The sequence below is a fragment of the Streptomyces sp. NPDC051664 genome, from assembly GCF_044453545.1.
Classification (GTDB): domain Bacteria; phylum Actinomycetota; class Actinomycetes; order Streptomycetales; family Streptomycetaceae; genus Streptomyces.
The window spans coordinates 196,610-248,371 of record NZ_JBITCU010000003.1 but is presented as its reverse complement, the minus strand read 5'-3'; the positions used below and the strand labels follow the sequence as shown (position 1 = coordinate 248,371).

At 70.3% G+C, this 51,762-nt stretch carries 70 protein-coding genes and 3 tRNA genes (1 of these 73 running past the window's edge); 21 read left to right on the top strand and 52 right to left on the bottom strand.

What is annotated here, in order from left to right:
* Positions 1-612 carry the 5' portion of a hypothetical protein gene (locus ACIA8E_RS07345; protein WP_399295462.1) on the bottom strand. It extends 87 nt beyond the left edge of the window, so the window shows 612 of its 699 coding nt (coding positions 1-612); its start codon is at positions 610-612; its stop codon lies off the left edge, out of view.
* 31 nt (positions 613-643) lie between these two features.
* The gene (locus ACIA8E_RS07340) at positions 644-874 is read right to left on the bottom strand and encodes a hypothetical protein (RefSeq protein WP_399295460.1); all 231 of its coding nucleotides are present in this window, start codon (positions 872-874) and stop codon (positions 644-646) included.
* 466 nt (positions 875-1,340) lie between these two features.
* On the opposite strand from ACIA8E_RS07340, the gene ACIA8E_RS07335 reads away from it, so the two are divergent.
* Positions 1,341-1,607 (top strand): hypothetical protein, encoded by a 267-nt coding sequence (locus tag ACIA8E_RS07335; protein ID WP_399295458.1) that lies wholly within the window; start codon positions 1,341-1,343, stop codon positions 1,605-1,607.
* A 6-nt stretch (positions 1,608-1,613) separates the two neighbouring features.
* Here the strand turns inward: ACIA8E_RS07335 and ACIA8E_RS07330 are convergent, their stop codons facing one another.
* Complete coding sequence (locus tag ACIA8E_RS07330; RefSeq protein WP_399295457.1) at positions 1,614-1,754, bottom strand: hypothetical protein; 141 nt, start codon at positions 1,752-1,754, stop codon at positions 1,614-1,616.
* Between the two features lie 65 nt (positions 1,755-1,819).
* Positions 1,820-2,023 (bottom strand): hypothetical protein, encoded by a 204-nt coding sequence (locus ACIA8E_RS07325; RefSeq protein WP_399295455.1) that lies wholly within the window; start codon positions 2,021-2,023, stop codon positions 1,820-1,822.
* A 162-nt stretch (positions 2,024-2,185) separates the two neighbouring features.
* On the opposite strand from ACIA8E_RS07325, the gene ACIA8E_RS07320 reads away from it, so the two are divergent.
* A complete protein-coding gene (locus tag ACIA8E_RS07320) occupies positions 2,186-2,359 on the top strand; it encodes a hypothetical protein (protein ID WP_326814032.1) in 174 nt (57 codons plus the stop codon).
* Between the two features lie 87 nt (positions 2,360-2,446).
* Here ACIA8E_RS07320 and ACIA8E_RS07315 read toward each other — a convergent pair whose 3' ends face one another.
* Positions 2,447-2,773, bottom strand: a complete 327-nt coding sequence (locus ACIA8E_RS07315) for a hypothetical protein (protein ID WP_399295453.1) — start codon at positions 2,771-2,773, stop codon at positions 2,447-2,449.
* A gap of 76 nt (positions 2,774-2,849) precedes the next feature.
* Here ACIA8E_RS07315 and ACIA8E_RS07310 point away from each other — a divergent pair, with 76 nt between their 5' ends.
* From ACIA8E_RS07310 to ACIA8E_RS07300, 3 genes are read left to right on the top strand one after another with little or no spacing between them, the layout of a single operon-like run.
* A complete protein-coding gene (locus tag ACIA8E_RS07310) occupies positions 2,850-3,179 on the top strand; it encodes a DUF6233 domain-containing protein (protein WP_399295451.1) in 330 nt (109 codons plus the stop codon).
* A 26-nt stretch (positions 3,180-3,205) separates the two neighbouring features.
* Entirely contained in the window at positions 3,206-4,081 is an 876-nt protein-coding gene (locus ACIA8E_RS07305) for a DNA ligase (protein ID WP_399295449.1), read from the top strand.
* Between the two features lie 26 nt (positions 4,082-4,107).
* Positions 4,108-4,317, top strand: coding sequence for a hypothetical protein (locus ACIA8E_RS07300; protein WP_326814036.1), 210 nt, complete (start codon positions 4,108-4,110; stop codon positions 4,315-4,317).
* A 3-nt stretch (positions 4,318-4,320) separates the two neighbouring features.
* Here ACIA8E_RS07300 and ACIA8E_RS07295 read toward each other — a convergent pair whose 3' ends face one another.
* The 9 genes from ACIA8E_RS07295 to ACIA8E_RS07255 all read right to left on the bottom strand — a co-directional run bounded on the left by ACIA8E_RS07295 (position 4,321) and on the right by ACIA8E_RS07255 (position 9,457).
* Positions 4,321-4,560: a hypothetical protein gene (locus ACIA8E_RS07295; RefSeq protein ID WP_326814037.1), complete on the bottom strand. Its 240-nt coding sequence runs from the start codon at positions 4,558-4,560 to the stop codon at positions 4,321-4,323.
* 100 nt (positions 4,561-4,660) lie between these two features.
* Positions 4,661-5,797 carry a hypothetical protein gene (locus tag ACIA8E_RS07290; RefSeq protein ID WP_399295447.1) on the bottom strand — a complete coding sequence of 379 codons (1,137 nt, stop codon included), beginning with the start codon at positions 5,795-5,797 and terminating at the stop codon, positions 4,661-4,663.
* Positions 5,794-6,195, bottom strand: a complete 402-nt coding sequence (locus ACIA8E_RS07285; protein ID WP_399295445.1) for a hypothetical protein — start codon at positions 6,193-6,195, stop codon at positions 5,794-5,796. The genes ACIA8E_RS07290 and ACIA8E_RS07285 overlap by 4 nt, the downstream gene beginning before the upstream one ends.
* Before the next feature lie 33 nt (positions 6,196-6,228).
* Positions 6,229-6,993, bottom strand: a complete 765-nt coding sequence (locus ACIA8E_RS07280; RefSeq protein WP_399295443.1) for a hypothetical protein — start codon at positions 6,991-6,993, stop codon at positions 6,229-6,231.
* 4 nt (positions 6,994-6,997) lie between these two features.
* Complete coding sequence (locus ACIA8E_RS07275; RefSeq protein ID WP_399295441.1) at positions 6,998-7,660, bottom strand: nuclease-related domain-containing protein; 663 nt, start codon at positions 7,658-7,660, stop codon at positions 6,998-7,000.
* Complete coding sequence (locus ACIA8E_RS07270; RefSeq protein WP_399295439.1) at positions 7,657-8,637, bottom strand: hypothetical protein; 981 nt, start codon at positions 8,635-8,637, stop codon at positions 7,657-7,659. The genes ACIA8E_RS07275 and ACIA8E_RS07270 overlap by 4 nt, the downstream gene beginning before the upstream one ends.
* An 84-nt stretch (positions 8,638-8,721) precedes the next feature.
* A complete protein-coding gene (locus tag ACIA8E_RS07265; RefSeq protein WP_399295437.1) occupies positions 8,722-8,931 on the bottom strand; it encodes a hypothetical protein in 210 nt (69 codons plus the stop codon).
* Positions 8,928-9,089, bottom strand: a complete 162-nt coding sequence (locus ACIA8E_RS07260) for a hypothetical protein (protein WP_399295435.1) — start codon at positions 9,087-9,089, stop codon at positions 8,928-8,930. Before ACIA8E_RS07260 ends, ACIA8E_RS07265 begins: the two co-directional genes overlap by 4 nt.
* Positions 9,089-9,457, bottom strand: a complete 369-nt coding sequence (locus ACIA8E_RS07255) for a hypothetical protein (protein ID WP_399295433.1) — start codon at positions 9,455-9,457, stop codon at positions 9,089-9,091. The genes ACIA8E_RS07260 and ACIA8E_RS07255 overlap by 1 nt, the downstream gene beginning before the upstream one ends.
* Before the next feature lie 239 nt (positions 9,458-9,696).
* Here ACIA8E_RS07255 and ACIA8E_RS07250 point away from each other — a divergent pair, with 239 nt between their 5' ends.
* The 4 genes from ACIA8E_RS07250 to ACIA8E_RS07235 all read left to right on the top strand — a co-directional run bounded on the left by ACIA8E_RS07250 (position 9,697) and on the right by ACIA8E_RS07235 (position 12,613).
* Complete coding sequence (locus ACIA8E_RS07250) at positions 9,697-9,999, top strand: helix-turn-helix domain-containing protein (RefSeq protein WP_399295431.1); 303 nt, start codon at positions 9,697-9,699, stop codon at positions 9,997-9,999.
* A gap of 212 nt (positions 10,000-10,211) precedes the next feature.
* Positions 10,212-10,670 carry a hypothetical protein gene (locus ACIA8E_RS07245; protein WP_399295429.1) on the top strand — a complete coding sequence of 153 codons (459 nt, stop codon included), beginning with the start codon at positions 10,212-10,214 and terminating at the stop codon, positions 10,668-10,670.
* Between the two features lie 19 nt (positions 10,671-10,689).
* A complete protein-coding gene (locus tag ACIA8E_RS07240; RefSeq protein WP_399295427.1) occupies positions 10,690-11,304 on the top strand; it encodes a hypothetical protein in 615 nt (204 codons plus the stop codon).
* A 133-nt stretch (positions 11,305-11,437) separates the two neighbouring features.
* Positions 11,438-12,613 (top strand): UDP-N-acetylglucosamine--N-acetylmuramyl-(pentapeptide) pyrophosphoryl-undecaprenol N-acetylglucosamine transferase, encoded by a 1,176-nt coding sequence (locus ACIA8E_RS07235; protein WP_399295425.1) that lies wholly within the window; start codon positions 11,438-11,440, stop codon positions 12,611-12,613.
* Between the two features lie 361 nt (positions 12,614-12,974).
* On the opposite strand, the gene ACIA8E_RS07230 is transcribed toward ACIA8E_RS07235, so the two are convergent.
* The 8 genes from ACIA8E_RS07230 to ACIA8E_RS07195 form a co-directional block, all read right to left on the bottom strand.
* Entirely contained in the window at positions 12,975-13,367 is a 393-nt protein-coding gene (locus tag ACIA8E_RS07230; protein ID WP_399295424.1) for a hypothetical protein, read from the bottom strand.
* Positions 13,368-13,770: 403 nt separating this feature from the next.
* On the bottom strand, positions 13,771-13,932 hold the full coding sequence (locus ACIA8E_RS07225) for a hypothetical protein (RefSeq protein WP_399295422.1): 162 nt from the start codon (positions 13,930-13,932) through the stop codon (positions 13,771-13,773).
* Positions 13,929-14,249 carry a hypothetical protein gene (locus tag ACIA8E_RS07220; protein WP_399295420.1) on the bottom strand — a complete coding sequence of 107 codons (321 nt, stop codon included), beginning with the start codon at positions 14,247-14,249 and terminating at the stop codon, positions 13,929-13,931. Before ACIA8E_RS07220 ends, ACIA8E_RS07225 begins: the two co-directional genes overlap by 4 nt.
* Positions 14,246-14,509, bottom strand: coding sequence for a hypothetical protein (locus ACIA8E_RS07215; RefSeq protein ID WP_399295418.1), 264 nt, complete (start codon positions 14,507-14,509; stop codon positions 14,246-14,248). The genes ACIA8E_RS07220 and ACIA8E_RS07215 overlap by 4 nt, the downstream gene beginning before the upstream one ends.
* Positions 14,506-14,796 (bottom strand): hypothetical protein, encoded by a 291-nt coding sequence (locus tag ACIA8E_RS07210; protein WP_399295416.1) that lies wholly within the window; start codon positions 14,794-14,796, stop codon positions 14,506-14,508. Before ACIA8E_RS07210 ends, ACIA8E_RS07215 begins: the two co-directional genes overlap by 4 nt.
* Positions 14,796-15,230 (bottom strand): hypothetical protein, encoded by a 435-nt coding sequence (locus ACIA8E_RS07205; RefSeq protein WP_399295414.1) that lies wholly within the window; start codon positions 15,228-15,230, stop codon positions 14,796-14,798. Before ACIA8E_RS07205 ends, ACIA8E_RS07210 begins: the two co-directional genes overlap by 1 nt.
* Positions 15,227-16,306, bottom strand: a complete 1,080-nt coding sequence (locus ACIA8E_RS07200) for a hypothetical protein (protein ID WP_399295412.1) — start codon at positions 16,304-16,306, stop codon at positions 15,227-15,229. Before ACIA8E_RS07200 ends, ACIA8E_RS07205 begins: the two co-directional genes overlap by 4 nt.
* An 83-nt stretch (positions 16,307-16,389) precedes the next feature.
* Complete coding sequence (locus ACIA8E_RS07195) at positions 16,390-17,100, bottom strand: GIY-YIG nuclease family protein (RefSeq protein WP_399295410.1); 711 nt, start codon at positions 17,098-17,100, stop codon at positions 16,390-16,392.
* A gap of 113 nt (positions 17,101-17,213) precedes the next feature.
* Between ACIA8E_RS07195 and ACIA8E_RS07190 the strand changes: the two genes are divergently transcribed.
* Entirely contained in the window at positions 17,214-17,429 is a 216-nt protein-coding gene (locus tag ACIA8E_RS07190; RefSeq protein WP_399295408.1) for a type II toxin-antitoxin system prevent-host-death family antitoxin, read from the top strand.
* Between the two features lie 50 nt (positions 17,430-17,479).
* On the opposite strand, the gene ACIA8E_RS07185 is transcribed toward ACIA8E_RS07190, so the two are convergent.
* From ACIA8E_RS07185 to ACIA8E_RS07100, 18 genes are all read right to left on the bottom strand, one after another.
* Positions 17,480-17,797, bottom strand: a complete 318-nt coding sequence (locus ACIA8E_RS07185) for a hypothetical protein (RefSeq protein ID WP_399295406.1) — start codon at positions 17,795-17,797, stop codon at positions 17,480-17,482.
* Positions 17,798-17,901: 104 nt separating this feature from the next.
* On the bottom strand, positions 17,902-18,138 hold the full coding sequence (locus tag ACIA8E_RS07180) for a helix-turn-helix domain-containing protein (RefSeq protein WP_399295404.1): 237 nt from the start codon (positions 18,136-18,138) through the stop codon (positions 17,902-17,904).
* A 2-nt stretch (positions 18,139-18,140) separates the two neighbouring features.
* Positions 18,141-18,362: a hypothetical protein gene (locus ACIA8E_RS07175; RefSeq protein WP_399295402.1), complete on the bottom strand. Its 222-nt coding sequence runs from the start codon at positions 18,360-18,362 to the stop codon at positions 18,141-18,143.
* The gene (locus tag ACIA8E_RS07170; RefSeq protein WP_399295400.1) at positions 18,362-18,694 is read right to left on the bottom strand and encodes a hypothetical protein; all 333 of its coding nucleotides are present in this window, start codon (positions 18,692-18,694) and stop codon (positions 18,362-18,364) included. The genes ACIA8E_RS07175 and ACIA8E_RS07170 overlap by 1 nt, the downstream gene beginning before the upstream one ends.
* A 220-nt stretch (positions 18,695-18,914) precedes the next feature.
* Positions 18,915-19,268 carry a WhiB family transcriptional regulator gene (locus ACIA8E_RS07165; protein WP_399295398.1) on the bottom strand — a complete coding sequence of 118 codons (354 nt, stop codon included), beginning with the start codon at positions 19,266-19,268 and terminating at the stop codon, positions 18,915-18,917.
* On the bottom strand, positions 19,268-19,576 hold the full coding sequence (locus ACIA8E_RS07160; protein ID WP_399295397.1) for a hypothetical protein: 309 nt from the start codon (positions 19,574-19,576) through the stop codon (positions 19,268-19,270). Before ACIA8E_RS07160 ends, ACIA8E_RS07165 begins: the two co-directional genes overlap by 1 nt.
* Positions 19,563-20,240 (bottom strand): hypothetical protein, encoded by a 678-nt coding sequence (locus ACIA8E_RS07155; protein ID WP_399295395.1) that lies wholly within the window; start codon positions 20,238-20,240, stop codon positions 19,563-19,565. Before ACIA8E_RS07155 ends, ACIA8E_RS07160 begins: the two co-directional genes overlap by 14 nt.
* Positions 20,237-20,803: a Holliday junction endonuclease gene (locus ACIA8E_RS07150; protein WP_399295393.1), complete on the bottom strand. Its 567-nt coding sequence runs from the start codon at positions 20,801-20,803 to the stop codon at positions 20,237-20,239. The genes ACIA8E_RS07155 and ACIA8E_RS07150 overlap by 4 nt, the downstream gene beginning before the upstream one ends.
* On the bottom strand, positions 20,803-21,132 hold the full coding sequence (locus ACIA8E_RS07145; protein ID WP_399295391.1) for a hypothetical protein: 330 nt from the start codon (positions 21,130-21,132) through the stop codon (positions 20,803-20,805). The genes ACIA8E_RS07150 and ACIA8E_RS07145 overlap by 1 nt, the downstream gene beginning before the upstream one ends.
* Positions 21,133-21,151: 19 nt before the next feature.
* Positions 21,152-22,228, bottom strand: coding sequence for a hypothetical protein (locus ACIA8E_RS07140; protein WP_399295389.1), 1,077 nt, complete (start codon positions 22,226-22,228; stop codon positions 21,152-21,154).
* The gene (locus ACIA8E_RS07135; protein ID WP_399295387.1) at positions 22,225-22,953 is read right to left on the bottom strand and encodes an exonuclease domain-containing protein; all 729 of its coding nucleotides are present in this window, start codon (positions 22,951-22,953) and stop codon (positions 22,225-22,227) included. Before ACIA8E_RS07135 ends, ACIA8E_RS07140 begins: the two co-directional genes overlap by 4 nt.
* Positions 22,950-23,969, bottom strand: coding sequence for a recombinase RecT (locus tag ACIA8E_RS07130; protein ID WP_399295385.1), 1,020 nt, complete (start codon positions 23,967-23,969; stop codon positions 22,950-22,952). Before ACIA8E_RS07130 ends, ACIA8E_RS07135 begins: the two co-directional genes overlap by 4 nt.
* A 2-nt stretch (positions 23,970-23,971) precedes the next feature.
* Complete coding sequence (locus tag ACIA8E_RS07125; RefSeq protein ID WP_399295383.1) at positions 23,972-25,036, bottom strand: YqaJ viral recombinase family protein; 1,065 nt, start codon at positions 25,034-25,036, stop codon at positions 23,972-23,974.
* Positions 25,033-25,326, bottom strand: coding sequence for a hypothetical protein (locus ACIA8E_RS07120; RefSeq protein ID WP_399295381.1), 294 nt, complete (start codon positions 25,324-25,326; stop codon positions 25,033-25,035). Before ACIA8E_RS07120 ends, ACIA8E_RS07125 begins: the two co-directional genes overlap by 4 nt.
* Complete coding sequence (locus tag ACIA8E_RS07115) at positions 25,326-26,096, bottom strand: hypothetical protein (RefSeq protein WP_399295380.1); 771 nt, start codon at positions 26,094-26,096, stop codon at positions 25,326-25,328. The genes ACIA8E_RS07120 and ACIA8E_RS07115 overlap by 1 nt, the downstream gene beginning before the upstream one ends.
* Complete coding sequence (locus ACIA8E_RS07110; protein WP_399295378.1) at positions 26,093-26,266, bottom strand: hypothetical protein; 174 nt, start codon at positions 26,264-26,266, stop codon at positions 26,093-26,095. Before ACIA8E_RS07110 ends, ACIA8E_RS07115 begins: the two co-directional genes overlap by 4 nt.
* Positions 26,263-26,520: a hypothetical protein gene (locus tag ACIA8E_RS07105; RefSeq protein WP_399295376.1), complete on the bottom strand. Its 258-nt coding sequence runs from the start codon at positions 26,518-26,520 to the stop codon at positions 26,263-26,265. The genes ACIA8E_RS07110 and ACIA8E_RS07105 overlap by 4 nt, the downstream gene beginning before the upstream one ends.
* A 158-nt stretch (positions 26,521-26,678) precedes the next feature.
* Entirely contained in the window at positions 26,679-26,993 is a 315-nt protein-coding gene (locus ACIA8E_RS07100) for a helix-turn-helix domain-containing protein (RefSeq protein WP_399295374.1), read from the bottom strand.
* A 187-nt stretch (positions 26,994-27,180) separates the two neighbouring features.
* Here ACIA8E_RS07100 and ACIA8E_RS07095 point away from each other — a divergent pair, with 187 nt between their 5' ends.
* Both ACIA8E_RS07095 and ACIA8E_RS07090 read left to right on the top strand, forming a co-directional pair.
* Positions 27,181-27,648 carry a hypothetical protein gene (locus ACIA8E_RS07095; RefSeq protein WP_399295372.1) on the top strand — a complete coding sequence of 156 codons (468 nt, stop codon included), beginning with the start codon at positions 27,181-27,183 and terminating at the stop codon, positions 27,646-27,648.
* 103 nt (positions 27,649-27,751) lie between these two features.
* Positions 27,752-28,618 (top strand): hypothetical protein, encoded by an 867-nt coding sequence (locus ACIA8E_RS07090; protein ID WP_399295370.1) that lies wholly within the window; start codon positions 27,752-27,754, stop codon positions 28,616-28,618.
* Between the two features lie 174 nt (positions 28,619-28,792).
* On the opposite strand, the gene ACIA8E_RS07085 is transcribed toward ACIA8E_RS07090, so the two are convergent.
* The 3 genes from ACIA8E_RS07085 to ACIA8E_RS07075 form a co-directional block, all read right to left on the bottom strand.
* A tRNA-Ile gene (locus ACIA8E_RS07085) sits at positions 28,793-28,866 on the bottom strand.
* 225 nt (positions 28,867-29,091) lie between these two features.
* Positions 29,092-29,164: transfer RNA gene (locus tag ACIA8E_RS07080), tRNA-Asn, on the bottom strand.
* 5 nt (positions 29,165-29,169) lie between these two features.
* Positions 29,170-29,242: transfer RNA gene (locus tag ACIA8E_RS07075), tRNA-Asn, on the bottom strand.
* Between the two features lie 204 nt (positions 29,243-29,446).
* Between ACIA8E_RS07075 and ACIA8E_RS07070 the strand changes: the two genes are divergently transcribed.
* From ACIA8E_RS07070 to ACIA8E_RS07055, 4 genes are all read left to right on the top strand, one after another.
* Positions 29,447-29,752 (top strand): YtxH domain-containing protein, encoded by a 306-nt coding sequence (locus ACIA8E_RS07070; RefSeq protein WP_399296027.1) that lies wholly within the window; start codon positions 29,447-29,449, stop codon positions 29,750-29,752.
* A 60-nt stretch (positions 29,753-29,812) separates the two neighbouring features.
* The gene (locus tag ACIA8E_RS07065) at positions 29,813-31,258 is read left to right on the top strand and encodes an FGGY family carbohydrate kinase (RefSeq protein WP_399295368.1); all 1,446 of its coding nucleotides are present in this window, start codon (positions 29,813-29,815) and stop codon (positions 31,256-31,258) included.
* A gap of 170 nt (positions 31,259-31,428) precedes the next feature.
* Positions 31,429-33,162, top strand: a complete 1,734-nt coding sequence (locus ACIA8E_RS07060; RefSeq protein ID WP_399295366.1) for an ABC transporter ATP-binding protein — start codon at positions 31,429-31,431, stop codon at positions 33,160-33,162.
* Complete coding sequence (locus tag ACIA8E_RS07055) at positions 33,162-35,087, top strand: ABC transporter ATP-binding protein (RefSeq protein WP_399295364.1); 1,926 nt, start codon at positions 33,162-33,164, stop codon at positions 35,085-35,087. Before ACIA8E_RS07060 ends, ACIA8E_RS07055 begins: the two co-directional genes overlap by 1 nt.
* A gap of 16 nt (positions 35,088-35,103) precedes the next feature.
* On the opposite strand, the gene ACIA8E_RS07050 is transcribed toward ACIA8E_RS07055, so the two are convergent.
* The 6 genes from ACIA8E_RS07050 to ACIA8E_RS07025 form a co-directional block, all read right to left on the bottom strand.
* Complete coding sequence (locus ACIA8E_RS07050) at positions 35,104-36,246, bottom strand: RNA polymerase sigma factor (protein WP_399296025.1); 1,143 nt, start codon at positions 36,244-36,246, stop codon at positions 35,104-35,106.
* A gap of 220 nt (positions 36,247-36,466) precedes the next feature.
* A complete protein-coding gene (gene dnaG / locus ACIA8E_RS07045; protein ID WP_399295362.1) occupies positions 36,467-38,371 on the bottom strand; it encodes a DNA primase in 1,905 nt (634 codons plus the stop codon).
* A gap of 150 nt (positions 38,372-38,521) precedes the next feature.
* Complete coding sequence (locus ACIA8E_RS07040) at positions 38,522-39,781, bottom strand: NAD(P)/FAD-dependent oxidoreductase (protein WP_399295360.1); 1,260 nt, start codon at positions 39,779-39,781, stop codon at positions 38,522-38,524.
* Positions 39,782-40,198: 417 nt separating this feature from the next.
* Positions 40,199-41,509 carry a deoxyguanosinetriphosphate triphosphohydrolase gene (locus ACIA8E_RS07035; protein ID WP_399295358.1) on the bottom strand — a complete coding sequence of 437 codons (1,311 nt, stop codon included), beginning with the start codon at positions 41,507-41,509 and terminating at the stop codon, positions 40,199-40,201.
* A gap of 36 nt (positions 41,510-41,545) precedes the next feature.
* Complete coding sequence (locus ACIA8E_RS07030) at positions 41,546-42,481, bottom strand: sirohydrochlorin chelatase (protein WP_399295356.1); 936 nt, start codon at positions 42,479-42,481, stop codon at positions 41,546-41,548.
* A 66-nt stretch (positions 42,482-42,547) separates the two neighbouring features.
* Positions 42,548-43,360, bottom strand: a complete 813-nt coding sequence (locus tag ACIA8E_RS07025) for a Cof-type HAD-IIB family hydrolase (RefSeq protein WP_399296023.1) — start codon at positions 43,358-43,360, stop codon at positions 42,548-42,550.
* Positions 43,361-43,573: 213 nt separating this feature from the next.
* On the opposite strand from ACIA8E_RS07025, the gene ACIA8E_RS07020 reads away from it, so the two are divergent.
* Both ACIA8E_RS07020 and ACIA8E_RS07015 read left to right on the top strand, forming a co-directional pair.
* Complete coding sequence (locus ACIA8E_RS07020; protein WP_399295354.1) at positions 43,574-44,287, top strand: vancomycin high temperature exclusion protein; 714 nt, start codon at positions 43,574-43,576, stop codon at positions 44,285-44,287.
* Positions 44,288-44,420: 133 nt separating this feature from the next.
* Entirely contained in the window at positions 44,421-46,511 is a 2,091-nt protein-coding gene (locus ACIA8E_RS07015) for a molybdopterin oxidoreductase family protein (RefSeq protein ID WP_399295352.1), read from the top strand.
* Here ACIA8E_RS07015 and ACIA8E_RS07010 read toward each other — a convergent pair.
* Positions 46,471-46,938 (bottom strand): gamma-glutamylcyclotransferase family protein, encoded by a 468-nt coding sequence (locus ACIA8E_RS07010; protein WP_399295350.1) that lies wholly within the window; start codon positions 46,936-46,938, stop codon positions 46,471-46,473. The genes ACIA8E_RS07015 and ACIA8E_RS07010 overlap by 41 nt on opposite strands.
* A gap of 2 nt (positions 46,939-46,940) precedes the next feature.
* Positions 46,941-47,279: a divalent-cation tolerance protein CutA gene (gene cutA, locus ACIA8E_RS07005; RefSeq protein WP_030970255.1), complete on the bottom strand. Its 339-nt coding sequence runs from the start codon at positions 47,277-47,279 to the stop codon at positions 46,941-46,943.
* Between the two features lie 206 nt (positions 47,280-47,485).
* On the opposite strand from cutA, the gene ACIA8E_RS07000 reads away from it, so the two are divergent.
* Positions 47,486-49,135 (top strand): M4 family metallopeptidase, encoded by a 1,650-nt coding sequence (locus ACIA8E_RS07000; RefSeq protein WP_399295348.1) that lies wholly within the window; start codon positions 47,486-47,488, stop codon positions 49,133-49,135.
* A gap of 59 nt (positions 49,136-49,194) precedes the next feature.
* Here the strand turns inward: ACIA8E_RS07000 and ACIA8E_RS06995 are convergent, their stop codons facing one another.
* On the bottom strand, positions 49,195-49,812 hold the full coding sequence (locus tag ACIA8E_RS06995) for an NADPH-dependent FMN reductase (protein ID WP_399295346.1): 618 nt from the start codon (positions 49,810-49,812) through the stop codon (positions 49,195-49,197).
* Between the two features lie 74 nt (positions 49,813-49,886).
* Here ACIA8E_RS06995 and ACIA8E_RS06990 point away from each other — a divergent pair, with 74 nt between their 5' ends.
* Both ACIA8E_RS06990 and ACIA8E_RS06985 read left to right on the top strand, forming a co-directional pair.
* Positions 49,887-50,678, top strand: coding sequence for an aminotransferase class IV family protein (locus ACIA8E_RS06990; protein WP_399295345.1), 792 nt, complete (start codon positions 49,887-49,889; stop codon positions 50,676-50,678).
* Between the two features lie 440 nt (positions 50,679-51,118).
* Positions 51,119-51,762: hypothetical protein (locus tag ACIA8E_RS06985; protein WP_399295343.1), on the top strand; the 644-nt coding region annotated here is incomplete at its 3' end.

The following is a 51,762-nucleotide window of genomic DNA, read 5'->3' as shown; positions in this document are numbered from 1 at the left end:
GATCCCGCCGGGGGTGATGGCGAACGGGACGGCCAGCTCGGCGAGGATCAGGCCGCCGTCGAACACGGTCAGGTGGCCCGGCAGGTGGACGGCCGTGCGTGTGCCCTCGTTCGGCCGGTAGGTCGTCGGGAGCTGGTCGGCGCGGCCGTGGAGGGCGACGTCGTCGGCCAGGCGGTCGTAGTCGCTGTGCAGGCGGATGAGCGCGACGAGCACGGCATTGGCTACTTCCTCGTCGCGGCAGTCGAGGTGCCGGGACAGGTCGAGGAAGCGGGCGCGCAGCTCGTTCTCCCGGCGGACGTGCTCGGGGTCGGCGGGGAGCAGGTCGGGCAGGTCGGGCGCGTAGCCGATGGCGAGTGCCGAGACGTAGTCGATGACCGCGGCCGGGATGCCGGTCTCCGCACGGGCGGCGGTCATGCGGGCGCGCCACAGGGCCTGGTCGGCCTCTTCGGGGACGCGGTCACTGTCGGCCGCCTTGCGGAGGATTCCGGCCGCCCGGGTCAGGTTCGTGGCGATCGTGCGGAGCGCGGTGGCCTCGGGGTGGCCCTGGGCGCGGTCTCGGACGATCGCGGCGAGGAGCTGGGCGCGGGCGGCGGCTGTCACGTGCGCGTTCATGTCGGAAGTCCTCTCGGTCAGGGGGCGGGGGTCAGCTGGCGAGTTCGATGGCGTGGACCGCGATGCGGTGCTTGCACATGTGCGCGGCCTTGAGGCCGGCCGGGCAGTTGCAGGCGGCTCGCGCGGTGCGGTAGTTGCTGCTGCCGTCGCTGCTGACCACGAGGAAGACACGGTTCTTCTTGGTGGCGCGGAGGGGGATGACCGCGCCCTGTTCCAGCAACTCAGTCGCCTTCTCGACCAGGTGCGGCTTGTACTGGCTCATCTCCGGCGCCTTGGTCGCGCGCCGGAGCCGAGCTCGACACTTCGGGCCGTAGCCGTCGACCGAGGGTCGGCGGAGGATCCTGCGGCACTTGAGGCATCGGACGGGGTGAGTGGTGCTGACCGGTGCGCTCATGTCCGCCTCTTTCTTGGTGGTTTGTGGTTACATCCACCATTCTTTCCCAAGTCGACTTGGGAAAACCAGATTGGGCAGCTGGAGTAGGCAATGAAATGGCAAAGTGTGCAGGTCAGAGGCATGCCCCGGATGCGCCCGGCCAGCAGAAAGCCCCGCCTTCCACCATGGAAGAGCGGGGCTTCCTGCTGCGCCTGGACTACTGCCGGGGCGCGCGGTGGCCGGTCCGCCGGGCGCACGGGACGGGGGCGCCTTCCGCGAATTCCCGCAGGTCGGAGCCACCAACTCCACACGGCTAACGGGTTTGCCCAACTCCCCTTGTGGAAGACTCGACCGCATGACCACGCGAAAGAGCGCCGAGCCTCATGAGCCCAGCCAAAACCTCACCGACGCCCTCGAAGAGCTGGCCAAGGCCGAGGAGCTGCTGGAGGAGAAGCGGCAGGCCGCGCGGAAGGCCGTCGCCGACGAACTGCGTACGTCCGGCCTGTCTCACGCCAAGATCGCGGCGCTGACGCCGTGGACGGAGGAGACCGTGCGAGGCATCGCCAAGGAGCATGGCGTCACCCCGAAGCGGAAGCCGACTGTGCGCTCCATCAAGGACTGACGTCGGTCAGCTCCGCCGGGCCGATTCGCGGCCGCTGGTCTTCGCCTGAATGCGGGCGATGTCCACCTTGGCCCGGGCGATGACCGTGACGACTGCGACACCGCAGCCGCCGAGGAGCACCCACACGAACGCTGTCGTACCCGCCATGCCGCCACCTTCCGAATTCACCGGCCGGGGAGCATACCCCCACAGAGCCGACAGCGCGGGCGGTATCAGGTGTCCCCGTCCGGCCAGGACTTCAGTAGCCGACCGCCGTCTGCCTCGTCGGTGAGCGTGATGCGGGCACCGGCGCGGCTTCCGCGCTCGCCGATCCACCGCGTGTACTTCTTCTCGGCAGTCGGCAGGTCGGCCCACCAGCCGTGCATGACGGGCCTGTCGCCGGTGAACAGGGTCAGGTGAAATCGCAGGGTGCCCACGACGGCAGGCTACGACGTCCCCCATTCGGCCCGCAGTGGTTGCTGTGGTGTGGAGGTGGGGGTGAGCTGTCACTGCGCCCAGCGATGGTCACGGGCGCAAGGAGGGGCGTCCCTCGCCGAATAAGCGGGGCCAGCCTCCCACCGACGAGACTTGGAGAGTTCATGCCGTACACCAAGGGACAGCGCGTGGAGTACCGGAACAAGCAAGGCGAGCAGGCGCAGGGTCTGATCCAGCGCGCCGAGGGCCAGGGGCAGCAGGCCAAGTACGCCGTCAAGAACGAGAAGAGCATGCAGGAAGAGCTGGTCCCGGAATCCAAGATCGAGCGGCAGCTGTAGTAACGACCCTGCCGACGCGGCCGCCGTTGCACCGAACGAAGGTGCAACGGCGGCCGCTCGTGTTTCACCGCAGCTGGATCAGGGCCGCTACGACTCGGCGGCCACAATGGTCAGGTCGACGCCCGCTTCGTGGGCTGCCTGCCGCAGAACGGCCAGCGTGTCCGCGAGCGGTGCACGAGGCCCGCCGCGGGGAGTGGTGGCGAGGAGGCAGGGCATGCAGCGGTCCAGCCAGCGGCGGCCGTGCCCGGGCGGGTCGACGACCCCGGTCGCTCTTGCGGGCTCACCGCAGAGCGCGCATGGATGGCTGCCATCGAGCCGCTCGACGCCGGCGCTCTGGCGTGGCGCCCACGGTGGGGCAGGGTCCAGCCGTGACGGGTCGATGCCGAGGGATCGCAGCAGGTCAACGTCGGACATGCGGCTCTCCCTCCTGTCGGCTTTTGCGGCGTACGCAGCCTGATGGTACCCAAGCGCCCGGCGTAGACTCGAACACATGTACGACCTTCCGCCCGATCTACCCAGGCTCCGGACGCTGCGGACCTGGTACGCCATGTGGGTAGATCGCATCGACGAGGCGATCGCGGCGGCCGAGCAGCGGGAGAGAGAGCGGCAACAGGGCGAGCGGGCGCGGCCTCCACAGCCGGACTGGATCATGGAGCTCGGCATCGGCGTCGGCTCCCGACCGATCGAGGTCCACGTCGGCGGGTGCTACGCGGCAGGGAAGCGGCGCCGGGCCATCAGCCGCGAGCAGGCCCTCGCTGCCCTCGCCGACGGGATCCGGGCCTGCATCCACTGTCGGCCCGACACAGAGCTCGTGCTGTGAGCGAGCTCCGGACGCAGGCTAGGCATGTGGAGTTCCCGATCAAGGTGGCACTGGCCCAGGCCGTCCCGACCCTGCCCGACGGGCCAGGCTGGTGGTACGAGCCCAAATTTGACGGCCACCGCACCATCCTCCGCCGCACCGACGACACAGTGATCCTGTACGCCCGGTCCGGGAGGGTCGTCACGCCGTACTGGATGGACTTGGCCGTGGCCGGCATGGAACTGAGGCCGGGCACGGTTTTGGACGGGGAAGCGGTGATCTGGAGTGAGGGCAGGCTCGACTTCGGAGCCGCGCAGTCCCGCGCAGCGTCATCCATGACCCGGGCCCGAGCCCTGGCTACCAGACACCCGGCCTCATACGCCTGCTGGGACGTCCTGCAGCACCCAGACCCGGAGATCGGGGATTGCCGAAGCCTCCCCTACGTTGAGCGCCGCGCCTACCTTCTGGAACTGCTGGCCGACGTGGGGCCGCCGATCCAGGCCGTCCCAGCCACGGACGACCGGAGTGTGGCCTTGCACTGGTACGAGACGCTCTCGGCACAGGGCATCGAGGGGGTACTCGCCAAGCGCGGCAGTGCCAGCTATCCGTCCGGGCGCCGCGGATGGATGAAGGTCCGACACGCCGACACCGAGGACGCCCTCGTGGTCGGCTTCACCGGGCCACGGCTACGGCCACACCGGCTCGCCCTGGCCGTCGGCGACGAAGGCGGCCCAGTACGACTGTCCGCCCGCCTGACGTCTGTCCTCGCCGGCAACATCGGAGCCGCGCTATCCGATGCGGCTGTGGTGGGCGACCGGCGGACGCACGGCGAGACGTACAGCCGGATAGAGACCGACCTTGTCGTCGAAGTGCTGGCCGGGTCGGGGCGGCACGGAACGCTCACCGTGGTCCGAATGCGATGACCTACGACCAGTCGCACCCTGGAGGGATGAGCGCGCCGATAGTCGTCCACGGCCTCTCGCCGTCCGGTGGGCGGAGGGTCACCATCAACGGGCAGATCGTCGGGCTCGCCCACGACGACCGCGACCTCGTCGAATTCCTGAGGCGGGCCGGACTCGATGACGCCTGGGATCTTCTCGACGACCCGCACTGGATCGAATGGCACGGCAAAGGGGCCCACCGGTACGAAGCGGCGTGACCTCTACCCGAAGCGGTAGAGCAGCCCGAAGACGATGACGAGCATCATGATCCCGCCGACGATCCACTGCTCCCGGGGGACGTCGAAGACGTTGAACTTGTCCGGCTCCATGACCTGCTCGCCGTCCGGGACATGCCCGCCGTGGAAGAGGTTCCGGTGCTTGCTCCGCTCCTCGTCCAGGCCGTGGCGCGTGACGACGGCCGGTGAGGTCGTGCGGCACTGCTCGCATCGGTAGGCGTACATCCCCGTCCCCTTCACTTCAGATCACTTCCCATGATGGCGGACTTTCCGGTCCTGTGGCTACGGTCCGCATCGGATCACAAACCGAGCGTGGTGTTCGAGGTCAGTCGGTGCGGCGGTATTCGATCTTCCAGGCGGCCGGTCCCCGGTCTGTGTCCGGGACGATCCGGTGGCCCTTCTCCAGCTCCTCCCGCGTCCACTGGGTGCGGTATGCACCCAGCCCCTCTCGGGGGGCGTTGGCGGCGTTGTTGGCGTTGTTGTTGGCGGGCTCGGCGGCCTCCTGGGCCCCCTCCTGGGAGAGGGGGAGGGGCGGGAAATCGTGGTGGTGGACGCCGGGCCCATTCCCGGCCGGTGTGCGCACCCCCGGGCGGTGGGCGATACCGGCCCCATCCAGCACCCTCTTCACGGCCGCGGTGGAGGGGAGCAGGAGGTGCTTGGCGAGGGCCGTGTGGAGCACTCCGGAGCCCCCTCGGTAGAGGTGGTGCAGCGCCCGGGTCAGGTCCTCCCGGCAGGGGTCCGGGGAGGACTCGACGAGGGGGGTCTCGTCGTCCTCTCCGTCGGCCTCGCCCGGGGACTTCGCGGGAGTGTCGCCGCCGCTTTTACCGCGACGGGAGAGGCGGCCGAGGAGACCTCGCCGGGGCTCGGCGGGGGCGTCCTCCGTGCTCACCTCGGGGGTCTCGTCGTCGTCCTCGGCGGGGGCGCCCTTGCTCTTCTCCCCCGCGCCCTTCTTCTTCGCCGGAGCCTTCTTCGGCTTCGACTCTGGCGCCTTGATGTGGCCGAGGCCGGCCAGGATCACGGTGGCGAGGAGGGCGACGAGCACGAACCAGCGCGTGCCCGGGTATCGCGTCGCGGTCTTCGCGACGGCGTACGCGACGAACCCGGCACCGGCGCCTCGGGCGGCGCGTGTTCCGTGCTTCCCGATGTGGCCGGACAGCCATCCGGCGAGGAGGACCAGGAGGACGCCGACGCCTCGGGCGAGGACGAAGAGGCCGACGGCGACGGCGCGCAGGCCCCGGCCGGTGGCGCGGAGCAGCGGCGGGCCGCCGACGCGGCCGACCTCGACGGCGAGCGGGCCGAGCTCGGCGAGAGGGCGCACGTCGTAGTACGGCCGCAGGCTCGGTATCCAGCCACGGGGCTCCTCTCCCCCGTCGATGTCGCCGACCGGAGGGTTCTCGAGCTGGTCGTCGACCGGGAGGTCAGGCTCGGGGTCGGGGACAGCGTGGAGGTGGGCGGCGCTCACGCGAGGCCCCGCATGATCACGGCGATCTTGGTGGCGACGATGGCGAACCCGCCGCCTGCGCCGGACGCGACGTACCAGAACACGATGCCGAGCATCGAGACGCCTCGGGTCGTCAGCTTCTTGTAGAGGATGATGATCAGCAGCGTGAGGGCGAGCCCGGCCATGCTGTAGCCGGGGAACACGTTGGTGAACATGCCGATCCCGTCGCGCACGAGGCTCGACACGATGTCGAAGGGCGGGCCGGCCGCGTTGTACGCAGCTCCGGCGATCATCGACAGGACCAGGCAGGCACCCCAGCCGAGGGGCTTCATCTTGCCGCCGGTGCTGGTGCCGAACCACAGGAGTGCGCTCAGGGCACCGGCGAGGCCGACGGCGCCGAGGGCGGGTAGGAAGTCCATGCTGCGTGTTCCGTTCCGGGATCGGGGGCGGGGTCAGGCCGGGGTGCCGTACAGCAGGACGCCGACGATCACTGAGACGAGCGGCACCCGGGCGGCGAGCGCGAAGACCGGCAGCCAGTTACGGGTGCGCTGGTCCAACATCCAGATCGCGACGGCAACCGCGTACCAGACGCACACGTAGAAGTCGGTCCACGAGTCGTACGTCGCCACCAGGTAGGCGGTCTCTGCGGTGAAGAACTGCGGGACGCCGAGCCCCCAGGCGAGGGCGAGGGCGCTGCCGTTGTAGAGGCCGTGGCGGGTCAGCGGGGACATCCCGGTCCACGCCTCGACCAACGACTTCTTGGGCGACTTGCCGCGGTTGTACGTGGGGCGGCTGTAGACCCTTTTGCCGGAGCCGCGCATGCTCCAGCCGCGCCGGGCCCGGGCCGGGGCCTTGTCGCCTCCCTTCTCTCCCTCCTCGTCGTCCTCCTCTTCGTACTCGTCGTCTTCCATGTCCTCGGGCACGGGGAGCTGCGTGTCGCAGTCCTGGCACCAGTACGCGACGAGCTGGCCGGTGAGGCGGGCGTGGACCGCATGCGGGTGCGGGTGCTCGCACGGCTCCTCTTTGGGGGCCTGCTTGTCCAGGTCGACGACGTCGCGCTTCGGCTCCCACCAGTTCGGCAGTCGGCCGCCTCCGCGTGCGGGCTGGGCCGGAACGGTGACCACCGGGTCTGTGCCGGTCTCGTCGGTGTCGTCGGGCTCGGTCACGGTCGTAGAGCTGTTGAGCCGCTGGATCAGGGCGCGCGGGCGGAGGTCCATCGGGTCACTTCCTTCGGTACGGCTTGAAGAGGCGGGCGGCACGCTGGCCGGGGTGCTCTCCCACCGCGCGGTGGCGGCGGGCCAGAGAGCGCAGGACGGGCACCGTGCGGTCGGCGGGGACGATGCGGATGCCGTCGAGCACCAGCTCGCCGCCGACGAGCGGGGCGCCTTCCATGGAGACGAGGGGAATCGCGGGGCAGCCGAGGACGCAGGCGACGGTCCTGGCTTCGTGGCGGATGCCATCCAGTCGCCGGGTGACGTCGCGGTTGCCGTGCATGAGCCGGCCGGACTCGGCCTTGAGCGGCCAACGGGCCGACCACTTCTTGCTGTCGAGGACGATCACAACGCCGCCCGGGCTCACCAGCAGGTGATCGACATTCGCGTTGCCGGTCGGCAGCGCACGGTCGTGGAGGACCGTCCAGCCCGCCCGGGCAAGCGGCTTGAGGCGGCCCGCGGTGGCCTCCTCCCCCATCGCCCCGGCGGCCCACTGGTTCGCCTGGCGACCACGCGCGGTCTGGATGCCGACCAGGTCGGCGAGGCGCACCAGTGGACTGCGGAGGCGGCGGGCGCGGGCTGCGGCCGAGGACCCGGCGCCGGGCCGCCGCCGTAAGCGCTGGAGATACCAGGCGACGGCAACGGCCACGACGACGACGTGAGCGAGAGTCACGACGCTTTCCGCGACGGGTCGACGCGCAGCGCGGTACGCCGCACCGTGTCGGCCAAGTTCGACCGCTCGGGGTGGCCCGCCGTCTTCACCGCGGTGACGAGGTCGGCGTCGCTGACCTTCGGGTTCTGGGCGATGACCTCGCGGACGATCGCGGCGATCGACTGGCGGTCGATCTCCGTGACCGTCGGGACGGGCGCCTGCTGCTCGTCGCCTCCCTGGCCGGCTGCCGGGGGGACCGGAGCGGACGGGGCGGGCTCGGGCGTCTGCTCGGCCGGAGGGAGACTCGTCGTCGCCTGGGCGCTGGCCAGGATCGCCCCGGCAGCCTGGTACTCGACGCCCCCAACCGCCCGCTGGTAGGCGGCCCGACGGTTGAGGCGCAGCAGACGACCGGACAGCAGCTCGCGGCTAGCCAGCTTCTGCTCCTGCTGGGTGACCCAGTGCGCGACACCCTCATCGAGCGGGACGGCGTGGTGCCGGATCAGCAGCGCCCACAGGCCCTTGGACAGCAGGTCAATGCAGGCGCCGAAGCCACCGGCCCACGGCTGGTTCAGCGTGTGGCCGTACGTGAAGACGGCACCCATGCTGATCGCCAGAGCGACCCATCCGGCGATCCGGGCGGGCTGGGCCTGATCCGGGTTGATCTTGCTTAGCCACTCAAGTGCCAGGCAGCTCAACCAAGAAGCCGTGAAGACGACTCCCATGCCGTAGGCCACGGGCTCCGGCACCATCTTGGACAGGAGGCCGCCGACGCTCGCGGTGGTCGCCACGACGGCGATCAACGTGATGACGACTGCGAGGCCGATGACACCGCGCAGGATCATCTCGTCCCACTCACGGGGCGGTACCGGCTCCCACGCAACGTAGGGCACCTTCCGCGTCGAGGGGACACCGTCGATGACGGTCGTCTCCTCCCGATGACGGGTGATCTTGCGGTACTTCACTCCTGGGATGCGCGGCTGGTCGGTGGCCTCGTCCATCGCTCTTGCCTCTCTGTGTGGCGATACAGGGATGGCCGACCCGCCCCCGAGGAGAGGAGGGGCGGGCCGGCCGGTGCGCCGCCGTCAGCGGTGCCGGTCGCGCTCGCGGCGGCGGTCTTCGTCCTCCCACGCCTGACCGGCGCGGGCGGCGGCCCGGACATCACGGGCCCGGGTGGCCCGGTCTTTGGTCTTCTGCTTGCGGGCCGCCTTTTCACTGGCGGACTCGCGACCTGCGTACTTCGTCTCCGCGAGCTCGCGGTCGTTGCCGCCCGTGAGCCATCCGAAGCCCTTCATGCGCGTCGCCCCCTCGGAGCTCCGGCGGCCTCGTGCCCGTGGGCCTTGGCCAGACCAGACGCGAGGCTGGCCCCGTCCACACGGTCGGCCCGCTCAGCGGGGGTGCCGTATTGCTTCTTCGCCTGGGCGAGGAGTTCGGCGGCGGTCTCTTTCGCCATCAGGCGTGTCCCCCCGCCCGAAGCGCGCGCGTCTGCTCGCTGTCCTCGCTGCGCCAGTCGTAGCCGCACGCCTTGGCAGCCTTCAGCAGCAGCAGCGCGAACTCGCCGCGGGTAATCCCCTCCGGGGCCTCCGGCGCCTCGGCAAGCGCCGCCCGGGACATCTGGGCCGCCCCAATGAACCTCGAACGGTCGGCCAGCTTGTACGCCTCCGCACCGACGCACACCAGGAGCGCATGCGGCTCCAGGACGTCGGACGGGTCCTTGGTCGTGAAGTGAGCGGCGACCATGGCCAGCACGCGGCCAGCGGTCACCCTCGGGTCTTCGGTCTCCGCGGCGACACTCCCCGCAGCCTGATCAGTAGAGTTCATGCGTCAGCTCCTGTTAACGGCAGGTGTCTGGCGTCCCGGCCCGTGTGCGACCACGGATCGGGGTTGAGGCGGTGCCCGGAGTGCGACCTCCGGGCACCGCCGCTTTCAGCAGCCCCGGCCACCGTGTGCGACCACGACGGTTGGGGCTTTGTGCTGAGCAACGTGGGTTGCCTTGATAACCACTGTAGGGGGCCCCTACAGTGGCGTGCAAGCGGCCCGCCCAAACGAAGGTGGCCGAAGTGGGTGACGAGGAGGTTCAGCGGGTGTCAGACGCCCTGGAGGCTGTCGAGCAGATCGCGGACCGAGAGGAGCGGGTCAGGGCCAAGAGCCGGATCATGGCCCACCAAGTCGAGCGCAATAAGGTCTGGTCGCGCGAAAGAACCGAGCTGATCCGCGAGTTGTGGGACAACGGAAGCGGTCTGTCCTACCGGCAGATTGCAACCCGTCTCGACATCAAGCTGAGCACGGTGCAGGACGCATTCCGGGACTACAAGGGGTCGGGATCACACCGCCCGAAGGTGCCCAAGCCCGAAGACACGTAGGGCGGCCGGGCGGCGTGGACGGCCGCCCGGCCCGGGATCTCACGCCCGCTTTCGCCCGGGAGGGTACAGGGGCGGCGGAATCGTGCACGCCCGGTGGACAGCCCTTGTGTCCGACCGTGTGGTCGAGATGTGCCCCGCACGAGCGGTTACCGAAGGTTCGTGGGTTTCATGCCGGGGGCCGTCGTTACGGTCTGCCAGCGAGGAAGGGCGTCATGCGCAATCTTTGGCTTTCAGTGGTCGCGGCGGCTGTTGCTGCCGGTGCTCTCACCGCGTGCACGAGCACCGGGGAGAGCGACGGGGCGGCGGTGCGGGAGTCCGCGCCGGCTGGGGTGGATGCCGCCGGTGGGGCCAAGGCGGGCGCGAAGTCCGAGGCTTTGAAGGACGTCACGATCGTCAGGTCCGGGGTTGAGGACCACGAGGTGTGGGGCCCCGGGGCGTACGTGGTGCACTACAAGATCACGAACAGCGGGAAGGGCGCGGCGGATTACTTCGCTCAGCTGGAGTTCCTGGACGCCGATGGTGACGTGCTCGGCAGGACCGGGGTAACGGCGGACAAGCTCGGGCCGGGGAAGTCGAAGCAGGCGGACACGGCGCCGCTGGAGTCGGAGATCGAGAACGGGAAGCCGTCGGATATCAGGGATGTCCGGGTGACGCAGGTCGACCGGACCTGACGGCGGCATAATTCGGCGGATGGATCAGGGGATATCGGCTCTCATCGTGGCGGGTATAGGCATCGGCGGTGTGGTCATTACGTCGTGGGTTGGCTACCGAGGTGCCCGCCAGGCGGCTTCGGCCCAGGTCGCGGCCGCACTGCAGGGAGTTCAGGCGCAGGCGCGGGTGGAACTGGAAGCATCTCGGCGGCAGGCGCGGGGCGAGGCGTACGCCGGATTCCTCGGGCAGATTGATGCTGCCCGTATGGCGATCGATCGGGCCCACCAGGTCGGCTACAACGCTGTCATATGGATACAAGTTGAGCGCGAGGGCTACGACATCGCCCCGCCCTTGCCCTCGGATGCCGGGTCCATCCGTAGCACTATGGAGGCGCGCGTCGAGGACCTGTGGCTTCGGCCGTCCGTCCTGCGGATGCTCGGGGATGCCCAGCTCGCGGATGACGCGGAAGCGTTGGTCAGGCTGGCACGTGAAGCAGTCGACCAGTTCGTCTTCGTCGACCGGGCCGAGGGCGACGGCCCCCGGTCCATGGAGCCCGTTTACGATCGCATCCGGACCAAGCTCGACGACCTGAGCGCCGGTATCCGCTCGTGGGCAGAGTCAGCCGTGAGCAGCCTGGACCGCTCCGGGCAGTAGTAGTTGCACGCCAACAGCCCGGGCCGGGTGCGGCTGGGGCAGTCGGCGTGCCGTGGTGGGGGGACCCGGGGCATGCCGATGACGCGGCCGGATGTGCGCGCCTGCGCTCGTGGCAGCCAGTAGCGTGCGCCGGATGAATAGTGCTTCCCCTCTCTCGCGCCCCTTCCGCTTGATCGTCACGGGGGGTGGGACCGGCGGTCACACGTACCCCGCCCTGACGGCGATCCGGACGTTGCAGGGCAGGCTGGCAGCAGAGGGTAGAACGCTCGATGTGCTGTGGATCGGTACGGCGGATGGCCTGGAGGCGCGGGTCGCCCCGGCTGAGGGCATCGCGTTCACCACGGTCGCTACGGGCAAGATCCGCCGTTCCAGCAACCCGCTGAAGATGGTGAGTCCGGCCAACGTGCGGGACATGGCCCGGGTGCCGCTCGGTGTGGCGCAGGCTCGGAAGATCATCGCCGATTTCCGGCCGGCCGTCGTCCTCGCCACCGGCGGATACGTCGCTGTCCCTGCGGGGCTGGCCGCCCGCCTGTGCCGGCGCCCGCTGGTTCTGCACGAGCAGACTGTGCGCCTGGGCCTGGCCAACCGGAAGTTGGCGAGCTCGGCGACGAGGATCGCGGTGTCGTCGGAGTCGTCGGTGCCGCTTCTGCCGGAGTCGGTGCGGGGTGCCGCCGTCGTCACTGGTAATCCGGTCCGCCCGGAGGTGCTGGCGGGGCACGCGGACAAGGCTGTCGAGGTGCTTGGGTTGCACAGCTTCGATCGGCGCCTCCCGACCGTGTACGTCACCGGCGGTGCCCAGGGCTCCCAGCAGATCAACGACGTTGTTCGTGACTCGCTGCCGTGGCTGCTGAGCTACGCGAACGTGATCCACCAGTGCGGGCCGTCGAACGTCGGAGCCCTGCAACAGCTCGCGACGGTCATGCCTTCAGAGTTGGCCGGACGGTACTACCTCACCGGGTTCGTTGGCCCGGAACTCCCCGACGTGCTCGCTCTGGCCGATGTCGTGGTCTCCCGGAGCGGTGCGGGCACGATCGCCGAGCTCACCGCCCTTGGTAAAGCGGCGGTGTTCATTCCGCTCGTCTCTTCGGCCGGGGGCGAGCAGGCCCACAACGCCCGTCACTTGGAAGCGGCCGGGGCCGCTGTGGCTCTGCTCGGCGAGGTCACCGGGACGAGCCTGCGTGACGCGGTGGGCCCGCTCCTCACGGACCCCGGCCGGCGGGACGCGATGGCGAAGCGGGCCCGGGGGTACGGGCGGCCGGACGCGGCGGACAGGCTCGTGGACGTGATCCTGTCCGCCGCGTCCGGCTGACCGGCGCCTGGTTCTACGTCGTGTCCGGACAGTGTCCGGGCCGGTCACGGGCGTTGTCCGCTATCGGCGGCGTGGTCGCGGCCCGTACGGGGTGACCCAATCACTCGGGGCTGGAGGCCCGTGGCCGGGACCCAGAAGCGCGGGCGGCGGTCAGGACCTGATCCTCGACATCGCCGGGCGGCCGGACTAGTGACCGACGCCCGGCGGTGAGGAGATCGCAGGCGCATTTAGGCTGTCGTGCTGGGTCACCCTCGTGGTCTACCGCGACACCTCGAAGTCCGCGACGTCGGGTGGGCGGGGTGAGTCCGCATCGGCAGCTCAGCGAGTGATCGCGACCGCGGCGCGGGGCGGCACGAACCAGTTAGATCATTTCATGCCCTGAAAGTTCATGAAATGCCACAATAAAGCTCTGAGCCCTTTGAAACGCGTCCGCTATTTCACCCAGGCCCTTTTCACGCAAGAAATTGATTGAATCATCCGTCCAACTGATCCCGATTCCATTATAGGCGTCGGGCAGATCCTTCGTGCGAATACCCGAAAGGAGTCGGATGCCAGTCAGCGTCACCCTTTTTATCTCTTGCTCCGAAAGGCGCCCCTGAGCGAAGAAAACGACTGCCGCCTGCGTCCCGCCAGTGACTCCAGTGCAGAGACTAAGCGAATCCTCAATCACTGCGCCGTCCGGCATGGCCGATGGAATCGACACCCATGCGGCTTCGCCGAGCTTGGTCAGGTACGTTTCCTTGTCGGGCAGCACCCGAAACCTTTCCCAAGCCTCCTCTTCCGATCTGAAATACGAGACTAGACGCTGCGCTTGAGGTTTCGCACGTTCAGCGCGAGCCGCCCTAGCAGAGGCCCGTCTAATTCTCTCGGGCTTGCTCCACCCACCCAGGACTCCCATGTCCCCTCCCTCATTAACCCTCTGGTGCGCGGATCATACGACAAAACCCGCTTCAAGCGAATACTCCGTAAATTCACGGCGCCGACACGGGAACACCACCCCTTCTCACCGACCGGCCGCGATCTCAGCGGCGATCCCGATCCACCCCTTGTGCCATGCCTGGTTGAGGAGCCAGCCGTAGCCAGTGAGGGCGCTCACGACTGCCACGGCGACCGCGGGTACCTCGTCCACCGGCGGGGATCGCCGCACGGGTGTCTGGTCACTGCGGGCAACTCGTCGCGGTGTCCTGGGGGCGGGCAGGCTGCAGCTCGGACCAGCCGAACGGCGACTCGCCCCGGTCGGTGTCGACGACGGCGGCCAGGAGGCGGCGCAGCTCGGAGTCACGCACGGGCCGGGGGTCGGGCGGAGTGTGGGTGGTCATGTGCTGCTGCTCCAGGTCTGGTTGGGGCACCACACGTCGTGGTCGGTGCCGAAGGAGGTCCACCAGCGATCGCACGTGCATGTGCGGGCAAACGCCGCCAGTTCGTCGGTCGGGAGGCCAACACTGAGGTCTGTGTGCATCGTTCGGGTCTCGGGGGCGTATCCGAGACACCCGGCGACCCCGGAGAGGACAGCCGCGCCGAAGAACGATGCGGCAAAGGACCAGGAACCCTGTTCCAGAGACACGGTGGCGGCGTACGCGAGGAACACGCACGTGACGCCGTGAACGAAGGACAGGGCCCGGGCGACGACGTTCACTGGGTCGTCTCCTCGGTGATCCAGGCGCCGAGGGCGTCGGCGTAGGCCTTGCGCGCCCGGGCGGCTTCGGCCTCCGCGCGGACCGCTGCCTCACGGAGTTCGGTGAGGTGCGGGGCGTGCGCGGTCAGCCGTTCGGCGAGCCAGTCCGGCATGACCTTCGCGAGTTGCGCGACGGTGCGCCCGGTCCGGCGCGGGCCGGGGTTCAGGCACAGCCGCAGGAAATCCCGCACCTCGCCAACGGTGTCCAGGTTCGTCGTCATCGGGCCGACCTCTTCCGCTCGGGCCTGTCGAACAGGCCGGCCGCCGCGCAGAACGTGACGTAGATCCGGGCCATGCGCTTCTCCTTGGCACGCGCAACGCGGCGGGCCTTCATGCGGGCAAGGATCTGGGCGTCGGTCGGCCGCTCCCAGCGGTGAACGTCGGCGTAGTGGTGATCCGCCTCCATGCCGCACTTGCGGCAACCGAACGGCGGCGGCGGGTTCCCGTCGGGGAAGCGGACCGGGCCACGGCGCAAGCCGGTGTCCGGGTCGCAGGTAACGAGGGTCATCAGATCTCCGTGTCGTCGTGCGGCAAGTCCGGAATGCCGGGCCGCTGGGTGGAGGGGTGGCGGTCGCCGAGAGCCAGCGCACGGGTCACGGCCTGCGCGCCGTACCGGTCGGTGGCCACGTCCTGGCCGTGCACCTCGAGGAACCGCAACACCTCAACGGGCCGGACGCCTTCAGGCACCGGGCGGGCCGGCCGCCGCTGGCCGGTGCCGCACAGCTGGCAACCGTTCGGCACCGTCGGGTCGACCGGCCCGCCCGGATGCCGCAGGCAGTGGTTCGCCCTCGCGTTGCCCCGGGCCGAGGCGACCAGCGCCCGGGCACGGTCCAGCTCGGTGGCGATCTCCGTGAGCGTCGAGTCGCTCACGTCGTGCCGGGCGGCGAACTCGCCCAACGCCCGCAAGGCGGCCTGCAAAGGGGGCAGGAAGTCCGGGTTCATCCGTTGCTCACCGCTTCCAGTTCGATCCGCTGCTCGTCGGCGGCGACCACGCAGGCCGGGCAGCGGTCGGAGTCACGCAGCCGGTGCTCACGCCCACAGCCGCAGACCAGCAGCGGGGCCGCCAGGTCCTCCTTCGGCCACGGGGCAGGCTCGCGGCGAGCCTGTGGGACCACCTGACCCCCACCGGCCAGGGAGACCAGGAACGCGCCCTGAACGGGCTTCCGCGCGGCTTCTGCGGCCTTGGCCTTCTTCACGCAGCCGCCGCAGACGTCCCGGTCAGGCCGCACGATCCGGCCCCCACCGCAGCGGCAGCGACGGGCGCCGACCGGGGCGTCCTCGCCGTCGGGCCGCGCAGCGGTCCCGTGCTCGTCCTGCCGCTGGGGAAATTCGCCTTCGTCTCGCTCCCCCACGCGCTGCTGTGGTTGAGGTACTACATCAGCCATCTCTTGGGGTAGTTCCTGGGTACTACCTGGGTTGTTCGGGCCGCTGTGGCCCGAACCAATCGGGCCGCTGTGGCCCGAACCCATACGGGCCGCTGTGGCCCGATTGCCCTCCGGCTCGGTTCGGGCCTCTGCGGCCCGAACTTCGTCATCCGAGTTCGGGCCGCTGTGGCCCGAACCCTCGATGCCGGTGGAGTTCGGGCCGCTGCGGCCCGAACTCTCGTTGGCGTCCTCCGCCTTACGAGGCCGGGCAGTCGACTTGAGGTAGTCGGCAGCCGCGGCCCAGTTCGGACACGGGCTGTTCAGGAGGGCGTACAGCGTCGGCTTACCCCGGCGCCGCTCCCCGATGGTCTGCACGACGCCGGCGAGGATGGCGGCCTCGAGGAACCTCCGTGCGTCCTTCTCCCGGCACCCAGCGGCTTTGGCGATGTCTTGGATACGGATCGGCTTCCCGTCCCCGGAGAACCGCAGTTGTCCGCTCGCAGACGCGATTGCCCGCATCGCGTACAGCAAGGTCAGGAAGCCGCCCTTGAGGGGCGTCGACATGTCCCTCGTCCAGTGCCAGGCGAGGTTGTTGCCGAACTCGTGCGGCGGGCATCCGGAATTGCGTCCCGGATCCTCCGACTCGTAGCTCACGGCTTCTCTTCTCGGTCGTACGTCGGGTAGAGGTAGGGCACCCCAGCGGGCGCGGGAGGCTGGGTCACGGCAGCGCCATGGCCCTACAGACCGCGGGCGTATGGGTCGAGGTCGGATGTCCCGGACGCCCCGGCGAGCTCGGCGGCCAGTTCCAGCACCGGGCGCGTGTGGCCGGCCCGGAGGGCGCGGCTCAGCTGGTACGAGAGGTCATCCACGTCGGCCCAGCTCGGCGCGCCGCGCTGCGTTTCCCAGGCGCGATACCAGATGGAGCGACTGTTACCCGCGCGCTCCATGTCTTCGAGCGTGAGACCGTCCGGCCAGGAGTAGCCGCAGGCCTCTTCCCTCTGGCGAACCGTCACGCCGAACGGGGACGGCGGTACCTTCCGCGCCCAGTCGAGCGCCGTGAGTTCGCGAAGCTGGACATTGAACAACGGTTGTTCCCAGCACACCGACGCACGCTCGGCGTCTTCCACCGTTGTGTGGCACCCCTCCGGATAGAGGGACAGCGCGACGTATCGGGCCTCCACCCACCAGCGCGTACTCCGGTGCGCCCGCCAGCGGGTCACGAACGATCGCGTGATCCCGACATACAGCAGTCCCCGGCGGCCGTCGTAGAAGCGGTACAGGCCGCCTGTGCCCGATCCGCGCTCTGCAGCGGTGAGCACCTGACGCCAGTCACCCACGGGGTCGAATCGGCGCGCGGGCAGATGGACGGGCACAGACGCGCCGAGGTCCCGCGTCGTCATCGTCTTGCGTTCCTCGCCCATCACGTTCTCCTCGCCGAATGCGGACATAGCCGTTGACCGGGCCTGATGCCGATGGCGACCGCCCCTTGACGATCACCATCATAGCTAAGATGCCTCTCTTAGCTAAATAAGGCATGACAGGCATGATGTACGCTTCGCGCATGAGCACAAGCCGCAGGGAGCACCGAGCGAAGATCGCCGAGGCGAGGAACGTCCTCGGCGAGGTGATCTCGCGTGCCCGCTTCGCCGGGGAGCCGACGATCCTGGTCAACCGCGGGAAGGAAGCGGCAGTGATCGTGCCCTACGACCTCTACGAGCGCGCTATGACGGCACTCGGCGAGACGCGCGTCCCGGTGCAGGGGACCGAAAACGCCTGATCCCAGCTGAAATGCAGGCCGTCCCCGACCGGGGCGGCCTCTTCGGCATGTCACGGCCGCCGCCGGGACTTGAGCCGGTACGCGGCCAGGTCGGACACCCCGGGCGGCAGAGTCACCGGCCGCGCCGGGGCAGGCGTACCGCGTCGGCCGGGGCATGTTGCGACGTGCGGGACGTAGAGGCGTTCGTACCCCATGAGCGGCAGGTCTTCCGAGGGGCGGCGTGAGCGGTGCGCGCCGAGGCCGTCGCGGTACACGGCAGCGTTGCCCGCCGGGTCGGGTTCGGGGTCGACAGCGAGGCGTTTCCCGCTCTCGGTGACCGTCCACAGCACTTCGCGGCGGCAGTCGGTGCAGATGGAGGTCCTGCGCATCTGCCCCTCCTTCCATGGGTGTTCGTGACACGGCTTCGCCGCCCCTACCGGTTTGGCGGGGCGGCGAGGCTGCGGGACGGGGGGTCATTCGCACAGATCGGCGTTCACTGGTCGGCTGCCTTGGGGGTCACACGGGCACCGCCGCGCCCGCGCAGCTTCACGTTGGCTTCCAGCAGCAGGGTGCGGGCGGTGCCGTAGGACATGTCCATCCAGGTGGCCAGGGCCCGGATCGATGCGCCGGCCCGGTACGCCTCGGCGAGGTCGCGCCGCTTCCTGCTGCGCTCCTTGTCCTTGAGGCGGGGCCGGTACTTCGTCGCGAGGCGGGGGGTGTTGCTGCTCAACTTCAAATCCCTTCCTGGGACGGGGCGGTGGGGGCCCCGTGGTGCGGCCCGGGCGTCTGGGCCGTGGGCAGTGCGTCGAAGGCGTCGCCGATCGTGTCGGCGAGCTCGCGGCGCCGGCCTGCCAGCCGCGGGGCGTCTTGTGCGGCGTGGGCCGAGCCGAGGAGCAGGCATTCGACGATCTCGGCGACGTCGTCGTGGCCGAGCCCGGTCAGGTTCAGCGCCATCACAGACGCTCCGGCCTGGCGGCAATGTCGGCGTCTGCCATCGCGGCCAGGCACGCCGCCTCTCCCTCGTTCGAGGTCAGCAGGACGGGCATGGCGGGCCTCCGCTCGCCGGCGGCGACGTACCGGCGGTCGATTCCGGCGTGGGCCCACTGCACGGCGTCTTCGCATGCCGCGATCGCCTGCGACTCCTCACGGGAGCCGGGCACCAGCTCGTTGACGAGGAGGGCCAGTTCCTCGGCCGCCTTGGAGATCCGGGCCTTTATCGCGATGCGATCGGCATCGATCTTCGGCGGGGCGAAGCGGATCGCGATCTCACGCGGGTTGATGGCCATTGCTGGGGTTCCGTTCTCGTGTCACGTCAGTCGTTCGTTCTCGTAGGCGTCAGCGGCATCGGCCGTCTGTTGCCGTAGGGCGTCCTCGGCGCACACCTTGTGCGCGGGCTTCCTCTGGCTGTCGCGGAGATTCGTCAGGTCCCCGCAGTAGCGGCATGGCAGTTGGCGGGCCGACCAGTGATCGGGCGACCCCCAGTTGAGGAGCCCGGTCGGCGGCGGGTCAGGCCGCGGCTTTCGCCGACGCGGGGGCACCGGCTGCCTCCTCCGGCCTGGGCCACTCCATACGGGGAGGGGTGCGTTTCCGGGCGGAGCGCAGGATCGCGCGCCGCTCGCGTTCGTCCAGCCCGCCCCACACCCCGAAGGGCTCGGCGCGCTCCAGGGCATCGATCTGGCACCGGGTGGAAACCGGGCAGCTGCGGCAGTACTCCTTTGCCGCCTGGGTGACGAGGGCGACCGTCAGCTCGTCGCCCTCGGGAAAGAACACGGCCGGGTCGGCGTCGCGGCACGCGGCCGTACGGTCCCAGTGCGCGGGGCGGGGCAGGTTGTCAGGCCAGTAACGGCTAGGACGAGGCATCAGTGCTCTCCTTCGTCGTCGCGTCCGGACACCGCCGGACAGGTGTCCGTGGACACGTCCGGACACGTGTCCGCGCAGGTCAGTGCAGTGTTCGCGGCCGGGTCCAGCCCGGTGTCCGCAGGTGTCCGGACAGCTGTCCAGACGGTTGTCCGCCTTGTCCGGCCGTCCCGGTGACGGCCGGTGGGCCGCAGCCGCCACCACGTGACGACTACGGCCAGTCCGAGGAACCACGGACCCCACACGTGCGCCGTGATCACGGCGGTGATCACCACGTCCGCGACGACGAGGAAGGGGTCAGGGGCGTTCATCACTCAGCCCGGCGTCGAGCCGCCACCGGGTGACCGTCCGGGCCGCGACACCGAGCCGCAAGGCGATCTCCTCGGCGCCCACGCCTGCTTGGGTCATCAGCACCGCGGCGTAGCGCTGCTCGTCCTCGGTCAGCTCCGGCAGTGGGTTCACCCCGCTCATGAACCGCTCCACGGCGATGAGGTCCACATCCCGGTGCCATGTGGCACCGGCCGGCGGGTCCATCCGGCCCCGCACGCGCGGGCGCTCCTCCTTCGCCAGCCGTTCCTTCCGCAGGACGCGGTCCTCGAGATGGGCACCGGCCACACACCGGGGAAAGCCGCACACGGGGCCGGACTTGCCCTCTGCGTCCCGGCCGTGGTGGACACGGAACGCGTACCGGTACACGGTCTCTGCCGCCCTCCCCAGGCGCAGCACCGGTGTGCCGTGCTCGGACAGCGGGCCCGTCCACTCCAGGTGCCCGTCATCGACGGCCAGCGTGCGGGCGGCGAACGCTTCCGCCCACGAATCCCCCGAGCCGCGACGGCCACGCGGGTACGCGGGCAGGCCTTCCTTCGCACGCACGCGGCGCACCCGTGACGGGGAGACGCCCAGCTTCCGGGCGACCGCAAGGTTGGACACCTCGGCGCCGTCCAGGGCTGCAGCGATCTCGTCAGCAGTGATCACCGGGTCACCTCCGGCCAGTTCACCTTGTCCAGCCGGTCACGCTGAGCCTTTGGGAGATCCACGGTCGAGATGCCGAGGTGGTCCAGTCCGGCCACCCAAAGCCACCAAGCGTCGCACTGGTTGTCGTCCAGGAACTCCCGGCCGGCCCGCTTGTACGCGGCCATGGCCATCGGCACCTTGTCCCCGCTGCCCTTGCCGGTCGCGTACGCCTTGAGCGTCGCGGCCGTCACGAGGGCGTACGGGGCACCGGCCTCGATCAGCACGGCCCGGACCACGCCGTGAACCATGCTGATCGGCTTGGCCGCGAAGCTGTTCTGCGGGATGTCCTCCATCACGACCAGGTCAGGGGCAGGCCCCAGACCGAGGTGTTCACCGCCGACGGCCATGCGTGCCGCGTCCGCGATCTGGAGGAGGCGCCGGTCGCCGTCGCTCGTGCGGGTCTTGACCGTCGTGGTGCTGCCGTCGCGATAGCAGATGCCGGACGCGGTCAGGGACAGATCGAAGGCCACCACGGTCGGAAGCGGCTTTACGGTCTCGGGCTCAAACAGCGGGAACGTCTCCATCACGCCTCACCGCCCACCGGGGCGCCGTCCACGCGCCCCTGCTGCCCGAGGAACCGGTCCAGGTCGAAGGGCGGGGCCAGCTTGAGCCCCGGCCACTCCAGCCGCTCCCCGTTGGTGTCCTCGTTCCCCGGCGGGTTGTAGAGGTCCAGCTCCGTGAGGAACGCGGAACCGACCAGTTCGGATGCCGGTTTCCCGGCGGCCTCGACGAACGGGCGCGCGCCGGTCAGGAACGCACGGCGCGGCGACCAGGCGATCACCCGCACCCACACGTGCGCCGTCTCGTCGTCAAAGCAGTCCATCCGTGCGCCGTCCAAGTCGACGGCGATCACGCGCGCAATGGTCCAGCCCCTAGACATCGGCTGCCTCCACGCTGGGCGCCAGAGCCTCGTTCTCGTCGCGGTCCTCGACCAGCGGGATGTCCTTGGCCGTCCAGGACGACGGCAGCGGCGGGGCGAGCTCGATTTCCGTCAGCACGATGTCGTCTGCATGCTTGGTACGGCAGTTGGCCTTTGCCTCCAGGAACCGGCCGGGCAGCTCCTCCGGCTTCAGCTTGGTCGCGGTGGTGAGCTGGTCCAGGAGCACCGTCACCCCGTCCGTCAGGCTCCACCCGACGACGATCACGCGGGCCGTGCGCGCCTTGACGTCGACCGACTCCACCTCCACGGGCGTGGTGAACCGCGGTTCGTCCCGGGCGGCGAGGTACGTGGCGCCCAGCTCCGTGAGGGCCGGGACGCTGTCCACGAATCCCACGTACCGGCGCATCGTCAGCGGGGCCAGCTGCTCGCTGTGCTCGACCATGTCCACGCCGGCCGCTACCGCGCGCAGTGCCGCTTCGACGTCCACTTCGAGCGGGCGGGAGCTGGTGGCGTGCATGGTGACGCGCAGCTTCCCGGCCCGCCACGAGGCCGTGCCGTGCGTGGTCTCCGAGGAGCACGGGCAGCCGCGCACGTTGTCGCGGGTGTCCTCGTGGGTGAGGCCGAAGCACTCCACGATGACCGTTGCGCCCCTCTCGCACAGGGCGGCCGTGCAGCAACCGCAGTTGGGGCAGTCCGCCTGTGCCGGGCGGACGTACTCAGGCTCGAACGACTCGGTCAGGGTCACTGGTTCTCCAGGAGTGTTGTGGCCGCAGTGCCAGCAGGTCCGGGAGCCGTCCGCGTGGATCGCGTGCGGCCGGTGGCGCTGTTCACTCGGGCAGAGGTAGAAGTCGACGGCGTCGACTTCGCCCAGCTCGTCGAGCTCGGCGAAGTCCGCAGGGTCGGGGAAGTCGTCCAGGGGCCCCGGTGGAACGGCCAGGGCCAGGGCGGGCACCACGTGGTGCGCACTGCGCCAGATTCGGACCGTCGGGGACATGAGGTGGGCCGCTGCCGACACCAGCGCGGCACTGCACACCGTCAGGCCGAGACCGATCAGGTACGCGTCGCTCACGGGTACGCACCCGCTCTCGGCGCGGGGACGAGAGGCCAGTCCAGCCGGACGGACGCGGCCAGCTCCTGCTTGCCGTCGGTCCGGGCGAAGTGGTCCCGCAGCCCCTCGGCTTGCTCGCGCGCCCAATGCACCTGCTGTTCGTGGAGGTTGGCGAGGTCGAGGCGCTTCAGCCACTGGTACCGGTTGGCGAGCTTCCACGTCACCGCGCAGGCGGCGACCGCGTCGGCCTCCGCCGTGTGCGCCTCATCGAGCTGCACCACGTAGTGGCGGCACAGGTCCGTCAAGGTCCGGCTACCGCGCCGGAACCGGTCGACCTTCTTGTCCAGAACCCTCGGGTCGATCACACACGGCACCGCCCGGTCGAACAGCGGACGGATGCCGTACCGGCGGGCCTCCCGGTCCAACAGGGTCAGGTCGAACTGGGCGTTCATCGCGACGATCGGCAGGCCGGTGTCAGCGGCCTCAGCGAGCGCCGCGGTGATCTCCGCGATGACGGCCGGGGCCGGGCGGCCCGCAGAGCGGGCGCGCCCGGTTGTGATGCCGTGCACTGCTGTGGCCTCGGCCGGGATCTCGACGCCTCCGGCGTCGGAGAGCCAGGACCGGGCCGTGCTCGGCTGGCCGCCGCCGAAGCGGACGACGCAGCCGGTCACGATGCGGGAGGTCTCCGGGTCGATGCCGGAGGTCTCCACGTCGAAGCCGACCAAGGGGCGGCGGTGCCAACTCATGCGGCACGCCTCCGGGCGGCACGTCCAGCGGCACGGTCCTTCTTCGGCTTGGACCGGCCGCGCAGTGCCGTGCTCCGCTTCACCGGCAGCGGCCTCACGATGTCGACCTGGGACGCCTCGGCGTGCTCGGCAGCGCGCTCCGCGTCGGCCAGGAGGTGCATCTCCTCGACCGGGGCGTGCACGACCTGGACCTGACCGGCTTCCCCGGCCTCGTCTGCCTTGAGCAGGGCGACCAGCTCAGCCGACATCGGGACGACCTTGTGCAGGCGGCGCAGAGCTGACTTCTTCCACATGGCGGGGAAATCCGTGTGCCAGAACGAGTCGTTCGCCCCGGACTCCTGCGCCCGCTGGTACGCCTGGCTGTACTCGTCGCGGATCTCCTCCGCGTCCTCCCGCGTCAGGATCACGACCTGCGAGCGGGCACCGGACGCCATCCAGCAGAAGGCGTACGCGAGGATCGGCTCGCCCCGGTCCTTCTTGGCGACCGTCAGCGCCGGCCGATGGGTGAAGTCGAGGGGCGCCGGGGCGGTCGGCTCGTAGTTCCAGTCGTCCCCTTCGTGGATCATCCCGACGTGGACCGAGCCGACCCGGCCCGAGCGGTACATCAGCTCCACGTAGCCCTGAGCCATCGGCACGAACACGGCCTGCTTGCCCTCACGCCGGATGACCGCGTGACGGCCGTCCGGGATGAGACCGAACCGGGCGCAGGTCAGGAGCGCCTGCAACAGGGACGCCGGGGTGCAGCGGACCAGGCCCGGCAGGGCGGCCCGTACAGCGGCCAGGAACGCCCCGGTGTCGATGTGCGACGGCAGGGCCCGGGTGAACTCGTTGCCGTACCGCTCCAGCCAGTTCAGTGCGACGTCGGCGATGTCGCCGCCTTCGGACTGCGCCGACGTGTGCAGCTGCTCCGGCGTCGACGGCTTCGCGTCCTCGGCGAGACCGATCACGGTCGCCTCGGCGGTCGGCTGGTCGGTGGTGGCCGCGCGCACGCGGTCCTTCAGAGTGGACAGAGCCATGTTCAGATTCCCTTCGCGGGGACGATCAAGCGACGGGCGCGAAACGCGGCGTACGTATCGGGCTGCTCGTCCTTCAGCCGATCGACGTCAAGCGCGGGCACCATGCGCGTGTACTGCGCGACCAGGTCGGGGTGTGCCTCGGCGAACTGCTTCGACGCGAAGGTGCCGTTGCCCTTCCACGTCCAGGCCGGCTTGCCGCAGGCCTTGGCGATCTCGTTCTCGGCGGTGAGCAGCTTCATCTCGTTCTCGACGAGCCGCAGTTCCTCTTTGATGGCCTTCTCGCGCGCCTTGACGTCGGCGTGCCTGGCCCTGAGCTCCTTGGCCTTCGCCACGTCGATCTCGGCGATGGTCTCGGCCTTCACGGACCAGAGCTTCGCCAAGAGGTCGGTGGTCGCCTCCAGGCCGTCAGCCGGGGGCTCGAACCCCTCGACCACGTGGCGCTGGAACCACTTCCCGCAGTAGTCGACGAGGTACTCGACCATCTCCTCGTCGCGCTCCAGACGCGACCAGCGCAACTTATTGCCGCCGACGAGCGCGGCCACGAAACCGTGGTCCCAACCGCCGACAGCCATGCCCCAATGGCACTGAATCGCGGGGGCGTCGGGGACAGCCCCGTCCTCCCACTGCTCCGCCTGGTACTCCGAGCGATTTTTGCATTCCAGCAGGCCAGAGGCCGGGCCCGGCCGCTCGAACGTGTAGCGGTCGACATTCACCCGCTGCCACGGCCGGTCGACGTGCACGAGGGTGCCGGGCGCCTCGGCGGTCGCGACACCCGACCGCTTCGTGAACATGTGGGCAATAAAGTCTTCGATCTCCGTGCCGATCTCGGCGGCCTCGTTGCCCTTGAAGGTGCTGCGGCCGTGCTTCTCCTCGAAGACATGGCGGGGGCCGGTGTACTTGCCGCCCAGGCCGAGGATTCCGGCGACGTCCGAACCGCCGATACCGGCACGTCGGACCTCCAACCACTCCTCCCGGGACACCTCGGCGGGGAGCAGCAGGCGGGCGGTCGGCGCATCGGCCAGGGCGGCGGCCGGGGCCTCGGCGCGCTCGGTGATGGTGACGGTCACGCGAGGGTGTCCTTCCGGGTCTTGGCGAGACGAGTGCGGACGCGGCAGGCGTCGCACTGGCAGCGAGGGGGGTGGGACAGGGCTGTCCTGCGGCGGACACCGGCCATGGCTTCGATCTGGGCAGCCAGAAGGAGCGGGTCGTCGGTGTTCCAGGCGGAGGTCTCCAGGTCGGCTGTGCCGTCGGTGACGACCGCCTCGAGGAAGTGCACGAGCCGCAGGAACCGGTCGGGGTTCTCGGAGGAGGCGACGCGCAGGAGTGCCGTGTCGGCCGTGGTGGGAATGGCGACCATCACTGGACACCGCCCTCGGCCACGGGACCCGACAGGGCGTGCAGGAGGTCAGCAGCCTGCTTCGCCGACATGTGGCCGTTCCGCGAACGGAGTTCGGCACGGATGCGCTCGGCCTCCTCGATGTGGCCGTGTACGTCGAGCAGCCGGGCGGCCTGCTGGGCGTGCATGCCGCGCGACTTCTTGGCCGCGGTGAGGATCAGGCCAGCCGGGCTGTCTTCGGCCGGAGGGGCGGGAACCGGCAGGGGCGCCGCGACGAGCGGGAGGAGCACCTCCCGGGACTCCGCCAACACCGCGTCGTACATGTCGACGTGGCCGCATTTGTTTGCCCACCGGTCGGCGACGTACCAGTCCCCGTCGTGATGGAAGCGGTGCGGGATGACGGTGTCGAAGCCGCGGGGGCCACCACACTGCGGGCACCTGGTCGAGACGGTCACGGTGATGATGCCGACGCCGCAGTATCCGGGGCCGTCGCCGTCGTGGCGGATGCGGACGCTCATGCGGTCGGGCAGCACGGGCACCGGCTCGTCACCGACGACGTACCGCACCCACAGGGCGTGGCCATCGGTGTGCTGTGCGGCGTACGCCTCGTACGCACCGGCCGGTTCGTACGCGGGCATCATCTCCGCGATCGGGACGCGGCGCGCGATGGTCTTGGCGCTCGCGCTGCTGGGGTAAAGGCAGGCCATCACCCACTGGCCGCGTTCCTCGCGGGCCGTGGCGGTGGCGGCGGCGTGGTCGGGAGTCGCCCGGTAGACGCTGCGGGACTTCACGACTGGTCACCTCCGCGCGGCCGGGGCACGCGGGCGAGCTCGGCGCACTGGCGGCAGTGGTCTGCCTGGTGGGGCTCTTCGACCGGCGCGGTCGCCGTGCGGTGAGCGACGATCGAGGCGGGCAGCAGGACGGCGGCCGCGATCATGGCCGCCAGGACGAGGTCGCTCATCGGGCGCCTGCCGCCGGGAGGATGGTGCCGAGCTTGCGGCGGGGAGCTGGGGCGGAGTACGACACCCAGACCTGGACGGGTACGCCCCGCCACACGGTCACGAGCTCGACGAAGCCGCCGCCATCGACTCTGACGTGCACGGGCGTGCCGCCGAGGATCTGCGCGCAGTCGTCGATGATCCGGCCGCGTCCCTCCATGCCCTTCTGCTCGCCGCAAAGGGTTCCGAGGGTGTCGATGGACCAGGTCAGGCCCACAATGTCGGGGTGCTCGTCGAGGAGCTGGCTCAGCGCTGAAGCGGCTGAGGACTGAGGGCTAGCATGTGTTTTCAAGGGTCCTCAATTCACTGGTGGTTGAGGTGCCTGGTTGGCGGGGCTGGCTGGACCCGGCATGGTCCGTTCGGCCCCGTCCGCCGTCACGAAGCGGCGCGGATATCCCCCGGGGCGGACTCGTAAGTCGCGGGCGGGGGCGCAGAGTTGGGGAGTACGCCCCCTCGGGCGGCCCGGCCGCCGGTCGAGGCGGCGACAGTTACGCGCTTCGCCTCAAGGACCACGACGGGGCAGTTGAGTGCGGTCGCGAGCCTGAGCAACTTCTCCGGGGTGGCGTTGCGCCGACCGGCCTCGATGTCGCAGAGCAGTTGCTCGCTGAATCCGCATGTCTGGGCCAGGGCCCGCTTCGTCAGGCCCGCTTTTTCACGGGCGAACGTCACGGCCTCCGGCGCATGGTTCAAGGCGGCACCTTTTCGGCGCCTCTTGGGCGGGTGTTTCATGATTCGAAGCTAGCGCGTAGTTGCGCGTAGTGCAACTACTACGCGCGCAGTCCGCATATTCGCGCAGTTACGCGCTGGCGTGCGCCTTTACGCGCCGCACGCCGGGCCACCTAGCGCAGTAGCGCGTAGTCGTGCGAAGCTTCTGGGCATGAACGAGAGTCCGCGACCCGACCCTCCACTTGAGGCCGCGCTCATCGCAGCGGCCCTCAAGAAGGCCCGCATGTCAGCCCGCAAGGCCGCCGGCCTGGCGGGCCTCAGTGATGCCCGCTGGCGCCAGATCGTCAGCGGCTACCAGTCCGTCAGTGGCTCCTACGTCGCCGTGCGCGCACCGGCCGACACGCTCGCCCGCATGGCACAGGTAGTCGGCGTCACCTCGAACGAACTCCGTAACGCGGGACGCGAGGACGCCGCCGCAGAGCTGGAAGAGCTGGGAGCACCCCCCGCACCCAGGTCGCCGGCGGGACCGTACGCGCCACCCCTCGACGCCGTGACCGCGATCATGGCGGCCCTCACCCCCGAGGAGCAGGAGGAGGTGATCCGCCGACTCGGCCACACGCGACCGGCAGCTCCCCCTCAAGGGGGAGGAACCGAACACCAGCGCCGTCGCGCCGGGTAGCTCAGATCACGGAAAGATCACAGATTCAACAAGAGCAGAGAACCGTTGCCCCAGGCACACAAGGATCGTCACAAGATCACAATTCCGTGTCTAAGGGGCAGAAGTGTCAGACCTTGTCCTGGCCGGAGTCCTGGGTGCCGTCAGCATGGCGGTATTCCTCCTCCACAAGGCCCGACAGAAGGACCGCGCGGTCATCACCCAACTACGCGCGGAGATGGCCGCGCAGAAGATCGCCGCGCTCACGAACACAGCACCGATGCTCTACGCCACCGAAGAGGCCGGAGAGGCTGAGCCGCCGGAGCCGGCCCGCCGTAAACGGCACCTCGCGCTCTACATCGGCGGCGGCGTTGCCGCCTTCATCGCCTTCACCGGCGAACGAGCCCGGTCCCTCTGGAAGAACCACCGCACGGCCACCGCCACCGTGACCGTCGCCTCCGTCGCTGTCGCAGCCGCCAGCGCGTTCGCCCTGACGTCCAGCGAGGGCACACGCCCGGCCGAGGCCGTACCGTCCATCACCGTGCCGGGCTCCGCCCTGGAGGCCGCCCCGGGTGCCGCCCCGGACGCACTCTCGGACGACTCCGACGGCGACGACATGAACGGCCGGGACGGGGCAGCGTACGAACCCGCGCAGGAGGGACGCGGCACGAGCGCCTCCACTGCTGACAACGATGCCAGCCCCTTGTCCGGGGAAGAGCCCGCGCCGGGAGCCACCGGTTCACCGGGCGCCGGCGACGAGGACCAGGCCGAGCCCACCGGAGCCGCCCCCGACCCTGGCGAGTCGGCGACATCCGGCCCGGGCGTGCCCCCCACCAAGCCGCCGTCGGCCCCGAGCACATCGAAGCCGACGGATGAGCCGGCGGCGCCTCCCACGCAGCAGCCGACCGAGGAGCCCGCGGCACCGCCCACGAAGCCTGACGACTGCACCGTCCCCATCAAGCTGCCCCCGCTCCTGGACCTCTGCCTGGTGTAGGGCGATACGGGCGCCTGTGCGAGTGAATCGCCCGGCGCGCCTGCTGGCTTCCTTTTGCACTTCGGCCGAGCATTGGCCGAGCAAGAGACCACGAGGGAAACGAAAAGACCCCCGCCGACACGGGGGTCTCTGCGTAACGCCAGGTCAAGAGTGGGGGGCTTCACCACTCGGGCGTGGGGCGGGTGGGACTCGAACCCACGGCCGACGGATTATGAGTCCGCTGCTCTAACCGGCTGAGCTACCGCCCCTTTTCGGCGTGGCGCGCACATGTGTGCGCGCCGTCTGCCGCAGCATAGCCGGTCATACGATCTCTCGCTCCGGATGGTCGGCTTCGCCTGACCATGAGGACCGCGCTGCTCGCTGCCCGGTTCCGGACGGCGCGAAGTAGACACGAAAGGGTCCGGTACCGGCCGTCGAACCGCCCTCCGGCCCGGCACGCGAAAAAGGACCCCGAAGGGTCCTCTTCCGTTCCGCTCCCCCGACTGGACTCGAACCAGTAACCCTCCGGTTAACAGCCGAATGCTCTGCCAATTGAGCTACAGGGGATCGCGCTCCCCCGACTGGACTCGAACCAGTAACCTGCCGGTTAACAGCCGGCTGCTCTGCCAATTGAGCTACAGGGGATTGCTGCGTTTGCACCGAACCCTACCTGCCTGGCTGCTGCCGGGCGGCGCGCGTTCGCTGCGACACATACATTAGCGCAAGCAGGGGGGTGCTCCGCCAATCGGTATCGCCCCGGGTGATCTCGGACCCCGGCGGGTAGGCGGGCAGCACACGTCGCACCGAGCACATACGCAGCAAGCACGGAGCAGGAGAAGGGTGGCAGCCATGCGGTACCGGCTCACGTTCATCGCCGGCCTGGCCCTCGGTTACGTCATCGGCACACGGGCCGGACGCGAGCGCTACGAGCAGCTGAAGAAGTCCGCACGTCAGATCGCCCAGAACCCGGCCGTGCGCAATACCGCCGAGTCCGCGGCACAGAGCAGCCGCGAATTCGCCGGCAAGGCGTACCACGCGGTGAGCGTCAAGGTCGGTGACAAGGTGCCCGCCTCGGTGGTCGAGCGGGTGCGGTCGGCGCGGGAGCGGAGCCAGGGCCAGCGTGTCGAGGACGACTGGGGCACCAGCAATACGTGACAGGGGTGGCCGTCCGCCTTCCGTACGGGAAAGCTCCGGCGGTGCGGCAGAATCTTCATCATGGGCATAGTCGCCGGCTTGGACAGTTCTTCGGCCTTCACACACATCGTCGTCTGCGATGCGGACACAGGTGCCGTACTCCGGCAGGGGTACGCCGCACATCCCGTCGAGGCGAAGGCCACCGAGGCCGATCCGCAGGTATGGCTGCTCTCACTCGGTGAGGCGGCCGCCGGCGGGTTGCTCGAAGGCGTCCAGGCCATCGGCGTGTCCGCGCAACAGCACGGTCTGGTGCCGCTGGACCGGCAGGGCAACCTCGTACGTCCGGCGCTGCTCGGCAACGACAAGCGGGCACAGGTCGCCGCGGCCGATCTGATCGACGGGCTCGGCGGGCGGCAGGCCTGGGCCCAGGCGGTCGGGACCGTGCCGCAGGCCGCGCAACCGGTGTCGAAGCTGCGGTGGCTGGCGCGGACCGAGCCGGAGGCGGCGCAGCGGGTCGCTTCGGTGCTGCAGCCGCACGACTGGCTGGTCTGGCAGTTGCTGGGCCGGCCGAACCGGCGGACCACCGACCGGGGTGCCGCGTCGGGGACGGGGTACTGGTCGGCGGAAAGCGGTGCGTACCGGCCCGATCTGGTGGAGCTCGCGCTCGGTCACCAGGCGGCGCTGCCGGAGGTGCTCGGCCCCGCCGATGCGGCCGGGACGACGCCGGAAGGGCTGCTGATCTCGGCCGGGACCGGCGAGACGATGGCGGCGGCATTCGGGCTCGGGGTCGGGCCCGGCGACGCGGTGGTGTCGCTGGGGGCCTCGGGTTCGGTGATGGCGGTGCACCACGAGGCGCTGGCCGATCCGTCCGGCATGATCACGTCGTTCGCGGATGCCACGGGGATGCATCTGCCGGTCGTGTACACGCTCAATGCGGTACGTACGCTGCGGGGCACGGCCGAGATGCTGGGCCTGGAGGGTCTGGAGGAGCTGTCCGCGCTGGCGCTGAAGTCGACGCCGGGCGCGTCCGGGCTCGTGCTGCTGCCGTATCTGGAAGGCGAGCGCACCCCGCTTCTGCCGCACACCGCGGGCACGCTGAGCGGGCTGCGGCGGGAGTCGATGAAGCCGGAGCATCTGGCGCGGGCGGCGTTCGAGGGGATGCTGTGCTCGCTGGCCGACGCGCTCGATGTGCTGCGTGGCCGCGGGGTCGAGGTGCGGCGGGTGTTCCTGCTGGGTGGGGCGGCCGAGCTGCCTGCCGTGCAGGGGCTTGCGCCCGCGCTGTTCGGTACGCAGGTCGTCGTGCCGCAGCCGGCCGAGTACGCGGCGCTGGGTGCGGCCCGGCAGGCGGCCTGGGCGCTGGGGGTCTCGCAGGGGACGCTCGATCCGCGCACCCCCCCGGCCTGGCAGGGCGCGGCGGCGCAGGTGCTGGAGCCGGGCGAGGAGCTGCCGGTCGGTCAGGCGGTGCGGCAGCAGTACAGGGCGACGCGGGACCAGATCCATCCCGGGGCGTTCGACTCCGCGCTCTGATCCGACCGCTCTGGGTGACAAGGCCGGTCCTCCGGCCGGAGGTTCGGTCTCCGGTAGGTGGACCGGGTCTCGTTTTTGACCTGGGCTTGAGGAAAAACGTTCGCGGTCACGCCGTGCCTTGCCGGAAAATGAGTCGACTCCCGACCTCCTGCCGACTCCGAGAGACACGCGTGCTCATAAAACTCCTGCGGGCCTATCTCGGCCCGTACAAGAAACCGATCATGCTGTTGGTGGCTCTCCAGCTGCTGCAGACCTGCGCCACCCTCTATCTCCCCTCCCTCAACGCCGACATCATTGACAACGGTGTCGTCGAGGGGGACACCGGCTACATCCTGGAGTACGGCGGCATCATGATCGCCGTCTCCATCGCCCAGGTCGTCTGCAACACGGGGGCCGTCTTCTACGGTGCGCGCACTGCGGCCGCACTGGGCCGGGATGTCCGGGCGTCGGTCTTCGACCGGGTTCAGTCGTTCTCGGCACGTGAGGTCGGGCGCTTCGGGGCACCCACGCTGATCACCCGTACGACCAATGACGTCCAGCAGGTCCAGATGCTGGTCCTGATGACGTTCACCATGATGGTCTCGGCGCCGATCATGTGTGTCGGCGGCATCATCATGGCGCTCGGCCAGGACGTTCCGCTGTCGGCGGTGCTGCTCGCGGTGGTGCCGGTGCTCGGCATCGCGGTGAGTCTCATCGTGCGGCGGATGCGGCCGCTGTTCCGCACGATGCAGGAGCGGCTCGACACGGTGAACCGGGTGCTGCGCGAGCAGATCACCGGCAACCGGGTCATCCGCGCCTTCGTCCGCGACGGGTACGAGGAGAAGCGATTCCGCGGCGCCAACACCGAGTTGACCGACGTGGCGCTCTCCACCGGGCGTCTGATGGCGCTGATGTTCCCGACCGTGATGACGGTCGTGAACGTGTCGTCGATCGCCGTGGTCTGGTTCGGTGCGCACCGGATCGACAGCGGCGGGATGGAGATCGGCGCGCTGACCGCGTTCCTCTCCTACCTGATGCAGATCGTCATGTCCGTGATGATGGCCACCTTCATGTTCATGATGGTGCCGCGCGCCGAGGTGTGTGCCGAGCGCATCCAGGAAGTACTGGAGACCGATTCGAGCGTGGTGCCGCCGGTCGAACCGGTGCGCGAGCTGCGCGCCCACGGTCATCTGGAGGTGCGGACTGCGGACTTCCGGTACCCGGGCGCCGAGGAGCCGGTGTTGCGGTCGGTGGATCTGGTGGCACGCCCCGGCGAGACGACCGCGATCATCGGGTCGACGGGCAGCGGGAAGTCGACACTGCTCGGTCTCGTACCACGGCTGTTCGATGTGACGGACGGTCAGGTGCTGGTCGACGGCACGGACGTACGGACGCTGGAGCCGGCGCTGCTGGCGAAGACGGTGAGTCTGGTTCCGCAGAAGCCGTATCTGTTCTCCGGGACGGTCGCGACGAATCTGCGGTACGGAAACCCGGACGCGACCGACGAGGAGCTGTGGCACGCGCTGGAGGTCGCGCAGGCCAAGGAGTTCGTCGAGGGGCTGGAGCACGGGCTGCACGCGCCTATCGCGCAGGGCGGCACCAATGTCTCCGGCGGGCAGCGGCAGCGACTCGCGATCGCGAGGACGCTGGTGCAGCGGCCGGAGATCTATCTCTTCGACGACTCGTTCTCCGCGCTCGACTATGCGACGGATGCCGCACTCCGCCGGGCGCTGTCGCAGGAGACGGCCGAGGCGACCGTGGTGATAGTGGCGCAGCGGGTGTCCACCATCCGTGACGCGGACCGGATCCTGGTGCTCGACGAGGGCCGGGTCGTCGGGTCCGGTACCCATCACGAGCTGATGGACGGCAATCAAACCTACCGGGAGATCGTGCTCTCCCAGCTGACGGAAGCGGAGGCCGCGTAATGGCCGGGCCTGGCGGACGCATGATGGCGGGCGGGGCGCCGACCGACCGGTCCATGGACTTCAAGGGGTCGTCGAAGCGGCTGCTGAAACGCTTCGCGACGGAGAAGGCCTCGCTGTACGGGATGCTGGCGGCCTGTGTGCTGAGCGTCGGCCTCTCGGTGGTGGGACCGAAGATCCTCGGCAGGGCGACCGACCTGGTGTTCGCCGGGGTCATCGGCCGGCGGATGCCCGAGGGCACGACGAAGGAGCAGGCCGTCGAGGGCCTGCGCAGGACCAACAGCGGCTTGGCCGACCTGCTCTCCGGGGTCGACTTCACCCCGGGCCACGGCATCGACTTCGATGCGGTGGGCAACGTACTGCTGACGGCGCTGGCGGTCTATGTCGGTGCCGGCCTGCTGATGCTGGTGGCCACCCGGCTGTCGATCCGGATCATCAACCGCGTCGTGTTCCAGCTGCGCGAGGACATCCAGACGAAGCTGTCGCGGCTGCCGCTGTCGTACTTCGACCGGGCCAAGCGCGGCGAGGTGCTCAGCCGGGCGACGAACGACATCGACAACATCTCTCAGACGATGCAGCAGACGATGGGCCAGCTCATCAACTCCCTGCTCACCATCGTCGGCGTGCTGGTCATGATGTTCTGGATCTCGCCGCTGCTGGCCCTGGTCGCGCTGGTGACGGTGCCGCTGTCGGTGGTCGTGGCGACGAAGGTCGGCAAGCGGTCGCAGCCGCAGTTCGTGCAGCAGTGGAAGGTGACGGGCAAGCTCAACGCCCATATCGAGGAGATGTACACCGGGCACACCCTGGTGAAGGTCTTCGGGCGGCAGGAGGAGTCCGCGAAGGACTTCGCCGAGCAGAACGACGCACTGTACGAGGCGAGCTTCCGGGCGCAGTTCAACAGCGGGGTCATGCAGCCGCTGATGATGTTCGTGTCGAACCTGAACTATGTACTGATAGCCGTCGTCGGTGGGCTGCGGGTCGCGTCGGGTGCGCTGTCGATCGGTGACGTCCAGGCGTTCATCCAGTACTCGCGGCAGTTCTCGATGCCGCTGACGCAGGTCGCCTCGATGGCGAACCTGGTGCAGTCGGGTGTCGCCTCGGCCGAGCGGATCTTCGAGCTGCTGGACGCCGAGGAGCAGGGCCCCGACCCCGTGACGGGTGAGCGCCCGGCGGATCTGCTCGGCAGTGTCTCGCTGGAGAAGGTGTCGTTCCGTTACGAGCCGGACAAGCCGCTCATCGAGAATCTGTCGCTGAACGTCGAGCCGGGCCACACGGTCGCGATCGTCGGCCCGACCGGCGCCGGCAAGACGACGCTGGTCAACCTGCTGATGCGGTTCTACGAGGTGACGGGCGGCCGGATCGCACTCGACGGCGTGGACGTGGCGAAGATGTCGCGCGACGAGCTGCGGTCGGGGATCGGCATGGTCCTGCAGGACACCTGGCTGTTCGGCGGGTCGATCGCGGACAACATCGCGTACGGCGCTTCGCGCAAGGTCACCCGGGAGGAGATCGAGGAGGCGGCGAGGGCTGCCCACGCCGACCGCTTCATCCGTACCCTGCCGGACGGTTACGACACGGTGATCGACGACGAGGGCACCGGGGTCAGCGCGGGCGAGAAGCAGCTGATCACCATCGCGCGGGCGTTCCTGTCGGACCCGGTGATCCTGGTGCTCGACGAGGCGACGAGCTCCGTCGACACCCGTACCGAGGTGCTGATCCAGAAGGCGATGGCCCGCCTCGCGCACGGCCGTACGAGCTTTGTGATCGCGCACCGGCTCTCCACCATCCGGGATGCGGACGTCATCCTGGTGATGGAGAACGGGTCGATCGTCGAACAGGGCACGCACGACGAGCTGTTGGATGCGCAGGGGGCGTACGCCCGGCTGTATGCGGCGCAGTTCGCGCAGGCGGTCGCCGAGGTCGACTGATCTCCTCGGTACGACCTCAGTCCAGGTAGCCGCGGAGCTGGTCGGCGAAGGCGTGGTCCCGCAGCTTGTTGAGGGTCTTGGATTCGATCTGGCGGATGCGTTCGCGCGTCACGCCGAAGATCCGGCCTATCTCTTCGAGTGTGCGGGGCCGGCCGTCGTCCAGCCCGTAGCGCAGCTGGACCACCTTCCGTTCCCGCTCGCCCAGGGTGGAGAGCACCGCTTCGAGGTGCTCGCGCAGCAGGAGGAACGCGGCGGACTCCACGGGGGACGCCGCGTCTCCGTCCTCGATCAGGTCGCCGAGCGCGACGTCGTCCTCCTCGCCGACCGGTGCGTGCAGCGAGACGGGTTCCTGGGCGAGCCGCAGCACTTCACCGACCCGTTCCGGCGTCAGGTCGAGCTGGGCGGCGACCTCTTCGGGCGTCGGCTCGTAGCCGCGTTCCTGGAGCATCCGGCGCTGGACCCGCACGACGCGGTTGATCAGCTCGACGACATGGACCGGGACCCTTATCGTCCGCGCCTGGTCGGCGAGGGCCCGGGACATGGCCTGTCGGATCCACCAGGTCGCGTACGTCGAGAACTTGTAGCCCCGGGCGTAGTCGAATTTCTCGACGGCCCTGATCAGTCCGAGGTTCCCCTCCTGGACCAGATCGAGCATGGTCAGTCCGCGGCCTACGTAGCGCTTGGCGACGGAGACGACGAGGCGCAGGTTCGCCTCGATCAGGCGACGCTTCGCCATCCGCCCCATGACCACCAACCGGTCGAGATCGACGGCGAGTCGGGAGTCCGGGTCCGGGGTGCTCGCGAGCCGCTCCTCGGCGAAGAGGCCGGCCTCGACGCGGCGGGCGAGCTCGACCTCGTCGGCGGCGGTGAGCAGCGGGATGCGTCCGATCTCCCGCAGGTACTGACGGAAGAGGTCGGAGGACGGGCCGCCGGTGTCGGGGCGGCCGCGCGGCTCCGGGAGTTCGGGCACCTCCGCCTGCTCCTCCAGGACGGCGTCGGCTGCGACCACCGCCTCGGGCGGTTCCGACGGTTCGGGCGGTTCGGGTCTCAGTGGGTCCACCGCTGCCTCCGGATGATGCATGGCCCGGTTCTGTGCGGGGACGGCCGAGACACGCTCGGTTGTGGTCAAGGTCCGGGTCTGCACGGGGGCGACCTCCAGGTGATCGCTGCCGGATCGCGGGGATGGGAGGTCCACCGTGCAGTGGGCCGACCGCGCTCCGATGACTCAGGCACCGCCCCCCAGTGTGGGGGAAGACACATCGCCGCCACGAGGGGCGTGCGCGGACTTTCTGAGTCCGGTCCGTAACCGGCCGGTTACGCGCGAGGAGGCCGGCCCCGGCCATGATCCGCCGGGCAGAACCTGGGCGGGCCGGAAGGCGTCAGAGCGCGTCGGCGCCGTTGTTGCGCAAGGACTGGGCGTACTGCTGGAGGACCCAGACCTCGTTCTGCGCGGCCGCCAGATGGTCGGGAGCGACATTGCTGCCGAGACGGCTGAGGCTGCCCTGGACGTCGTTGATCCGGCGGTCGACGGCGCGCAGCCGGACCTTGACCAGATGCTCGCCGGCGTACGCCTCGTCGATGGACTTGCCGTGGAAGACCTCCACGGCGAGCTCGGTGACCAGTTTGCGCACCGTGTCGTTGGGAGCGGCACCGAGGACGCCGACCAGATACTCGCGGGTGTCGGCGAGGCCCCGCTCGGCGCCACCCGCCTCCGCGATGCACTGCCGCACCGCCGCGTACGGCGGGGCGGTGAACTCGTCGCCTCCGTAGGCGTCGAAGGCCGGGGAGACCAGGGCGGGCCGCTGCAGGGCGAGCTTGAGCAGCTCGCGCTCGGTGCGGTGGGCGGGGCTGCGGAGATGGAGCGCCGGGCCCGACGGGCCGGCGGGGGACCGGTCCTGCTGGTGCTGGGGGCCGCCGCGGGTGGGTGCAGGGGCGGGCCCCCGGTCGCCGCGGTCGCGGGCCCACCGGGCCAGCTGGGCGACGCGCTTGACGACGAACTGGGTGTCGAGGATGCCGAGCATCCCGGCCAGCTGGACAGCGACCTCGTGCTGCGAGGAGCTGTTCTTGATCCGGGCGACGACGGGGGCGGCCTCGTCGAGGGCGGCGCCGCGGCCCGCGGGGGTCTCCAGGTCGTACCGCCCGACGATCTGGCGGAGCGCGAACTCGAAGAGCGGCGTGCGTGGTTCGACCAGGTCGCGGACGGCCTCGTCGCCCTTGACGAGCCGCAGATCGCACGGGTCCATGTTGTCCGGGGCGATCGCGATGTACGTCTCCGCGGCGAACTTCTGGTCGTCCTCGAAGGCCCGCAGGGCGGCCTTCTGGCCGGCCGCGTCACCGTCGAACGTGAAGATCACCCGGGCGCTGCCGTTGTCCATCAGGAGCCGGCGGAGGATCTTGATGTGGTCGCCGCCGAAGGCCGTACCGCAGGTGGCGATGGCGGTGGTGATGCCGGCGAGGTGGCAGGCCATGACGTCGGTGTACCCCTCGACGACGACGGCCCGGCTGGCCTTCGCGATGTCCTTCTTCGCGAGGTCGATGCCGTACAGCACCTGCGACTTCTTGTAGATCGCGGTCTCGGGGGTGTTGAGGTACTTCGGCCCGTTGTCGTCGTCGCGGAGCTTGCGGGCACCGAAGCCGACGACCTCGCCGGACGTGTCGCTGATCGGCCACATCAGCCGGCCGCGGAAGCGGTCGATGGGACCGCGGCGGCCGTCCTGGGAGAGGCCCGAGGTGATCAGCTCCCGGTCGCTGAACCCCTTGCCCCGGAGGTAGCGGGTGAGATGGTCCCAGCCGGCCGGGCTGTAGCCGACGCCGAAGTGGGCGGCCGCCGCCTGGTCGAAGCCGCGCTCGGCGAGGAACTTCCGGCCGATCTCCGCCTCGGGACTGTCCAGCTGCTCGACATAGAACTGGGCGGCGGCCTTGTGCGCCTCGACCAGCCGGATGCGCTCGCCGCGCTGGTGGGAGGGGTTGTAGCCGCCCTCCTCGTAGCGCAGCGTGATGCCCGCCTTGGCGGCGAGGCGCTCGACCGTCTCGGAGAAGGAGAGGTGGTCGATCTTCATCACGAACGCGATGGTGTCGCCGCCCTCCTGGCAGCCGAAGCAGTGGAAGAGTCCCTTGCTCGGGCTGACCTGGAAGGAGGGCGACTTCTCGTCGTGGAAAGGGCAGAGCCCCTTGAGGTTGCCCCCGCCCGCGTTCCGCAGCTGGAGGTACTCCGAAACGACGGCGTCGATCGGGACCGCGTCCCGGACCGCCTTCACATCGTCGTCATTGATCCTGCCTGCCACGGGTGAAGTCTACGGGTGAGGGCGGACAGCAGGAGTGCACGGTCGTCGTCGCGGACGCCGGACGGGACCCTGGTCACGACCGTCCGGCGACTGAGCACGCGACGAAGAAGACGGCGGGGAAGACGGCGCAGAACGCCGTCCCGATACGGCTCAGATCAGCGACTCCAGCGGCACCGACGGGTCCGCGAGCGTGTCCGGGTCGATCGGCCGGCCGGTCCGGATCAGCTCCTGCACGGTCTCGGTGACATCCCACACATTGACGTTCATCCCGGCCAGCACCCTGCGGTCCTTCAGCCAGAACGCGATGAACTCCCGCTTGCCCGCGTCGCCGCGGATGACGACCTGGTCGTACGAGCCCGGCGGCGCCCAGCCCGAGTATTCGAGCCCCAGGTCGTACTGGTCGGAGAAGAAGTACGGCACGCGGTCGTAGCCGACGTCCCGGCCGAGCATGGCGCGGGCCGCGGCCGGGCCGCTGTTCAGCGCGTTCGCCCAGTGCTCCACGCGCAGCCGGGTGCCGAACAGCGGGTGCGGCATGTTGGCCACGTCCCCGGCGGCGTAGATGTCCGGGTCGGAGGTGCGCAAAGAGGCGTCGACCGCGATGCCGCCGCCGTCGCCGCGGGCGGCGATCGCGAGACCGGCGGCTTCGGCGAGGGCGGCGCGCGGGGCGGCGCCGATCGCGGCGAGGACGTCGTGGGCGGGGTGTTCCTCGCCGTCGTCGGTGCGGGCGGCGAGGACCATGCCGTCCTGACCGATGATCTCGGTGAGCCTGGTGCCGAAGTGGAAGCGGACGCCGTGGTCGCTGTGGAGTTCGGTGAAGATCTGGCCGAGCTCGGGGCCGATGACCCGGAGCAGCGGGGTCGCCTCCGGCTCGACGACGGTGACCTCGGCACCGTATCCCCGGGCCGCCGCCGCGACCTCCAGGCCGATCCAGCCGGCCCCGGCGATCACCAGATGGCCGTTGTCGCGGCCGAGTGCGGACAGCACGTTCTTCAGCCGGTCCGCGTGGGCGAGGCGGCGCAGATGGTGGACGCCGGCCAGGTCCGTACCGGGGATGTCGAGGCGGCGTGGTTCGGCCCCGGTGGCGAGCAGCAGCTTGTCGTAGTGGATGACGGTGCCGTCGCCGAGCTCCACGGAGCGGCCGCCACGGTCGATGGCGGTGACGGGCTGGCCGAGGTGGAGCTCCACATCGGCGCCCGCGTACCAGGCCGTCTCATGGACGAAGACGCTTTCCCGGGCCTCCTTGCCGGCCAGATAGCCCTTGGAGAGGGGAGGCCGTTCGTACGGATGGTCACGCTCATCGCCGACCAGGATCACCCGGCCGCTGAAACCCTCCGAACGGAGTGTCTCGGCTGCCTTCGCTCCTGCCAGTCCTCCCCCGACGATGACGAACGTCCGATGTGCGTCGACCACTTTGGTGCCTCCTCGGTGCTTGCTGCGCTCCGCCGCCACCTGCGAGCGTCCCGCACGCAGCGTGATGGCGAAAGAGGGTGTACCCCGATCAGGTCACGCCCGGTGGCCGCAGGCCGGGGCCGACGCCGCGCGGAGCGGGCCCCTGGCGGAGCCGCGCGGCCGCCCGGCGTGGCATGTGCTCCCAGCACATCACCTGCACCGTTGCCGACCGTCATCGCCGCGCCCCACGGTCGCAGGACTTGCCCGGGGCCGCCGACCGGCCAGGCGAATATTCGGGTGTGGGGGCGGCCGCCCGGCGGGGCGCCTTTCACCCACGCACAGCCGGCCCGGAGCACGGACGGCCGGTTCGCGTCCAGGCAGGGCACCCGGGGGCGGGGCGCTCAGGGCCGGGGAGTACCCGGGGCAGCCGCCGGTCCCTCACCGCCCCTGGGAGGTGAGCGAGGTGTGCAGTGAGCGGGCCGAGGCGTCCGTGAGGGCCGCGATCTGGTCGACCAGGACGCGCTTGCGGGACCGGTCGTCGCAGGCGTGCTCGTACAGCGCGCGGAACTGTGGTTCCAGGCCGTCCGGGGCGCGCGCGGTCAGCGCCGCGGCCAGTTCCGCGATGACGATCCGCTGGTCGGCACGGATCGCTTCCTGTTCGGCGCGCTGCATCACATAGCGGTCGGCCACCGCCTTCAGGACGGCGCATTCGTTGCGTGCCTCGCGCGGGACGACGAGCTCGGCCGCGTACCTGCGGAGGCGGCCGGCTCCGTATGCCTGGCGGGTAGCGGTCTCGGCGGCGAGGCAGAACCGGCCGATCAGCTGGCTCGTCGCGTCCTTCAGCCGGGCCTGGGCGACGGCGGATCCGTCGTAGCCGTGCGGCCACCACTCCTGTCCGATGAGCCGGTCGAGGGCGTCGGCCAGCTCCTGCGGGTCGGTGTCGGGCGGGACGTACCGTCCGATCGCCACGTCCCAGATCTCGCGGCGCTCCGGCTCCGCGAAGAGGCAGTCGGGGTCGATGTGGCCGGCGTGCAGACCGTCCTCGAAGTCGTGCACCGAATACGCGACGTCGTCGGACCAGTCCATCACCTGAGCCTCGAAGCACTTCCGGTACGACGGGGCGCCTTTGCGTGCCCACTCGAAGACCGGCAGGTCGTCCTCGTACACCCCGAATTTCCGGGAGCCGGGGTCGGTGGGGTGGCCGCCGCGCGGCCACGGGTACTTGGTGGCGGCGTCCAGCGCCGCCCGGGTCAGATTGAGCCCGACGCTGACCAGTTCGCCGGTCCGCACGTCGCGCACGAACCGCTTCGGCTCCAGCCGGGTCAGCAGCCGCAGCGACTGGGCGTTGCCCTCGAAGCCACCGCAGTCGGAGGCGAAGTCGTTGAGCGCCTGCTCGCCGTTGTGCCCGAACGGCGGGTGGCCCATGTCGTGCGCCAGACAGGCCGTCTCGACCAGATCGGGGTCGCAGCCGAGCGCGGCACCGAGCTCCCGGCCGACCTGGGCGCATTCCAGGGAGTGTGTGAGTCTGGTCCGGGGGCTTGCGTCCCAGGCAACGCTGCGGGTGCCGGGCGTGACGACCTGGGTCTTCCCGGCGAGTCTGCGCAGCGCGGCGGAGTGCAGCACGCGGGCGCGGTCCCGCTGGAAGGCCGTGCGGCCCGGGCGTTTGTCGGGCTCGGTGTCCCAGCGCTCGGTGTCGGCCGCGCCGTAGGGCGTGGTGCCGTGTTCCTGTGTGCCCCGCGTACCGTCCATGGTCCCGACAGTAAACGGCCGGACCGACAAGAAGGCTCAGGCGGACGCCAGGAGATGGTCGTTCGTCGCGACTTCATGTGCCGGGAGTGCGCCGGTCAGCGCCTGGTCGTACCGGTGGAGGAGCAGCCGCGCCATCGCGGGATGCGCGCCGAGCGGGGCCGCGGCGGCGCCGGGGGCAGCAGCTGCGGCGGCCGCCGCGAAGCGGCCGGGTGCGGTGAAGTACGAGGCGACGGCGACCCGGTGCCGGCCGCGGGCGGCGAGGGCGCGCACCGCGACGGGGACGGTGGGCGCGGTGGCGGAGGCGTACGCGGGGACGACGGGCACCCCGCCGAGCCGTTCGCTGAGCATCCGTGCGGTGCGGCGGGTGTCGGCGGCCGAATCGGGGTCGCGCGAACCGGCGGCGGCGAGGACCACGGCGGAGCCGCGGCTGTCGGCCTCCTCGGCCGGCCAGCCCGCTTCGACGAGCCGCCCGTACAGCGCCTCGACGAGCAGGCGATGCGGCCCGAGCGGCGCGGCGATCGTGGCCCGCAGGGCCGGTGCGGCAGCGGCTGCCGCAGGTATGTCCCGCTTGACGTGGTGGCCGCGGCCGAGCAGCAGCGGTACGAGAACGGCGTCACCGGACCCCAGGCCGGACAGGGCCGCCGGCAGGAGCGGCTCGTTCAGCTCGATGTGGCCGAGCCGGACGTCCAGCCCCGGGCGCAGTTCCCGCACCCGGTCCAGCAGCTTCATGACCGTGCGCAGCGCCTGCGGGTCGCGGCTGCCGTGCGCCACCGCGACGAGGGCGGGGGCGCGGGTGGTGGTGGCGGCGCCCGGTGCGGAGCCGCCGGTGCGGTGGTGCATGGGTCTGCGCGTTCCGTTCAGGGAGACATGGCTGAGCTGGGCGCCGAGCTGGGCGGTGATGCGGGTCAACAGTTGCGCTGTGCTGTCGAGAGGCAGGGACTCACGGGGCTGTGCCGATGCCGACTCCGTCATGGACCGATGGTGGCGGGCGCAGGTTGCCAGGTCGTTGCGCAGGGGTGACGGGTCTTTGCCACGGGCTCACCGCGCGGTCGGCGGAGCGAAGAGGCGCTCCAGGACGTGGGCCACCCCGTCCTCCTCGTTGGACATCGTGTGGGACCGTACGGCGGCGAGCACGGCCGGGTGGGCGTTGCCCATGGCGTATCCGGTGCCCGCCCAGTCGAGGACGGTCAGGTCGTTGGGCATGTCGCCGAAGGCGATGACCTCCGTGGCGTCGACACCGCGGACGGCACAGAGCTCCGCGAGAGTGCCCGCCTTGGTGACCCCGAACGCGCTGATCTCCAGGAGCCCGCGCCCGCCGGAGTGGGTGAACTGGACTTCGCTGCCCGCCGGGCCCACCCCTTGCCGGGCTGCGGCCAGCAGGGTGTCCGCGTCGAGCCGGTCGGACCAGGCGAGGAGTTTGGTGACGGGTACGTCGGTCAGCCACAGGTCCGCCAGGGACGCTACGGGCAGTTCGGCGTCGATGTCCTCGGACAGGCGCAGCCGGTAAGCCGGTTCGTACAGGACCTGGTTACCGGTCTCCAGGGCGAAACCCACCTCCGGCAGGACGGCGGCGAGTGCGGTGGCCACGCGCTGGGCGACGGTGACGGGCAGGACGCGGGAGGAGACGACCGTACGCGTCCCGATGTCGTAGACCAGCGCGCCGTTGCTGCACACCGCCGTCCCCGTCAGCCCCGTCGCCTCGGCGAGCCGGTCGACGAACCTGGGCGGCCTGGCGGTGACGAGGACGACCTCCGCACCGGCGCTCTCGGCCGAGCGCAGGGCGCGGAGGGTGCGGGAAGAGAGGGTGCCGTCGCGGCGCAGAAGAGTGCCGTCGAGGTCGGAGGCGATCAGCCGGGGAAGCAACATCGGCCGATGATATTGGGCGGGGTCCGTGCCCGGTGTGCGTACGGCACGCGTTGCCGGCGCATGTCACCGGCGCGGTGGCGAGGCGCGTCGGGCTGCTGCCGGGGCCGGCCCGGATGAAGAATGTCGCGGCGTGGAGAACCCTTTTGACCTGATACTCGTCCGATCAGTTGACGCAACGACACCGACCGGGGGACTCCGATGCGAGGGAAGCGGCCGCAGTGGCTGGGGTGGCTCGGACGGCTGCGGCCGCGCCGGCCGCGCACGCGGCGTGGGCAGCGGTGGGCCGTGCAGGGAGTGATGGCAGCCTGTGTGCTGGGCCTGGCTCCCGCGACCTGGATGTACTCCGTCGCCGACGCCCGTGTCCGGACGTCCGCGGACGCGCCCGCGCAGCAGGTCGCCGTGGTGTTCGGGGCCGGGCTGTGGGACGGGAAGCCGTCGCCGTATCTCGCGAACCGGCTGAACACGGCCGCCGAGCTGTACCGGGACGGCAAGGTGAAGGTCGTGCTGGTGACCGGTGACAACAGCCGGGAGGAGTACGACGAGCCGGATGCCATGCGGGCGTATCTCGTGGCGCACGGGGTGCCGGACAAACGGATCGTCAGCGACTTCGCCGGGTTCGACACGTGGGACTCCTGCGTGCGGGCCAAGAAGATCTTCGGGGTCGACCGGGCCGTGCTGGTGAGCCAGGGGTTCCACATCCGGCGGGCGATCGCGCTGTGCCGGGCCGCGGGCATCGACGCGTACGGGGTCGGGGTCGATGCCAAGCACGACGCGACCTGGTACTACGGGGGGACGCGGGAGGTGTTCGCGGCGGGGAAGGCGGCACTGGACGCGATGTTCAAGCCGGATCCGCACTTCCTGGGGCCCGAGGAGCCCGGGGTCGGGGAGGCCCTGGCGACCGGCGGGCGGTGAGGACGCCGACCGGCCTCACCGGCCCGGTGGAGGCCGACCTCACGGGCCCGGCGGAGGTGGGCTGAGATCCGCGTTCCGGCGGCGTAACCGGTCGCGGGTGTCCGCGTAACACCTGGCTCGCAGGGTGGAGCCCATGGCCCGCACCGAGACTGCCCCCACCGCGACCCACTGCCCGTACTGCTCGCTGCAGTGCGGGATGAATCTGCGACCGGTCACCGGCGGCCCGGTGGTCGAGGTCGTGGAGCGTACCGATTTCCCCGTCAACCGCGGCGCCCTGTGCGGCAAGGGCCGGACCGCGCCGGCCGTGCTCTCCTCACGGGTACGGCTGACCGGACCGCTCGTGCGCGACGCGGTCAGTGGCGAGCTGGAGCCGGCCGGCTGGGACGAGGCGCTGGCCGCGATCGCCGACGGGCTCCTGCGCACCCGCGCCGTGCACGGGCCCCATGCCGTGGGGGTGTTCGGCGGCGGCGGGCTCACCAACGAGAAGGCGTACGCCCTCGGGAAGTTCGCCCGGGTCGTCCTGTCGACCTCGCAGATCGACTACAACGGGCGGTTCTGCATGTCGTCGGCGGCCGCCGCGCACCAGCGGGCCTTCGGCCTCGACCGCGGGCTGCCGTTCCCTCTGGAGGACATCGCACGCACCGGGTGCGTGATCCTCGTCGGGTCGAACCTCGCCGAGACGATGCCGCCCGCGCTGCGCTTCCTGACCGAACTGCGGGAGAACGGCGGCCGGTTGATCGTCATCGATCCTCGCCGGACCCGCACCGCCGAGCAGGCCGATCTGCATCTGGCGCCCCGGCCCGGCACGGATCTCGCGCTCGCGCTCGGAATGCTTCATCTGGTGGTGGCGGCCGGCCGGGTGGACGAGGAGTTCGTACGCGACCGTACGACCGGCTGGGACGAGGCCAGGGCCGGAGTCATGGCGCACTGGCCGGAACTGGTGGAGCGGCTGACGGGGGTGCCGGTGCCACAGCTGCGGGAGGCCGTCGAGATGTTCTGCGATGCGCAGGAGGCAATGGTGCTGACCGCGCGCGGACCCGAGCAGCAGTCCAAGGGCACGGACACGGTCGGCGCCTGGATCAACCTCTGCCTGGCCACCGGCCGGGCGGGCAGACCGCTGTCCGGGTACGGCTGCCTGACCGGGCAGGGCAACGGTCAGGGCGGGCGCGAACACGGGCAGAAGGCCGACCAGTTGCCCGGCTACCGCAAGCTCACCGACCCGGCGGCGCGCCGCCATGTGGCGCAGGTGTGGGGGGTCGAACCGGACTCGCTGCCGGGGCCGGGGCGCAGTGCGTACGAGCTGCTCGACGCGCTGGGTACGGACGTGCGGTCGCTGTTGGTGATGGGGTCCAACCCGGTGGTGTCCGCGCCGCACGCCGCTCATGTGGAGGAGCGGCTGCGGTCGCTGGACTTCCTCGCGGTCGCGGACGTGGTGCTGTCGGAGACGGCGGCTCTGGCCGATGTGGTGCTGCCGGTGACGCAGTGGGCGGAGGAGACCGGGACGACGACCAGTCTGGAGGGCAGGGTGCTGCTGCGGCAGCGGGCGGTCACCGCGCCGGACGGTGTCCGCAGCGATCTGGAGGTGCTGCACGGGCTGGCCGCGCTCCTCGGGCACGGCAAGGGGTTCCCCACCGACCCCGAGGAGGTCTTCGACGAGCTCCGGCGCGCCTCTGCGGGCGGTCCCGCCGACTATGCGGGGATCACGTACGGGCGGATCGCGGCGGAGAACGGGGTTTTCTGGCCGTGCCCCGACGAGCGGCATGCCGGTACGCCGCGGCTGTTCCTGGACCGGTTCGCCACGGACGACGGGCGGGCGCGGTTCGTACCCGTGACGCACCGTCCGGCCGCCGAGGAGACCGACCGGGAGTATCCGGTGGTGCTGACGACCGGTCGGGTGGTCGCCCAGTACCAGTCGGGTGCGCAGACCCGCCGGGTCGACGAGCTGAACGCCGCGGCCCCCGGCCCGTTCGTGGAACTGCATCCGCGGCTCGCCGAGCGGATCGGGGTGGCGGAGGGCGATCCGGTGGTGGTCACCTCGCGGCGTGGGCGGGCGGTGGCGCCCGCCCGGATCACCGGGGCGATCCGGCAGGACACCGTCTTCATGCCGTTCCACTGGGCGGGTGAGGGCCGGGCCAACACGCTGACGAACCCGGCCCTGGACCCGGTGTCGCGGATGCCGGAGTTCAAGGTGTGTGCGGTGCGGGTGGAGGCGGCCTCCGGGTGAGCCAATCGCCTCCGGGGATGGGGACGCCGCCGGTACGGAGGGTGTGGGTGACGGGGGCGGCGGCGAGGTAGACCCAGGCGCGGGCGGTTCCGGTGGCGGGCGGGACCGCGCCCGGGAGGCGGACTTCGCGGGCGGCCCGCTCGTAGAGATTGCGCGGGTGCCCCGGTCCGACGTACTCCTCCAGCCGGTCGAGGAGGACGAGCAGCTCCGCGTACGTGGCGGGCGCGGCCGTGACGAGCGTGCCGCGCACGGTGCCGTGGCCCTCGATCGCGTACGGGTAGCCGGGGCCTTCGTACAGCAGGGCGCCCGGCAGCAGGGCCGGCTGTTCCGCGATCGCCCGGTCCCGGAGGAACAGGTCGTGGTTGGGTTCGCCGGGGAGCAGCGTGCCGTAGACGAAGAAAGGCAGTTCGGGGTCGGTCCGCGGCATGGTCAGAGGGCCGTGACCGGGGCCGTCTCCGCAGTCACCCAGGCGAGGTAGCGGTCGCTTCCCCGCACCACCGGCGTCGCGATGATCTCCGGGGTCTCGTAGTCGTGCGCCGCCCGGAGGTGTTCCTCCAGTTCGTCGTAGCGCCCGGCCACCGTCTTGAACAGCACCTGCCACTCCTCCGTGGTCTCGATGGCGTTCCGCCACCGGTAGACGGAGGTGACGGGCGCGGAGATCTGCGCGCATGCCGCGAGCCGCGCCTCCACCGCGCCCTGGGCGAGGGCGTGGGCCTTCTCCTCGCTGTCCGTGGTGGTCAGAACGGTCAGCCATGCCGGCGTCGTCACCGTCGGTCTCCTCAGCTCTTCGGCTCTGCTCTTCGGATCTTGTGCCTGTGGCGTGTCCTTCTCGTCGATTGTCGGGGCGGTTCGGTGCCGTGTCCTCCTTCATCACCGTTGCGGTATGGACATGACATGTCATGAACCCTTAAATCTGAGGCGAGCTCAGAACCACCGCTCAGATCGCCCTTTCCCCCCGCACTCCGAGGAGTCCGATGAGATCGATTCGGCATGCATCGCGCCTCACCCCGCTCGGCATAGCCGCTGTCGGCGCCACCCTGCTGGCCTCCGCCCTCACCGCGACCACGGGCGCCGCCGCAGCCGGTCACCCGGCCCCGAGCCCCGCCGCCGCCGTCCGTCACGCCGAGGCCGCGCTCACCGGGCACGCCACCGCACTGGGCCTCACCGGCGCCCAGGACACCGCGGTGCGCGATGTGGTCGTCGACAAGGACGGCAGCCAGCATGTGCGCTACGACCGCACCTACCGCCATCTGCCCGTCCTCGGCGGCGACTTCGTCGTCCACCTCGCACCCGACGGCGCGTACCGGAGCGCCGACCGGGCCGTCCGCGGCGATCTCGCCGTGCCGACCGTGACCCCGGCCCTCTCCGCGTCGGGCGCCGCCGACCTGGGCGCGGCCGCACTGCGCTCGGCCCACCACGGCGTGAAGCTCCGCAAGGTCGCCGCACAGCCGCAGCTCGTCGTGGACGCCCTGCACGGCGCACCCAAGCTGGCCTGGCGCACCGAGGCGGCAGGCAAGGACTCACTGGGCAACCCGGTCGCCCGCGTCGTGCTCACCGACGCGCGCACGGGCCGGCAGATCGACGCCTGGGACAGCCTGGAGACGGCGTCCGGCGACGGCCGGTCGCTGTACAGCGGTACGGTCCCGCTGGAGACGACGCAGTCGGGATCGACGTACCAGCTCAAGGATGCGACGCGCGGCAACACCTACTCCGGCGACGCGCAGAACAAGACCGACGGCTGCATCCTCACCATCTGCTGGAGCCGGGCGCCCGCGGTGCTGTTCACCGACGCCGACAACCACTGGGGCAACGGCACCACCTCCGACCGTGCATCGGCGGCGGTCGACGCCCAGTACGGCACGGACACCACCTGGGACTACTACAAGAACGTGCACGGCCGGAACGGCATCGCCGGGGACGGCAAGGGCTCGTACAACCGGGTGCACTACGGCAATGGCTACAACAACGCCTTCTGGGACGACACCTGCTTCTGCATGACGTACGGCGACGGCGACGGCTCGACCTTCGGACCGCTGGTCGCGCTGGACGTGGCCGGGCACGAGATGTCGCACGGCGTGACGTCCAAGACGGCGGCCCTCACCTACTCCGGTGAGTCGGGCGGTCTCAACGAGGCCACCTCCGACATCTTCGGCACCCTGGTGGAGTTCCACGCGAACAACGCGCAGGACCCGGGCGACTACCTCATCGGCGAGAAGATCGTGAAGCCCGGCTTCGGGAAGGCCGCGTTGCGGTTCATGGACCAGCCCTCCAAGGACGGCAACTCGGCGGACTGCTGGAGCTCCTCGGTCGGCAATCTGGATGTGCACTACTCGTCCGGTGTCGCCAACCACTTCGCGTATCTGCTGGCCGAGGGCAGCGGCCCGAAGGTCATCGGCGGCGTCCAGCACAACGGCACCACGTGCAACGGGGCGACGCTGAGCGGCATCGGCAAGGACAAGCTCGGCAAGATCTGGTACCGGGCGCTGACCGTCTACATGACGTCCTCCACCAAGTACGCGGGCGCCCGCACCGCGACGCTCGACGCGGCGAAGGACCTGTACGGCGCCGGCAGCGCGGAGCAGAACGCGGTGGCCGCCGCCTGGTCGGCGGTGTCGGTCGGCTGACCTGGAGCAGGTCCCGGAGAGGCTGCCCGCTCCGGGACCTGCACCCGCTTGGACAACCGTCAATTACCGTACGGGCGCACCGCCTTGGCTTCGCGCAGCGCCTGCCCCCACCAGACGAGCTGATCGAGCAGTGTCTTCGCCGCCGCGTCCACGGCCGCCGGATCCCTGTGCCTGCGGTCGTCATCGAACAGGGCGCCCGCGTTGTGGAACGACACCGTGTCGCGGATGGAGACGGCGTGCAGTTCGGCGAAGACCTGACGGAGGTGCTCGACAGCCCGAAGACCGCCGGACACTCCCCCGTACGAGACGAAGGCGACGGGCTTGGCCTGCCATTCGGCGTGATGCCAGTCGATGAGGTTCTTCAGCGGGGCGGGGAACGAGTGGTTGTACTCGGGGGTGACGACGACGAAGGCGTCGGCAGCGGCCAACCTGGGCGAGATCTCCGCCAGTTGCGCCTGCACGTCGGGGCCGGGACGGCAGGAGAGGGCGTACGGGAGATCGAGGTCGGCGACGTCGATGAGGTCGGTCTCGACGTCCGGGTGGTCCGCGGTACGGGAGAGGAACCAGTCGGCGATCACGGGGGCGAAGCGGCCCTCGCGGTTGCTGGCCAGGATGACCGCGACCTTCAGGGGCGCGGTGGTGGCGGATGCGACCGGGGCAGGTGTCATGAGGTCCATGCAGCGAGACTCGTACATCAACCAAGGTTGAGGTCAAGCCGCGTCGTCCGCCCCTTCGGCATACGGTGGAACACATGACGACCGCCGCACCCCCGTACACCGAGTTCAACGGACACGCAGCGACGGAGGCGGATCTCCTGATCCCCGCCTTCTCCGACTACGGCCACTTCACGGCCATGCAGGTCAGGGACGGAGAGGTGCGTGGCCTCGCCTTCCACCTGGCCCGGCTGGACGCCGCGAACCAGGAACTGTTCGACCACGGCCTGGACGGCGAACGGATCCGCGAGCTGATCCGGCACGCACTCGACGGCGCGGGGGTACGGGACGCCTCGACCCGGGTGTACGCCTTCCTGCCGCCCGGCGACACGGAGGCGACGGTCATGGTCACGGTGCGCGGACCGGCGCAGAAGTCCCCCGAACCGCACAGCCTGATGTCCGTTCCGTACGTCCGCACCGTGCCGCACATCAAGCGCCCCGGCGAGTTCGGCCAGACGTATTACGGGCGGCTCGCCGCACGCTCCGGCTTCGACGAGGCACTGCTGACCGCGCCGGACGGGACGGTGACCGAGGGCGCGATCACCAACATCGCCTTCTGGGACGGCACTTCGATCGTCTGGCCCGCCGCACCGTCGCTCCGCGGCGTCACCATGGCCCTGCTGGAACAGGGGCTTCCGGGAGCCGGACTGGCGTCCGTACGGCGACCGGTGACGCTGGACGGGGTCGGCTCCTTCCGGTCGGCGTTCCTCACCAACTCACAGGGCATCGCACCGATCCGGCGGATCGACGACGCGGAGTTCACCGTCGACGAGGAACTGATGAAGCAGGTGGGGCTGGTGTACGAGAGCGCCCCCTGGGACACCGTCTGAGAGCACCCGCGCGGCGGCTCCGGGGCCCTCGACGCCCGGCCGACTGCACCGCGGTCGCCGGGCCGCTCGGCTTCACCCCCAAAGGAGGCCGTCCCCATCGGGCCCAGGGGGGAGTGGGTCCGATGGGGACGGCGGCCGGGCGGCCGAAGGAGCCGTCCCGTGGGGGGTGATGTGCGTGTGCCCGGGGTCGGCACGGTCATGCATGTGACGTACACCACTCATACCCCGAAGGTCGTCACCCAATCGGCACGGCGTGTCGCAGGTCGGGCCGAACCCTCCTCAAACGGGGATTTGACCTGCAGATATACCGCCCGGCAAGGAGGCAGGGCCGGGCCGATCGAGTGAAAGCTGACTCGACGTCAGCAGGCGTGGGTGGCGGGCCGCCCGTTAGCTCGGAGTCAGGAGACACCAGCCAGCGCCTTCGCTCGGAGGAACCCCCCATGCCCCGTCCTGCCCGCCTCGTGACCGGCACCGCCGCCGCAGCTCTCACCGCTGCTGCGATCGGCCTCTTCACCGCCGCGCCGTCAGCGTACGCAGGGGAGCTCGGTTCACCGGAGATATCTCCGGCCGCCACGGCTCCGGGGGACCCGGTCGGAACCACGGCCTCCGCCGGCGAAGCGAGGGCCACCGGTCATGCGAACTCCCTGGAGGCAGGGGTACTCACACTGGCACCGGCCACCGATGAGGAGGCGCTCGCCGACGCGGTCAAGGAGCCGGAGAAGACCGGCGTGGGAAAGGTCACCGGACAGGACGACGGTAAGGACACCGCGCAGGACGACGCCTCCGGTGACGACCCGGGCACCGGCTCGGTGCCCTCCCTGGACGACCTGGCCGCCAGGGGCGAGAACCTCCTCGGGAACGCGAACCCCTTCGGGCTCGGCAACTCCACCGGGCAATCCGACACCGGGAACGGCGGGCGCGACACCGGGAACGGGAACGGGAACGGCGGGCGCGACACCGGAAACGGGAACGGAAACGGCGGACGCGACACCGGAAACGGGAACGGAAACGGCGGACGCGACACCGGAAACGGGAACGGAAACGGCGGACGCGACACCGGAAACGGGAACGGAAACGGCGGACG

Coding starts and splice junctions, on each gene's coding strand:
- ACIA8E_RS07335 (WP_399295458.1), top strand. CDS start 1,341: ATGACCACGCGAAAGAGCGCCGAGCCTCATGAGCCCAGCCAAAACCTC.
- ACIA8E_RS07195 (WP_399295410.1), bottom strand. CDS start 17,100: ATGTCCGCATTCGGCGAGGAGAACGTGATGGGCGAGGAACGCAAGACG.
- ACIA8E_RS07240 (WP_399295427.1), top strand. CDS start 10,690: ATGGATCAGGGGATATCGGCTCTCATCGTGGCGGGTATAGGCATCGGC.
- ACIA8E_RS07015 (WP_399295352.1), top strand. CDS start 44,421: ATGGCCCGCACCGAGACTGCCCCCACCGCGACCCACTGCCCGTACTGC.
- ACIA8E_RS07300 (WP_326814036.1), top strand. CDS start 4,108: ATGAGCGCGCCGATAGTCGTCCACGGCCTCTCGCCGTCCGGTGGGCGG.
- ACIA8E_RS07255 (WP_399295433.1), bottom strand. CDS start 9,457: ATGAACTCTACTGATCAGGCTGCGGGGAGTGTCGCCGCGGAGACCGAA.
- ACIA8E_RS07150 (WP_399295393.1), bottom strand. CDS start 20,803: ATGGAGACGTTCCCGCTGTTTGAGCCCGAGACCGTAAAGCCGCTTCCG.
- ACIA8E_RS07310 (WP_399295451.1), top strand. CDS start 2,850: ATGTACGACCTTCCGCCCGATCTACCCAGGCTCCGGACGCTGCGGACC.
- ACIA8E_RS07185 (WP_399295406.1), bottom strand. CDS start 17,797: ATGCGCAGGACCTCCATCTGCACCGACTGCCGCCGCGAAGTGCTGTGG.
- ACIA8E_RS07170 (WP_399295400.1), bottom strand. CDS start 18,694: ATGGCCATCAACCCGCGTGAGATCGCGATCCGCTTCGCCCCGCCGAAG.
- ACIA8E_RS06995 (WP_399295346.1), bottom strand. CDS start 49,812: ATGGACCTCATGACACCTGCCCCGGTCGCATCCGCCACCACCGCGCCC.
- ACIA8E_RS07340 (WP_399295460.1), bottom strand. CDS start 874: ATGAGCCAGTACAAGCCGCACCTGGTCGAGAAGGCGACTGAGTTGCTG.
- ACIA8E_RS07070 (WP_399296027.1), top strand. CDS start 29,447: ATGCGGTACCGGCTCACGTTCATCGCCGGCCTGGCCCTCGGTTACGTC.
- ACIA8E_RS07160 (WP_399295397.1), bottom strand. CDS start 19,576: ATGAACGCCCCTGACCCCTTCCTCGTCGTCGCGGACGTGGTGATCACC.
- ACIA8E_RS07175 (WP_399295402.1), bottom strand. CDS start 18,362: ATGGCGCTGAACCTGACCGGGCTCGGCCACGACGACGTCGCCGAGATC.
- ACIA8E_RS07295 (WP_326814037.1), bottom strand. CDS start 4,560: ATGTACGCCTACCGATGCGAGCAGTGCCGCACGACCTCACCGGCCGTC.
- ACIA8E_RS07055 (WP_399295364.1), top strand. CDS start 33,162: ATGGCCGGGCCTGGCGGACGCATGATGGCGGGCGGGGCGCCGACCGAC.
- ACIA8E_RS07315 (WP_399295453.1), bottom strand. CDS start 2,773: ATGTCCGACGTTGACCTGCTGCGATCCCTCGGCATCGACCCGTCACGG.
- ACIA8E_RS07020 (WP_399295354.1), top strand. CDS start 43,574: ATGCGAGGGAAGCGGCCGCAGTGGCTGGGGTGGCTCGGACGGCTGCGG.
- ACIA8E_RS07110 (WP_399295378.1), bottom strand. CDS start 26,266: ATGAGCGACCTCGTCCTGGCGGCCATGATCGCGGCCGCCGTCCTGCTG.
- ACIA8E_RS07215 (WP_399295418.1), bottom strand. CDS start 14,509: ATGACGACGAACCTGGACACCGTTGGCGAGGTGCGGGATTTCCTGCGG.
- ACIA8E_RS07280 (WP_399295443.1), bottom strand. CDS start 6,993: ATGGACCTCCGCCCGCGCGCCCTGATCCAGCGGCTCAACAGCTCTACG.
- ACIA8E_RS07245 (WP_399295429.1), top strand. CDS start 10,212: ATGCGCAATCTTTGGCTTTCAGTGGTCGCGGCGGCTGTTGCTGCCGGT.
- ACIA8E_RS07130 (WP_399295385.1), bottom strand. CDS start 23,969: ATGGCTCTGTCCACTCTGAAGGACCGCGTGCGCGCGGCCACCACCGAC.
- ACIA8E_RS07120 (WP_399295381.1), bottom strand. CDS start 25,326: ATGGTCGCCATTCCCACCACGGCCGACACGGCACTCCTGCGCGTCGCC.
- ACIA8E_RS07205 (WP_399295414.1), bottom strand. CDS start 15,230: ATGAACCCGGACTTCCTGCCCCCTTTGCAGGCCGCCTTGCGGGCGTTG.
- ACIA8E_RS07210 (WP_399295416.1), bottom strand. CDS start 14,796: ATGACCCTCGTTACCTGCGACCCGGACACCGGCTTGCGCCGTGGCCCG.
- ACIA8E_RS07095 (WP_399295372.1), top strand. CDS start 27,181: ATGAACGAGAGTCCGCGACCCGACCCTCCACTTGAGGCCGCGCTCATC.
- ACIA8E_RS06990 (WP_399295345.1), top strand. CDS start 49,887: ATGACGACCGCCGCACCCCCGTACACCGAGTTCAACGGACACGCAGCG.
- ACIA8E_RS07260 (WP_399295435.1), bottom strand. CDS start 9,089: ATGGCGAAAGAGACCGCCGCCGAACTCCTCGCCCAGGCGAAGAAGCAA.
- ACIA8E_RS07265 (WP_399295437.1), bottom strand. CDS start 8,931: ATGAAGGGCTTCGGATGGCTCACGGGCGGCAACGACCGCGAGCTCGCG.
- ACIA8E_RS07225 (WP_399295422.1), bottom strand. CDS start 13,932: ATGACCACCCACACTCCGCCCGACCCCCGGCCCGTGCGTGACTCCGAG.
- ACIA8E_RS07065 (WP_399295368.1), top strand. CDS start 29,813: ATGGGCATAGTCGCCGGCTTGGACAGTTCTTCGGCCTTCACACACATC.
- ACIA8E_RS07135 (WP_399295387.1), bottom strand. CDS start 22,953: ATGAGTTGGCACCGCCGCCCCTTGGTCGGCTTCGACGTGGAGACCTCC.
- ACIA8E_RS07330 (WP_399295457.1), bottom strand. CDS start 1,754: ATGGCGGGTACGACAGCGTTCGTGTGGGTGCTCCTCGGCGGCTGCGGT.
- ACIA8E_RS07190 (WP_399295408.1), top strand. CDS start 17,214: ATGAGCACAAGCCGCAGGGAGCACCGAGCGAAGATCGCCGAGGCGAGG.
- ACIA8E_RS07010 (WP_399295350.1), bottom strand. CDS start 46,938: ATGCCGCGGACCGACCCCGAACTGCCTTTCTTCGTCTACGGCACGCTG.
- ACIA8E_RS07035 (WP_399295358.1), bottom strand. CDS start 41,509: ATGGACGGTACGCGGGGCACACAGGAACACGGCACCACGCCCTACGGC.
- ACIA8E_RS07320 (WP_326814032.1), top strand. CDS start 2,186: ATGCCGTACACCAAGGGACAGCGCGTGGAGTACCGGAACAAGCAAGGC.
- ACIA8E_RS07000 (WP_399295348.1), top strand. CDS start 47,486: ATGAGATCGATTCGGCATGCATCGCGCCTCACCCCGCTCGGCATAGCC.
- ACIA8E_RS07165 (WP_399295398.1), bottom strand. CDS start 19,268: ATGCCTCGTCCTAGCCGTTACTGGCCTGACAACCTGCCCCGCCCCGCG.
- ACIA8E_RS07030 (WP_399295356.1), bottom strand. CDS start 42,481: ATGACGGAGTCGGCATCGGCACAGCCCCGTGAGTCCCTGCCTCTCGAC.
- ACIA8E_RS07270 (WP_399295439.1), bottom strand. CDS start 8,637: ATGGACGAGGCCACCGACCAGCCGCGCATCCCAGGAGTGAAGTACCGC.
- ACIA8E_RS07285 (WP_399295445.1), bottom strand. CDS start 6,195: ATGGACTTCCTACCCGCCCTCGGCGCCGTCGGCCTCGCCGGTGCCCTG.
- ACIA8E_RS07235 (WP_399295425.1), top strand. CDS start 11,438: ATGAATAGTGCTTCCCCTCTCTCGCGCCCCTTCCGCTTGATCGTCACG.